Source organism: Kouleothrix sp. (assembly GCF_046328425.1).
Taxonomy (GTDB): Bacteria; Chloroflexota; Chloroflexia; order Chloroflexales; family Roseiflexaceae; genus Kouleothrix.
In genome coordinates, this window is the sequence record NZ_JAXLWP010000041.1 from 1 (window position 1) to 54,347 (window position 54,347).

Below are 54,347 nucleotides of genomic sequence, written 5' to 3' on the forward strand. Positions count from 1 at the left end.
TGTGCTGCACTACGTGGCTTCGCCACGTAGTGCAGCACAATCTATACGTGATCAAGCGAACAGCAAGGCATTCGAGGTGGCAGCGCCCGCAGGGCTCGCGGGCGGTGTGCGCAGGGCCGGAAGGCTACTCGAGGATCGCGCGCAGCATCCAGGCGAACTTCTCGTGCTGCTGCATCAGGGCGATCAAGAAATCGTTAGTGCCCATGTCGTGAAACTGCTCGTCGCAGGCGTCGGCGTCTTTGCGCAGCTGCCGGATCACCGCCTCGTGGTCGTCGCGCAGGTTCGCGATCATGGTCATGGCGTCGGGGTGATCGCCGGGCTGCTCCTTCAGCGTCGCGCACTTGAGGTACTCGTCCATGGTGCCCAGCGCCGGCGCGCCAAGCTGGCGGGTACGCTCGGCCACCTGGTCGATCGCCTCGCCCAGCAGCTCGTACTGCTCTTCCAGCAGCTTGTGGAAATCGCGGAACTCCGGCCCTACCACATTCCAGTGGTAGTTGCGCGTCTTGACATACAAGACGTGTAGGTCGGAGAGCGTGCGGTTCAGGATCTCGGCGACGCCATCGCGCTGCTGGTTGGAGAGGCCGATTTTCATCTGCTCGGTGACAAAGGCCGATTTCATGGTGCTCCTCACTTTTCACTGATCGAGATGAGCTGTAGCGCCAGCCATGTGGGCCGCCGCTACAGCTCATTCGGTGTCATCGCCCTACGGCGAAGGAGCAACATGTGTGCCGCGCGTCAGCCCTTCTTGCCGCCCTTTGTCCAGAACGAGCTCAGATCCTGCTGCGCCTGCATCGCCTTCTGCACTGCATCCTGCCAGTTGGTGAAGGCCGCCTGCGCGCCTTCGTCGAGGCGCTGCCGCAGAGCATCGGGGGTCATGTGCTGCATTGAGCTCAGCACGCCTTCCCAGAACTTGGCCTGCGACTCATTCCAGGTCTGCATCGTCGCCAGCAGCTGATCCGTCCACGCGCTCATCTCTTTCGGCATGCTCTTCTGCGCCTTGATGCTGTCGGCCCACAGCTTGGCCCACTCCATCTGCGCGCTCAGCGAGCGATCGACGGCCTCCTTCCAGAAGCCCACGGCTTTATTCCAGCCTTCTTCGGCCTGGCTCGCGCCGGCGATCGGCATTGACCGACGCCAGGTGTCCCACAGATCTTGCTGCGCCTTCGTCCAGGTTTTCATCACCTCTTCGGCTTGCTTGGTCCAATCGGACATGGCATTCCTCCTTGTGCCTCGTGATGGTTGATGCCCCTGTTATACTCCTACCTAGTTTCAAACAAGGGACAAATTGACGCATCAGGGCATTGGGCCGAGCGCCGACCAGCCGCCGTCGATTACCAGCGCCTGCCCGTTGATCATTGCGGCGGCGGGCGAGGCCAGGAACACCAGCGCCTCGGCCAGGTCGGTTGGCTGGATGGCGCGGCCCGTGGGGATGACGCTGGCCCAGTGCTCGGCGTAGGCCGGGTCGTCGGCCAGGTTGCGCGCGTTCACGGTTGCGCCGATCACCAGCGCGTTGGCGGTGATGCCGTGGCGGCCGAGCTCGGGGCCGAGCGTGCGGGCCATGTGGCGCAGCCCGGCCTTGCTGATGCCGTAGGCCGCGAGCCCCGGCACCGCCTGCACCCCCGTCACCGACGACGAGAAGATGATCCGCCCGCCGTAGCCGCCGGCCGCGCCCTGGGCGATCATCTGGCGCGCGGCGGCCTGCGCGGCAAAGAACGAGCCTTTCAGGTTCAGGTTGAACAGGGTATCCCAGGTCGCCTCGTCGGTTTCGAGAAACGGGCGGAAGATCGTCAGGCCGGCGTTGGCGGCCAGAATATCGACGCGGCCGAACGCTTCGACCGCGCGCGCGACCATGGCCTGGTTCGCCGCCACGCTCGCGAGGTCGGAGTCGTAGGCCAGCGCGCGCCCGCCGGCCGCGCGGATGCGCGCCGCGACGTCTTCGGCTAGCGCCGGCTCGCCGTAGTGGGCCACCAGCACAGCGGCGCCGGCGGCGGCCAGCGCTGCGGCCATTGCCGCGCCGATCTCGCGGCTTGCGCCGGTGACGATTGCGACTTTTCCTGTGAGATCTGTCATATCATACCAACTCCGTTTGATTACTTGTGCGGCGCCCGGCGAAGCCGGGCGCCGCTACAAGAAAAAAGGCTTCGGGGGCGCGCCCGCCCCCGAACCCCCAACATAATCCAAGCGATCAGCGGTTTTCTGTACACCGCCCCGCCTGCTGCGCTTCACACAGCAGGCGGGGCGCAAAAAGCGGGAGGGTGGCGGGTGCGGCCTGCCGCCCCGCGCGCTCGGCACGCGCGTCGCGGGCCTTACTTCTTCTGAAACGCCGCGTCGAATGCCACCTGGCTGGGCGGGAAGTCGTGCCTCTTCACCAGCGCGCAAGCCTCGGCGGCGCCGAACTCGCGGTCCATGCCGCTGTCTTCCCACTCGACCGACAGCGGGCCGCTGTAGCCGATGCGCGTGAGCGTGCGGAAGATCGGCCCCCACTCGATCCCGCCGTGGCCGGGCGAGACGAAATCCCAGCCGCGGCGCGGGTCGCCGAAGTTCAGGTGCGAGCCAAGGATGCCGTTGCGGCCGTTCAGGTTGCGGCGGCTCTCCTTCACGTGCACATGGTAGATCCGATCGGCAAACGTCTCGAGAAACAGCACCGGGTCGACGAACTGGTGGTGCAGGTGGCTCGGGTCGAAGTTGATGCCGAAGGCTGGCCGCCGGCCGATCGCGTCGAGCGCCTTCTCGGTCGTCGGGATGTCGTAGGCGATCTCGGTGGGGTGCACCTCGAGGCCGAAGCGCACGCCGGCTTCGTCGAACGCGTCCATGATCGGGTTCCAGCGCTCGGCGAACTCGCGGTAGCCGGCCTCGATCGTGTCGGGGTTGTTCGGCGGGAACGAGTAGAGCAGGTGCCAGATCGGCGACCCCGAGAAGCCGTTGACCTGCGACACGCCAAACGCCTTGGCGGCGTGCGCGGTGCGCGCTACCTCGTCGGCGGCGCGCTGGCGCACGCCCTCGGGGTCGCCGTCGCCCCAGACATACGCCGGCAAGATGCCCTTGTGGCGGTCGTCGATGAACCGGTCGGCCACGCACTGGCCCACCAGGTGGGTGCTGATCGCGTGGCACTGCAGGCCGTTGCGCTCGAGCAGCTCGCGCTTGCGGCGCAGGTAGCCGTCGTCCTCAAGCGCCTTATCGACCTCGAAGTGGTCGCCCCAGCAGGCCAGCTCGAGCCCATCGTAGCCGAACCCCTTGGCCTTCTTGGCCAGCTCCTCAAGCGGCAGATCGGCCCATTGGCCGGTGAACAGCGTCACTGGTCGTGCCATTGTTGGTACCTCCTCGGTGGTTTCGAGGGGCCTCGCCCCCAAGGTCAGAAGCGCTCGCCGCGCACCGGGACAATATGCGTCCGTATCAGCTTCAGCGCCATGGTGCGCATGGTGTCGAGGTGGTGGCGCTGGATCTCGGCTGCAGCCTCGGCGTCGCCGGCATAGATCGCGCGCGCCAGGTCGACGTGCTCGTCGGTGCCCGAGTCGAGGTGCTCGGGCTGGCGCGCGAGGTGGTAGGTGATCCGCTGCAGCCGGCGGCGCACATCTTCGATCGCGCGGCGCAAAAACTGGTTGCCCGAGGCGTCGAGCAGCGTCTCGTGAAACGGCTGGTCGATGCGATCCCATGCCTCGATATCGTAGCCATTCGCCGCGACGCGCAGATCCTGCGCGATTGCCAGCAGGCGCTCGGCCTGCTCGGGGGTGCGGCGCTGCGCGGCCAGCCATGCGGCGCGCGTATCGAGCAGCGCCAGCATCTCGAGCAGATCCTCGGCGTCTTTGATCGTCAGCTCCGAGACGATCAGGCCGCGCCCCGGCGCGGTCTGGATGATCCCATCCTGCTCGAGCCGGCGCAGCGCCTCGCGCACCGGCGTGCGGCTGATCGACAGCCACTTGGCAAGGCGATCCTGCGTAAGCGATTCGCCCGGCTTTAGCTCGAGGCGCGCGATTGCGCTCGAGATCGCCTTGTACGCCCGCTCGGTGAGTGATGCGTCGTCGTCGCGCGGTTGGCCGTTGGTCAGTGTTTCCATGGCTACACTACTCACATACAGGGACGTACGCGGCTCGCCTCCGCGTGGGAGGTATCGCGGGCCGCCGGGCGGCAGCCAGGGGCGCTCGGGCGGTTACACCGCCGCCGCGCCCCGCCGTGTGCGTCCGATCATATCGGTGGCTGTCCCGGCGGCAGAACACGGCAGCCGGGAATATCGCGCAGCAGGCGCTCGGGGCCGGCCGGCGAGTAGACAATCAGCAGACGCAGCGGCTCCCAGCCGGTGTTCAGCGTCGAGTGGTAGACGTCGGCCGGGATGTAGATGCTCGCGCCAGCATGCACGTGGATCGGCGGCTGGTCGTCGATCATCTGCTCGCCCTCGCCCGACATGACATAGATGATTTCCTCTGCGCCGGGATGGTTGTGGCGCTCGTGGCCTTTGCCCGGCGCCAGCACGACCATGCCGAAGCTGAAGCGCTCGGCGTTTGTGACGGCCGGCTCGCTCAGGATCTTGACGACACCCCAATCGAACGTGACCGACTCGACGTCGTCGCCGTACACAACCCAGCCCGATCCGGATTGCTGCATTGGATTTGCCTTTCTGCCGGCTCAGAGGCATGCGCGAAAAGGCTGTGTGCAAGCGCGCCGCCCCGCCCGGCGGCCGGCCGCGTGGCCGATCGCGAGGCACGTGGCGCGCCGCTGCTTTTCCGGCGGCTCCTGAGCCTTCTGGCCTGTTAAGCGGTTTTGTTTTCCGTCGCGCTGCCCGGCAGCTCTGGCCCAGGCTGGCGCGAAAAGCCGGCAGTGCAGGCGCCGCGCCGCGAACCCAGGCCCGCGCTCAGGCGGCGCGCGGCGCCAGCGCCTTGAACTCGCGCGTCTGGCCCTCGATCGCCGGCTCGACTGCCAGGCGCTCAATGCTCGAGGCCCCGAAGAAGCCGGCAATGCCCTCGGTATGATCAAAGATATACTGCGCGTCGGCCGGCGTGGCGATCGGGCCGCCGTGGCACAGCACGATGATGTCGGGCCGCACCGCGACGGCTGCGTCGCGCATGGCCTGCACGCGCGCGGCGGCCTCGGCGAGCGTGAGCGCGGTGTAGGCGCCAATGCTGCCGCTGGTGGTCAGGCCCATATGCGGCACGAGCACGTCGGCGCCGGCCTCGGCCATGGCGCGCGCCGTGTCGGCGTCGAACACATACGGGCAGGTCAACATGTCCTGGCGGTGGGCCTCGCCGATCATGTCGACCTCAAGCCCGTAGCCCATGCCGGTCTCTTCGAGGCCTACGCGGATGCTGCCGTCGAACAGGCCGACGGTTGGGAAGTTTTGCACGCCGTCGAAGCCAAGCTCCTTCAGCTGGCGCAGGAATGGCCGCATCAGCCTGAACGGATCGGTGCCGCACACGCCGGCCAGCACTGCGGTGTGCTTCACCACCGGCAGCACCTCGCGCGCCATATCGACGACAATCGCGTTTGCGTCGCCGTAGGGCATCAGGCCGGCCAGGCTGCCGCGCCCGGCCATGCGGTAGCGCCCGGAGTTGTAGATGATAATCAGGTCGACCCCGCCGCGCTCGGCGAATTTTGCCGAAATGCCGGTGCCCGCGCCCGCGCCGATGATCGGCCGGCGCTGGGCGATCTGGGCGTGCAGCTGCGCGAGCGCCTGGTCTCTTGGAATAAATGGCATAGGTGCCTCGTTTTCTTTCGCTGCAGCCAAGCTTCTTGCCGAGCTTGGCAGCTCGGTGGGGGTGCGGGGGTGGCTTTGCCGCCCGCGCGAAGCATTGTCTTCTGGCCCTGCCAGAGCGGCGGCCTCGGCCGAGCCGGAAAAACAGCATTCTTGAAGGGCCGCAGGCCCTCCACCCTCGCGCAGCGCTCAGCCGAGCATCGCCAGCAGCAGCTCGGTGGCGCGGTCGGCGAAGCGCGGATCGTTGATATTTGCGTCGAGCTGCTCCACTGGGATGTCGGGGCGTAGCGCGGCGCCCAGCTCGCGCACGAATGCTGCGTCGGCCGCGGGATCCCAAAAGCGGTCGCCGGGGCTGTCGAGCATCGAGAAGCCGCGCAGCGGGATGAGCACGCGCACGGGGCCGCGCGCCGCGTTGAGCTTGGCCGCGAAGATCCGGCCCAGCTGCGCGTTCTCGTCGGCGGTGGTGCGCATGAGCGTGACGGTCGGGTTCCAGGCGTATAGCTGGCGGCCTTCGTAGCGCGCCGGCACGCTCTCACGCGGGCCGAAGTTCACCATGTCGAGGCAGCCCGGCGCTACCACCTGCGGCACGCCGGCCTGCGCGGCGGCGTCGAGGCGGGTTGGGCCGGCGCTCAAGATCCCGCCGGCCAGCTCGTCGGCCCACTCGGTTGTGGTGATGTCGCATACGCCGCGCACGAACCCGTCGCCGATCAGGCTCTCCATCGTGGCGCCGCCGGTGCCGGTCGCGTGGAATACCATCACCTCGTAGCCGGCGGCCTCGAGCGTGGCGCGCGCGCGATCGACGCAGGGGGTGGTGTTGCCGAACATGCTGGCGGCGACGATCGGCCGGTCGGCGATCTCGGGCGTCTCGGCGCGGGCCATCCCGACGATCGCGCCGGCGGCGTGGCTGAAGATCTGGCGGCTCACGCGGTTGAGCCCGGCCACGTCGACGATCGAGGGCATCACGGTGATATTGCGGCTGCCGAGGTAGGGCTTCATATCGCCGGCGGCCAGCGTGAATACCAGCAGCTTGGGCGCGGCCAGCGGCAGCGCGCGCATGGCCTCGGCGATCACCGAGGCGCCGCCGCTGCCACCCATGCCGATCGCCGCGCCGATCGCGCCTTCGTCGTAGAGCTGGCGCAGCAGCGCGGCGGCGCCGCGGCCCATCGCGGCCATGGCCGCGCCGCGGTCGTTCGCGGCGCGCAGCTCGCCGAGGCTAGTGCCGGCGGCCTGGGCCACTGCGGCGCTGGCGATGTCGGGAGCGAACGGCGGCGCGCCAACCACGCCAATGTCGATGGTCAGCGTCGGCGCGCCGTAGGATTGGATGCGCTCGCGCAGGTATGCGAACTCGGCGCCCTTTGTGTCGAGCGCACCGATGATGGCGATCGGCTTGGTCATCGGTTCTCCTCGCAATGCTCGAACCCGATGTCAGCTTTCTTTTTCTCGTTGCTGCCGGCTACGGCGGCAGCCAGCCACGGCCCAACCAGCAAGGTTGCGAGCGAGACGATGCTTGTGAGGAAAGCGCTCAGGCCAGCAGGCCGCGCAGGAAGGCCAGCCCGTCGCGCGCCAGCGCATCCTGGCTGGCGGCCAGCGGCCGCCAGATCGCCGCCGCGCGCGCGATGCTCTTGACCTTGCTGGTGAACGATTCGATCACCACCGGGCCATCGTAGCCAATGTCGCGCAGCCCGGCCGCCACGTCGTTCCAGGGCACGTGGCCCGAGCCCGGCGTGCCGCGATCGTTCTCGCAGGCGTGCACGTGCTGCACGCGCTTGCCGGCGAGCCGGATGGCGTCGCCGAGCGACTGCTCCTCGATGTTCATATGGAATGTGTCGAGCATCAGGCGGCAGCCCGGCCGGTCGACCCGGTCGATCAGCTCGACGCCCTGCGCCGCCAGGTTGATCAGGCTGGTCTCGAAGCGGTTCAGCGGCTCGATGCACAGCACGACGCCGCGATCGGCCGCGTACTCGGCCAGGTCGCGCAGCTTCGCCGTGAGCAGCTCAAGGTCGCGCTCGCGCTCGTCGGGGGTCGCTTGCCACACCCGCCCGACTGCGGTGTAGATCGGGCCGATCAGGTTGGTCGCGCCGATCGTGTGGGCCGCGTCGATGCAGTGGCGCACGTACGCCATGCCATTGGCGCGGATGCTCTCGTCGGGGTGGATCAGGTCGCGGTCGGGCGCCATAGCCGCGCCCACGCTCACCTTCAGCCCGGCGTCGCGCACGATCGCGCCGGCGCGGGCGTAGTCGAAATCGCCGGGGCTTTCGATCGGCAGCTCGATCCAGTCGAAGCCGATCTCGGCCACCTTCGGCACCAGCGCCGCTACGTCGGCGTCGCCGAGCGGTGAAACCCACACCCATGTATTCACGCCATAGTGCATACAGCCTCCCAGGGTGCTTGTTGGCGGGCGGCAGCCGTGCGCGTGGTGATGCTTCTCGGCTTTCTACCGCGCGCCGACGCGCACGCCATCTACGCCAAAATAGTGCAGCCGCTCGCGGGCGATGCCGAAGCGTACCTCGTTGCCAATCTGCAGGCGCGACATCCCCGGCACCGTGCTGACCAGCGTCTGCGCGCCGGCCTTGATGTACACCAGCGTCTCGACGCCCAGCGGCTCGATCAGCGCGACCGTGCCGGCGAACGGCCCGTCGGGCTGCGGCTGCACATCTTCGGGGCGCACGCCCAGCGTAAACTCGCGCGGCAGCGCGCCGCTCAGCCCATTCAGCGAGAACGCGATCGGGCTGTCGGGCACGCGTACGCTGCCCTCGGCGCGCGCGGCGCCGAGCAGGTTGATGCGTGGCGAGCCGACGAGCTGGGCGACAAACGTGGTGGCCGGGCGGTCGTAGATGTCGTACGGCGTGCCGATCTGCACCACCCGCCCGTGATCCAGCACGCCGATGCGGTCGGCCATGGTCAGCGCCTCGATCTGATCGTGGGTGACGAACAGCGTCGTGCTGGCGCGCGTCTTCTGCAGGTGCTTCAGCTCGACGCGCAGCGCCTCGCGCAGCTTGAAATCGAGGTTCGAGAGCGGCTCGTCCATCAGGAAGATCCGCGGGTCGCGCACGATCGCGCGGCCGATCGACACGCGCTGCATCTCGCCGCCCGAGAGCCGTGCGGTCTTGCGCTCGAGCAGGTGGTTGATGCGCAGCTTCTCGGCCGCCTCGCCCACGCGCCGCTTGATCTCGTCTTCGGCTATGCGCCGCCCCGGCGCGCGCAGCGGGAAGGCCAGGTTGTCGTACACCGACATCGTCGGGTAGAGCGAGTACTGCTGAAACACAAACGCGACATCGCGCTCGGGCGTGGTGAGGCTTTCGGCGCTGGTGCCGTCGAAGGTGACAGTGCCGGCGTCCTGGTGCTCGAGCCCGGCGATCACGCGCAGTGTGGTGGTTTTGCCGGCGCCGCTCGGCCCCAGCAGCACGAAGAACTCGCCGTCGTGAATGCTAAACGACACGTCGTCGAGCGCGGTGATCTTGCCAAAGCGCTTGGTGATCGATTGCAGGGTTACATCCGCCACAGAGCCTCCGGTTCTCGTTTTGACTTTTGAGTGTTGAGCGAGCGCTCAAGCGACGCAGCTGGCGCAATCTGCCTCCAGCAGAGCGGTTCTTTGTTTCGCTGTGTGCGCTGTTTCCGCGCGAAGCGCGGAAACAGCGCACAAGATGCCCGAGCGCCTTTACAGACTCACAATGCAATCGCCCGCTCGGTCGTCGCGTCGAAGAACCGCACCTGGTCGGGCGCGATATCGAAGTGTAGCGCCGTACCGATCGGGTAGCTCAGCTCGCGGGCGGCGCGGGCGTGCACGATCGTGTCGGCCGCGTTGAGCGCCAGGTGTAGCATGGTATAGGCGCCGTGCAGGTCGTCGGCGTAGACTTCGGCGGCGAGTGGGCCGTCGGCGCGCAGCAGCGCCGACTCGGGTCGGAAGCCCACCACCACCCGGCCGTCGGCCGGCGCGGCCCGCTCGATCGCCGCGCGCCATGGCGCAGGCACCGGGTAGTGGTTGCCGCCGCCGAGCGTCACGACGCCGTCGCCATACACGCCGGGCAGCAAGTTCATGCCAGGGCTGCCGATGAAGCGCGCCACGAACAGGTTTGAAGGGTCGTAGTACACCTGCTGTGGCGTGCCGATCTGCTGCACCACCGCGTTCGACATCACCACGATCCGGTCGCCCATCGCCATAGCCTCCACCTGGTCGTGCGTCACATACACGGTAGTGGCGCGTGTGGCCAGGTGCAGGCGCTTGATCTCGACGCGCATCACCTCGCGGAACTCCGCGTCGAGCGCGCCGAGCGGCTCGTCCATCAGGAACGCGGCCGGGCGGCGCACCAGCGCGCGCGCCAGCGCGACGCGCTGGCGGTCGCCACCGCTGAGCGAGCCGGGGCGCAGGTACTGCAGGTGGCCGATCTCGAGCATCTTGATCACTTCGTCGACGCGCCGCTCGATCGCGTCTTTTGGCTCGCGCTGGGTCTGCAGCGGGAAGGCCACGTTCTGGCGCACAGTCATGTGCGGGTAGAGCGCGAACAGCTGGAACACGAACGCGATATCGCGCTCGCGGCCGCGCAGGTTGGTCACGTTGCGATTATCGAGCAAGATCCGGCCGCTGCTCACCGTCTCGAGGCCGGCGATCATGCGCAGCGTGGTGGTTTTGCCGCAGCCCGAGGGGCCAAGCAGCGCGACGAACTCGCCGTCGCCGATCGTCAGGTCCATCGGCTGCACCGCGTGGAACTCGCCAAATCTCTTTTCAACCTGTTGAAGCTGGATGGTTGCCATTGGTATGCCTTCCAGGGCTACCCCTGCACATAGGCTAGCATTGCGCTGACCAGGCCATAGTTCCGTTGCACCGTGGCGGCGCCGCGCGGGCGTGGCCCGTGGCGGCTGCCCTGCTTCCGCCGGCTACTCGGGCAGGTGGCTCACGACAATGAACATCAGCGTGCCGAGCAGGATGACGATGAAGCTGTAGGTGAACAGCGGCTTGGCGAACGGCTGGAACATCATGACGAAGCCCAGCGCCATAACCCCGATCGCGGCCGGCTCGAGGTAGCGGCGCGACGATGGCCGGCTCACCGGCAGCTCGGCGCGCTCGTCGGGCGTATCGAGCAGCGCCAGCGGCTCGCCGGCCTGCGGAGTTGTCACCGGGTTGTGCTCCATGGGTTGGTTCCTTTTTGCATCTCGCGCCATTGCAACGCTTCGCGGCTTGCCTGCGGCTGCCCGAGGCCTGCGCATCAGGGTGCGGGCGTGTTCCGGGCGGAGTGCCGAACATACGCGCCGGGTGAACGGCGCAGCGCCGGCGTGCTTCGGCCCGCGCCGCGCTACTGGCGGATCGCGCCGAAGGTAATGCCGCGCAGCAGGTAGTTGCGCAGCGCAAACACCACGATCACCACCGGGATCAGGAACAGCAGCGAGCCAAACGCAATCGCCGACCACTCGACGCCGCCGGTGCCAAGCTGCGAGGGGATGCTGGGCGGCGCGGTGCGGGCGCGGTCGCTGGTGAGCATGAGCGCAAAGGCGTACTCATTCCACGCGAAGATCAGGCAGAACACCGTCGTGGCCGCGATGCCGCTGATCGCCTGCGGCAGCACGATCTTCACAAACGCCTGCCAGCGGCTGTAGCCGTCGACAAGCGCGGCCTCCTCGTACTCGCGCGGGATCTCGTCCATGAACCCTTTGATCAGCCACACCGACAGCGACAGGTTGAACACGGTGTAGAGCAGGATCAGGCCAAGGTGTGTATCGCTCAGGCCCAGCCGGCGGTACATCAGGAAGATCGGGATCGTCACCACCACCGCCGGCAGCATGCGCGTGCTCAGGATGAAGAACAGCAGGTCGGCCTGGCCGCGAATGCGGAAGCGGCTAAAGGCGTAGGCCGCCAGCGTGCCCAGCGCCACCGCCGCCAGCGTCGAGCCAGTGGCGATAATCACCGAGTTGAGCAGCCGCCCGGTGTACTGGCTCGGGCCGATCGTAATCTGGCCCTGCGCCAGCGCCACCTGATCCCACCAGTTTAGGTCGCTGCGCCCTTCGTACTGCGCCATCTGCGACTGCGGCAGCGACAGGCGCTGGAAGAACAGGTTCACAAAGCCCTGCAGGCTCGGCGTGAACAGCACCTTAGGCGGCACTTTGATCACATCCTGCTGCGGCTTAAACGCCGTCAGCAGCATCCACAGGATGGGGATCAGGAAAATAATGCATACCACAATCGCTGCGGCGGCGCGCAGGCCGGTGATCGCACGCACGCGCTGGACGTTTTCAACTTTTGGCATGGCTTACCCTGTTCGTGATCGTGAAGATCATACTGCGCACCACGCGAGCGCGCCGCGTGCCCACGGAAGATCCTGCTGCGCACCACGCGAGCGCGCCCGTGCCCACGGAAGATCCTGCTGCGTACCACCGAAGCGCGCGTCATGAACCAGGAAGATAGCGCTGGCGACCGGCTGCGGCAGAGGATCGACCGCGCCACGGCCGCACGCGCGCTCAGCCTTCCTTCAGCTTGTTCAGGTAGCGCACGTAGATATTGCTCACGCCGGTGATGATCACCAGCACGATATACGCCAGTGCGCTGGATTTCCCGGTGTTGAACTGGCCAAGGAACGCCAGGCGGTACAGATCAACCGCCACCAGCTCGGTGGTATCGCCGGGGCCGCCGCCGGTGAGGCCCATCACCAGGTCGAAGGTTTTAAACGCCTCGATCGTGCGGAACAGCACCGCGATCAGCAGCAGCGGCGCCACCTGCGGCAGCGTAATGCGCCAGAAGGTATACAGCGGTCCGGCCCGGTCGATCTCGGCGGCCTCGTACAGGTAATCGGGGATAGCGCTGAGCCCTGCGAGGCACAGCAGCATCACATAGGGCGCCCACATCCACACATCGACGATCACCACCGCCCACAGCGCCAGCTTTGGCGACGACAGCCAATCCGGGCCACGGCCGGCCGGGAAACCGAGCAGGTAGTTAAAGATACCGTACCCAGGGTTGTACATCATCTTCCAGAACAGGCCGACCACCACCGGCGAGCACATCATCGGGATGAGGATGAGCGTCGTGATGATGCCGCTGCCAAAGAACTTGCGCCGCAGCAGCAGGGCCATCCCGAAGCCCACCAGCGTCTCGAACGCCACCGACAGCACGACGTACTTGCCGGTATTGCGGAAGTAGATCCACAGCTGCCCATCGTTGAGAATATCGCGGTAGTTCTGCAAGCCGATCCACTGCGGCGCACGGCTCGAGATCGCCGAGTAATCGGTGAAGCTGAGGTACAAGCTGTAGAGCAGCGGAAACAGGTTGAACGCGATCAGCAACCCCAGAGTCGGCCAGAGAAACAGCCGCTTCAGGGCCGCGTCGCTCAAGGCGGCCGGCTGCCGCGCCCGCCCGGTGCGGCTCTCGATGTCTTTGGCACCATACATAGCGAAGTTCTCAGTTTGGAATGTTGAGTGTTGAGTTTCGAGCGATGGTGATCCACTCAAAACTCAACACTCAGCACCCAACTCTTATTTCAGCAGCCCGGCCTTCTTGAGGGTATCCTCGTGCTTCTTGGCCATGTCGTCGAGCGCCTCCTGGGCGGTGCCCTGGTCGGCCACGACGAAGTTATGCAGGTTGGTCTGCGACACCTGCAGCATCTCGGAGTACACCGGCACGGCCCAGAAATCCTTGACCTTCTGCATCGTCTCGGCGAAAGCCGCGTTGTAGGGCGTGGCCTTCTTGAACTCGTCGGAGTTCAGCACCGCGTTGTTGCAGGTATAGCCGCCGAGCTGAGCCCACTTCTTCTGGGTATCGTCCTTGGCGAGCCACTTCAAGAACTCGGTCGCGGCCTTCTTGCGGTCGTCGTTGATGTAGCTGATCAGGCTGATGCCCTGGCCGCCAAGCGCGGCGAAGCTCTTGCCGGAGGGGCCCTTCGGGTTCGAGAAGTAGCCGGTCTTGTCGGCAAACGGGTTGCTCGATTTGTTCGCCAGCGCGGGGAAGAACGCGAAGTAGTTCATCGCCATCACGATCTGGCCGGCCGTGAACTTATTGTTGACTTCCTGGAAGAAGTCGTTGCTGCTGCCGGGGGGCACGAACTTGTACAGGCTCTTGTAGAAATCAAGCGCCTCGACCGCCTCTTTCGAGTTCAGCACGCCCTGCACCTTGTAGTCGGGCGTGCCCCAGTCGGCGCCCCAGCTGAACAGCACGTTCTCGTAGCCCATGGTGATGGCGTCGTAGTCCTTCTGGGTGTAGATGCCCAGGCCGTACAGGTTTTTGTCGGGCCGGGTGAAGAACTCGGCGATATCGCGCAGCTCGGCCCACGTCTCGGGCACTTTGAGGTCGCGATTGTACTTGGCCTTGTAGGCCTCCATCTCCTTGGGGTCCTCGAACAGGTCTTTGCGGTAGGCCCAGCCGTCGGCGTCGCCCTCGAGCGGGTAGGCCCAGTACTTGCCGGTGCCCTTGGGGTACTCGGCGTAGGCCGTAACCGTCGCCGGCGCCAGGGCTTTGCCGTTCAGGTCGGTGTTGAAGATGTCGGTGATCTCGATGTAGTTGCCGTTGGTCGAGGCCTGGCCGAGCCACTGGCTGTCGCCCACCACCATGTCCCAGGCGGTGCCCTTGGCGGCCATCTCGGTGAAGAAGCGGTCGCCGAAGGTGCCCCACGGCTCCTGCACGACCTTCACGTCGATCCCCGCGACGCCCTGGTAGTCTTTCACGAGCTGCTGGAGGTAGTTCGAGGGATCCCACTGCGCCCACAGAATGGTGAGCTCTTTCACGCTACCGCCCGCTGCGCCGCCGCTTGCCGCGCCGCTGGAGGCCGCCGTGGGCGCCGCAGCGGCGCCGCCGGAGGCTGCGGTAGGCGCTGCGCCACCCGCTGGCGCCGAAGGCGCGGCTTCGCCGCCGCAAGCCGCCAGCACCGCGCCAATGCCAGAAAAAGCCGCAATCCGAAGGAATCTGCGCCGATCAAGCTTTGAGTCAGACATGACTGAACTCCTTTGTTCTGGTGAAGTACCGATCATCAATCGTCGTGTGGTCGGACTTGTAGTGGCGCGGTGTGTGGCTTCCTCCTTTCAGTTGCAGCGCAGGCGCTGTGGCCGTACACCTGGCCGAAACACGCTTTCGGCCAGGCGATGCTATCGATAGCTGGTTTGCGGTCGCCGCGCGCGAGCGGCGACCACAAACCGTCGATCACTCGTACTCGGGCTCGACCCACGCGCCGCTGCCGGCCGAGCGCTCGACCGCGTCGAGGATCGCCTGGCAGCGCATGCCGTCCTCAAACGTCGCCGCAGGCGACTGCCCGGCGGCGATGCCGTTCATCAGGTCGTAGACGCCGTGGGTGAACGTATGCTCCCAGCCGATGATATGCCCGGCCGGCCACCACGCGCTCATATATGGGTGCGCGCCGCCGTCGGTCACCAGCACATTGCGGTAGCCCTTCACATCGGCCGTGTCGTCGTCGAACAGCACGTTCAGCTCGTTCATGCGCTCGAGGTTGAACTGAATGCTGCCCTTGCTGCCGTTGATCTCGAAGCTGTTGTAGTTGGCGCGCCCCTTGGCGAAGCGCGTCACCTCGAAGCTGCCGACCGCGCCATTCGCGAACTGCGTCAGGAACAGCGCCGCGTCGTCCACCGTCACCTCGCCCAGCTCCTGGCCGCCGGCCGCGCCCAGGCCGCCGGTCGTGCCTGCCAGCACCGGGCGCTGCTTGATGAAGGTGGTGAGCATACCGCTCACGTGGCTGATCTCGCCCACCAGCATGCGCGCCAGGTCGATCACGTGCGCGCCCAGGTCGCCCAGCGTGCCGGCGCCGGCGGTATCTTTCTGCAGCCGCCACACCAGCGGGAAGTTCGGGTCCATGATCCAGTCTTGCAGGTAGACCGCGCGCCAGTGGTAGATCTGGCCGATCCGGCCCTCGTCGATCAGCCGCTTGGCCAGCTGCACCGCCGGCACGCGCCGGTAGTTGAAGTTGACCATGCCGACGACCTTGTTCTGCCGCACCGCCGCCAGCATCTGGCGCGCCTCGGCCAGCGTATTGGCCAGCGGCTTCTCGCAGAACACGTGCTTGCCGTTGCCGGCGGCGGCGATCGCGATCGGCGCGTGGCTATCGCCCGGCGTCGACACATCGACAAGGCCGATGTCGTCGCGCGCCACCAGCGCGCGCCAGTCGGTCTCGTAGCCCTGCCAGCCAAACTGCTCGGCGGCAGCGCGCACGCCGGCCTCGTCGCGCCCGCAGATCGCCTTCATCTCGGGGCGCAGCGCCACATCGGGGAAGAAGTGAGCCACCTGGCGGTAGGCATTCGAGTGGGCCTTGCCCATGAACTTGTAGCCAACCAGACCAACACCAATCGTGCCTGCCATACAATCCTCCTTGAAGTGCTGAGTTCGAGTTCTGAGCTATGAGTCGCTATACTAACTCAAAACTCGGCACTCAAAGCTCATAGCTTCCCAGGATGGTGGTGAACTCAACAATATTGCCGAACGGGTCGCGGCAGAAAAAGCGCGGCCGGTTGTTGATCGCGTCGGGGTCCCATGGCTGGTAGCCAGCCGCGGTCAGCTTTGCGCGCACCGCCGCCACATCCTCAACCTCAAGGCAGAAGTGGCGGCCCGAGCGGTCGCCCAGCGCTTCTTCGCTGAACACGTGCAGCTCGGTATCGCCGCCCACGTCGAACCACACCAGATCGAGGTACGTGATCGTCGCCGGCACCGGCTTCGGCCGCAGCCCCAGCAGGCCGCCGTAGAACGCCACGGCCTGGGCGGCGCTGTCTTCGCCGGGCGGCCGCGGGATGCTGACGTGCTGGATGCGTGGGCGTTTCATGCCTTTTCCTTTGGCGCCCTGAGGGCGCGCATCAGCGTGACGCTCTTCCCCTACACCCGGTCGCGGAACTCGCGGGTATGCACGTGCACATCGACCTTTTGCAGCTCGGCGATCGCGTCGACGAGGTGTGCGGCGTAGCGGCGGAACGCTTCTTCGCCCTTCTCGGCGCTGGCGCGCATCGGGTTGCCGATCACGCCGGTGTCGGTAAACTCGTCGTGGTCCATCGGGAACTGGAAGTACTGGTAGCCGCGGAACTGCACGTCGGGCGCGCCGTCGGCCTTGTTGAAGGCGCTGGGCAGCCACTGTGGGATGTGCGTCTCGGTGCGGGCGGCACGCTCCATGCGCACCAGCTCGGCGTTATGCGCAAGCATCTGCGACGTCTCCAGCTCGCTCGAGTGCCAGCCGGGCGTCTCGTCGGGCGGGTTCTCCATCAGGTCTTTCACCAGGCCCATGTAGCGCTCGGCGTAAGGCTTGTAGAAGGCCACCAGCGCGCCGGTGTTGTAGCGAATCTTGCGCAGCACCGGGTCGATCACCTTGACATTCGAGCCGTGGCCGTTCACAAAGATCAGCTTGTTGAAGCCGTGGTGGATCAAGCTGCGCGCCACGTCGTACAGCAGGTTCAGCAGCGTCTCGGCGCGGATGGTGATCGTGCCCATGCCCTGGCCGGGGCCGCGCATGTGCTGCGGCGAGTAGCCCGTCCAGATTGTCGGCGTGTAGAGCACGTCGGCCTGCTCGGCGGCGCGCTTGCTCACCTCGTAGGCGGTGACGGTATCGGTGCTCAGCGGCAGGTGCGGGCCGTGCTGCTCGAGGCTCGCCATGGGCACGAGGATCAGGTCGCTGCGCTGCAGGTACGCCTGAATATCCGGGTAGGCCAAGTCGGCCAGGCAGTGCGAGAGTTGTTGTTCGGCCATTCCTTTTCTCTCCATACTGGTGAGCCACAAGGCACGGATGCGAGCGTCTTCCGCTGGTATTCCGCGGTATCCCTGGCTCGTATGCCTCGGTTCATCGCGCCAACAGGCCAAGAAACGCATCGGCCACTGCGGTGGCGAAGGGCGGGTCGTTGATGTGCGCGTCGATCAGGTGCACCGGGATGCCCGGCCGCAGCGCGCCCAGCAGCGCCTCGCGAAACGCCAGGCTCGCCTCGGGGTCGTAGAATGCGCCGCCGGGCACGTCTGGGATCGACACGCCGCCCAGCGGGATGAACAGCTCGACGGGGCCGCGCGCCGCGTTGAGCTTGCGCGCGATCGTCGCGCCGACCTGGGCCTGCTCGTCGCGGCTCAGGCGAATAAGCGTGAACTCGGGGTTGTGGTAGTACGCCGGCCGGTCGCGCAGCGCTTCGGGCACGGCGTTGCGCGGGCCGTGGCATGCGAAGTCGACGCAGCCCGTCACAACCACCTGCGGCAGCCCCAGCGCGCCGGCCTTCTCGAGCCGCTCGGGCGCCGACTGGAAACCGTTGAGCATTGGCTCGGAGAGCTCGTTCAGCGTGTAGTCGATCACCCCGCTGAACAGACCCTGCTCAAGCAGCTCTTCCATGATCGGCCCGCCGACGCCATTCGAGTGAAAGATCACCGTCTCGTAGCCGCGCGCGGCCAGGTAGTCCTTCGCCACCATCATGCCGCGCGTGGTGTTGCCGAGCATGGTGGCGGCCACGTACGGCCGCGCATCGCCGGCGGCAAGCTCGGGCTCCTGCGCCAGCGTATGGCCGTTCGCGAGCATCCCGGCCATGGCCGCCACGACATTGTCGAACACGGTGCGGCTGATCGGGTTGATGCCCAGGATGTCGATCAGCGAGTGCACCACCATCACGTCGCGCCGCCCGATCAGCGGGCCGAACTTGCGCACGCCCGAGGCGATCGGCGAGACGATGATCTTCGGCACGCCGATCGGCAGCGCCTTGGCCGCCGACGCGCCCAGCACCGCGCCCTCGGCGCCGCCCAGGCAGATCAGGCCGTGGCAGCGCTCGTCGGCGAAGAGCTCGAGCGCCAGCTTCTCGACACCTTTGATCATGCGCTCGACCGCCGCGCCGCGCGTGCCGATCGTGCGCAGCGCGTCGATATCGTAGCCTGCGGCGCGGGCCACCTCGGCGCGCGAGATGTCGGGCACGCAGCCCAGCGGCTCGCCGAGGATGCCCGAGTCGAGCACCAGCGCGCCATAGCCCAGCGCCCGCAGCCGCTCGCGCAGGTAGGCGATCTCGTGGCCCTTGGTGTCGAGTGTGCCGATCAGTAGAACCGTCTTCATGCGTTTTGAGCTTTGAGCTTTGAGCTTTGGGCTCTGAGCCTGGCAGCTCAAAGCTCAAACCTTAAAGCTCAACATTTACATGTGCTTGCGCAGCGTCTTGATGCTTTCCTCGACCAGCCACGAGTAGAATTCCTCCGAGAGCACGCCCGAGCCGTGGTCTTCGATGAACTTCAGCTGGTCGGCGGTGAGCGTCGCGTCGGCGGCGGCCAGCGCGTTCTTGTACGGGTTGGCGGGGGTACGGTCGATCGGCGGCACGAACTCGACGGTCAGCGAGCCCTCGTAGCCGATCTTCTTGCAGGTGCTGAGCAGGCGCTCCCAATCGAGCGCGCCCTGGCCGCAGGCCATGCGATTGTTGTCGGCCACGTGCAGGTCGTACAGCTTGGCGCCGGCGTTCTCAATCGCCTTGAACATGTTCGCGTCTTCCTGGTTCATGTGGTACACGTCCAGGCACACGCCCACGTCGGGCGCGACGTGCTCGGCCAGCAGCAGCGCCTGGTCGTGGCGGTTGAGGAAGTTGGTCTCGAAGCGGTTAAGCGGCTCGAGCGCCACGCGAATGCCCTCTTTGGTGGCGTGGGCGTGCACCTCTTTCAAGCCCTCGATCGCCCACTGCCACTCTTGCTCGGGCGACGCCATGGCCTTGACCTTGCCGACCTCGGAGGGCACAATGCTCATCACCTTGCCCTCAAGCTCCTTGACCATGGTGATGCAGCTTTTCAGGTACTCGACCGAGCTAGCGCGCACGGCCGGGTCGGCGTGGATCAGGTCGCGGCCGGTGAACATCAGGCTGATCGAGCCATAGCAGCCGATCCCGTTGTCCTTGAGCATCTGGCGTACTGCTTTGGTGCCTGGCGCGCCGGGCGATAACTCGACGCTATCGTAGCTGATCTCGATACTGTCGTAGCCATACTTTGCCAGGCGGCGTATGGTCGTCTCGACCGGCTCGGCGCGCATCCAGTTGTGCATGGAGACCTGCATCGTTGCTTCCTCCTCGCTTAGAAGTGTTGCGGGTTGCCTTGTTCCCGGGGTATTCGTGCGGGCTTTAGCGCTCGCCACTCAGAGCGTGCTCCGCCAGGAGCTCGTACAGTCCCTTCACGGCAGTCTGCTCGCCGGCGTTGGCGCGCAGGTGCGCCAGGCAGCCAGGCGCGTCGCACACCAGCGTGCGCCTCGCGCCGCCGAGCGCATCGGCGATCGCGGCACGCGCCAGCGCGCCGGCCAGCGCCGGCTGGGTCCACGGCAGGCCGCCGCTGGCGCCGCACGAGGCCGCGCGCTTGGCACGCCAGAAGCCCTCGGCCGGCGCGCCGCCGAGCAGCGCCGCCAGCAGCCGGCGTGGCGCGTCGGCGCGGTCGGGGCGGCGCGGCGTGTGGCATGGGTCGTGGTAGGCCAGCTCGTGCGCGCCAGCCAGCGGCTGCAGCCGCAGCTGGCCCTCGGCCAGCAGGCGCGCCAGCGTGTCCACAAGCTCGATCACCTCGACAGTGTCGGGCAGCGGCGCGCCCAGCGCCGGGTAGATCTCGCGCAGCAGCCATGCCTGCTCGGGCTCGAGCACCAGCACGCTGCGGCAGCCGCTCTGGCCGATCTCGTCGGCCGTGGCGCGCGCCAGGCTAGCGGCGAGATCGTGCAGGCCGAGCGTATAGGCCAGGTAGCCGGTATCGCGGCCGGCCGCCAGCAGCCCATGGGCCACGCCGGCGTGCTCGAGCAGCGCCTGGGCCGCGTCGAGCTGGGCGCGCTCGCGGTGCCACGCCACGGCGCCGGCCAGCAGCATGGTCGGGTTCGCGCGCGGCGTCGGCGCGTCGGCCGGGCCGTACGGGTTGCCCCAGCGTGTCAGTGCCGCCGCGACATCGGCCACGGCTGCGGGGGCGCCGCCAGCCGCTGCCACCTGCGCGCGCGCCGCCACAATCGCCTGCGGCAGCGGCTGGCCAGTGACGCAGAACGCCTGGCAAGCGCCGCAGTCGGCGCACTGGTACAGCAGGTTGGCCGTCTCGGCGTCCCAGTCGAGCAGGCCGCGCCGCACCGAAGCGATCGCCAAGGCCCAGCCGTGCGGCGATGTCGCCTCGTTAAACGTCACGCGCGTCACCGGGCAGATATGCCGGCACATCAGGCAGTAGCGGCAGCCTTCGGTTGTGTCGATTACATTCATTCTGTTTGTGTCAGAAGCTCTTGGGACTTACGCAGTTGCCTTGTCCGGCTCCTGCAATCGGGCACTTACCAAATTCGCTTGATGACTTACACGTTGGCGGGGGCTTGGGGCGGCTTCGCCGCCCCAAATTTCTTTTTGTGTTGCACGACGTGGCGAAGCTACATCGTGCAACACAATCGATACGTGATCAAGCGAACAGCGTATCATATGGCGGGGTTTAGCGCGCCGCCGGGAAGCCAAGCTTGCCCGGATTCATAATATTCTGCGGGTCGATCGTCCGCTTGATGCCCTCGAGCACCGGCCACGACGCGCCCAGCAGCTCGGGCATCAGCCGGCCGAGCTTCCAGCCAATGCCGTGGTGCTCGTTCAGCACCGCGCCGCACTCGAGCGACGTGCGCGCCGCCTGCGTCCACACCCGGTTATGCAGCCGCAGCGCCTCGCTCGGGTCGGCCGGCGGCTCGTCGATCATGAAGCGGTCGTAGATCATCACGCCCCAGGGGAACCAGTGCGAGAAGTGCGCGATATAGCGCGCACCCCAGGCGGCGAAGTCCTGCTCGATCACGCGCTTCTTGGCCCGGTATAGCGGCTCGATCTTGTCGAAGGTGCACACTGTCTCGAGCGTGCCGAACATCTTGGGCATCGCGATCGCCAGCGGCGGGTAGTAGAAATCGTAGCGATGATGCCACCAGTGCTCGCCCGGCTCGCGGCCCAGGTCCTGGCCGGCCAGATCGGCGCAGATCGCCAGCGCGCGCGCCTCCTGCGCCGCTGCGATCTCGGCCCAGCCGTCGAAGCCGAGAATAAAGCACGCGCCCTGCAGATCGAGCCCGAGCACGCGCTTGAGCATCGATCCGGTCGAGGCTGGGTCGTACAGGCGCAGCACACACGGCTGGAGCCGGCTGGTCATGATCCGCCGGCCAGCCTCGAGCGCCGCCGCGAGATCGCGGAACAGCACCGCGCGCAGCAGCCGCGCCTCGGGCAGCCGCTCGATCCGCATGGTCGCCTCGGTGATCACGCCAAGCGTGCCCTCCGAGCCGACGAACAGCTGCAGCAACCCAGGCCCGCTCGCGTGGTTCGGCACCGGCAGCGTGCGCATCACCGTGCCGTTAGGCAGCACCAGCTCGATCGACAGCACCATGTCTTCGGCTTTGCCGTATTTCGTCGAGATCACGCCCGAGCCGCGCGCGGCAAGGTAGCCGCCCACCGTGGCGCAGTTGGCCGAAGAGGGGTAGTGCGGCAGCGTCAGCCCGCGCTCGTTCAGCGCCCACTCAAGCGTCGTGCCAATCACGCCGGCCTGCGCCTGCACCGTGAGCGACTGCTCGTCGATCGCGACGATCTGGTTCAGGCGCTTGGTGTCGAGCACGATGCCGCCGTACAGTGGCGCCGCGCCGCCCTGCGAGCCCGAGCCGCCGCCCCAGGGCACCACCGGCAGGCCGTGCCGCGCCGCTACGCGCAGCACCTGGCCGATCTCGTCGGCCGAGCCGGGGTGCACCACGAAATCGGGCATAGGCGGCTGCTGGCCGCGGTCGAGCCACACCTGCGACATCCACGACCAATCGCCGGTATAGATGAGCCGGTCGCTCGGCCGCGTCGAGACATACTCGGCGCCAAGCGCGTCTGCAAGCTCGCTATAGGCAGCTTCACGCTGAAATGGGTGCAACACGAAATAAGCCTCGCTGCTTATTCATCTCAGGCCGCATGGCCTGCTGTTGGCGTGTGCAAAGTGAGGATGATGGTTTGGACGCGACTCTGGATCCAATGGAGTATCCAGAGTATACAAGAAGGATGCACGCTCGTCAAGACCCGATTTTGGGCGATTTTTTTGGCCGATGCCGCGCGCCGGCTATGGCTCGGGGGTGAGCGAGAGCACGGTGACGCTGATGTAGCCGCCGACGCGGCGGGCGACCGAAACGCAGTTCGGCAGCTCGTGGGCGCGAACCATACGCTCCCAGTGGCCGGCGTAGGCCCAGTTGGTCTCGAGGCGCCACTGGTAGGTGATCTGGCGCGGGTAGCCAAGCTGCGGGTCGTAGCGCGCCTCGGCCGAGTAGATCGCGTGGCATACGCACGTCACGTCGGTCGGGTAGCAGCGCGTGCTGCGCCGATCGAGGCCGGCGGCCCAGGCAAACAGGTTCGAGACCGTCCAGCTGGCGACGCGCACGCACTGGTTCTGCAGCACCGCGACGATGCGCTCGTTTTGCACGCGCACATCCTGGCGGCAGCCGCCAGCGCTGGTTTCTTCGCTCACCACCAGGCGGTAGCGTGCGAGCGGGCGCGACGCCCAACGCTCCCGCGCGGCCCCCAGCTCGTCGCCGCCGGCCAGCCAGCCGGCCAGTGTCGCCAGCAAGGCGCACGCCAGCGCCAGGCCAGCGGCCAGCGCCAGCAGCGCCGGCCAGAGTCGCGCGAACATATGCCCCATCACCGCCTCCGCGCAGACGCGAGCGCGTATTGATGCCGGGCACTATAGCGCGCAGCCGCGCCGCTGTCAACGATTCGCGCGGCCAATCGTTCTGGGTATAATACCAACTCCGTTTGATTACCTGTGTTTTCTTGTGCGCGCCCGGGCTTGGCCGGCCGCCGCACAAGAAAAAGAAATTAGAGAGCGACCTATGCCATTGCCACTCGCCGGATTGCGCGTCGTCGACCTGACGCGCGCGCTCGCCGGCCCATTCTGCAGCCAGATGCTCGGCGACATGGGCGCCGAGATTGTGAAAGTCGAGCAGCCCGGCGTTGGCGACAATGCGCGCGGCTGGGGGCCGCCGTTTCAGGGTGGCGAGAGCAGCTACTTCCTGAGCGTCAACCGCAACAAGCGCAGCATCGCGCTGAACCTGCGCGACGCACGCGGCGCCGAGGTGCTGCGCCGCCTGGTGGCGGCGAGCGATGTGCTACTCGAAAACTTCGTGCCCGGCACGCTCGACCGGCTGGGCTTCAGCTACGAGGCCTGCCGCGCGCTGCGGCCGGACATTGTCTACTGCTCGATCTCGGGCTTCGGCCAGGTTGGCCCCGAGCGCGAGCGCGCCGCCTACGACCAGATCTTGCAGGGCCTGGGCGGGATCATGAGCATGACCGGGCCGATCGGCGGCGAGCCAATGCGCGTCGGCATCGCGATCGCCGATATCATGGCCGGCATGTTCGCGGCCTACGCGGTGCAGGTGGCGCTGTATCACCGCGCGCGCACCGGCGACGGCCAGCGCGTCGACACCTCGCTGCTCGAAGGCCAGCTGGCGATGATGACCTACCAGGCCGGGCGCTACTTCGCCACCGCCGAGGCGCCCGCCACCAGCGGCAACCTGCACCCCACGATCGTGCCCTACGGGCTGTACCGCGCCGCCGACGCCTTCTTCAACCTGGCGGTCGGCACCGAAGACCTGTGGCGGCGCTTCTGCACGGCAATGGGCCGCGACGACCTGCGCGCCGACGCGCGCTTTGCCTCCAACCCGCAGCGCCTGGCCCACCGCGACGAACTCAACGCCGAGCTGGCCGCGCTGTTCGCCCAATACCCGGTGGCCGAGATCCAGTCGCGCATGGACGATGCCGGCGTGCCGTGCGGCGCGGTGCGCGACCTGCACGGCGTGTTCACCGACGCGCAGACCGAGGCGATCGGCATTGTGCGCCAGCTCGACCACCCGACCGCCGGGGCGATCAAGGTTGTCGGGCCGCCCTATCACCTCTCGGCCACGCCGCCCGAGGTGCGCCTGCCGCCGCCGCGGCTTGGCCAGCACACCGACGAGATCCTGCGCGCGGCCGGCTACGACGAGGCCGCCATTGTCGCGCTGCGCGAGGCCAGCGTGGTGGCGTAGCAGATTCTACACTTGGAAACGCAGCCGCCCACTGTGATGCGTTCATCGTGGCTGCCTTTCGTCGCCTACATCGAAGGCGCGTGCCCGAATGCAGCGGCGTCGGCGTCGCTCATTCCGGCGCTGCGCTCGGCCACGAGCAAAAGCTTGGCGATCAGCTGGCCGAACTCTTCCGGGGTGCTTTCCTGGCGCTTGGCACGCAGCGCTTTGCCCAGCCGTTCGGCGTAGCCCGCCGTCAGGTCGGACGGCAGCGGGCCGCGGCTCTCGGCTAGCGCCGCGTCTACGCGCGCCTCGTACTCGCGGAACTGCCGCACCGCCAGCGCATCCTCGGGCGGCAGCTGCTCGGGCAGGTGCTTGATCAGCACGTCGGTGGCCTTTACGATCTGGCTGAGCTGCTTCCCGTAGCTGCCAACTTCATCCAGCACGTGGTACTCGTCGCTCGCGTCTTCGACGTTGCATCCCAGAAATAGCTGTGGGTGGAAGAAATTCGCGAATGCGTCGGTCCATACGGTGACTGGCAGGTACCACCAGGTGCGCAGGAAATCGGCAAACGGCATGCCTGCGGCCTGCGTCATTTTCTTTGCCATGGCTGCATGCTCCTTTCGATACAAATTAGGAGTTACGCAGCTGCGCTGTTCGGCTTCCCCAAGCCGTGCATGGTGCCTGCGGCAGCAAGGTACTTTTTGCTCATCGTGTGTGCGGTTTTCCGCGCTCCGCGCGGAAAAACCGCACCTCTACGGAATGAGGTACCGCTCTGCCGAAGGCTGAGCACGCCAGCTGCGTAAGTCCTGCAAATGTTCAGCAAACCCCTTCATGAATATGAACGCCGGCGCGTGGCGGTTTGGAGAAGTGCGCGCCCGAGGTGCTATAATGGCGCCAGGAGGTGGCTATGACCGAGCACGAAGGGCTGTTCAGCATCCCAACCCGGCTGCTGCTGGCGCCAGGCTACCGCGAGAAGCTCGCGGCGATCGTGCGCGCGCGCGACCTCGACCTGGCCGACCTTGTGTCGGAGCTCGTCGTGGCCTACCTCGACGCCCAGCCCGACCAGGCGCCGGAGCCGGCGGCCAGCCCCGGTGCCCCGGCGCGCAGCCACCACGCCGAGCTGGCGCGCCTGCGCGCGCGCAGCGAAGCCCTCGGCGGCGCGGCGCCGGCCTGGCTGCAGGCCTATATCGCCGGGCTCGAAGCCGAGGAATCATAGCGCGGCGGTGGCGCGCGGCAGGGACACCATGGCCAAGCAGAAAACCCGGCTCGATCAGCTGCTGGTGCAGCGCGGCCTGGCCGAAACCCGCAGCAAAGCCCAGGCGCTGATCCTCGCCGGATCGGTGCGCGTCGGCGGCGCGCCGCACACCAAGGCCGGCGCGCTTGTCGCCGACGACGCCGAGGTTGAGCTGGCCGAGTCGCTGCCCTACGCCAGCCGCGGCGGCTACAAGCTGGCCCACGCGCTCGAGGCCTTCGCGCTCAGCCCGGCGGGCCTGCGCGCGCTCGACGTCGGCGCCTCGACCGGCGGCTTCACCAGCGTGCTGCTACAGCACGGCGCCGCGCGCGTCTACGCCGTCGACGTGGGCTACGGCCTGATCGACTGGCGGCTGCGCAACGACCCGCGCGTGCGGCTGGTCGAGCGCACGAATATCCGCTACCTCGAGGCGCTGCCCGCCGACGATCAGCCGGTTAGCCGACAATCGCACAGCGCGGGCGGGAAAATTGAGCCGGGCGCCCTGGCACCCGGCCTTCTTTCCGATCCTCCGCTCGCCGACTGCGCCACGATCGACGTATCATTTATCTCGCTGCGGCTGGTGCTGCCGGCGGTGCAGCGGCTGGTTGCGGCACACGCCTGGGTCGTCGCGCTGATCAAGCCGCAGTTCGAAGCTGGCGCCGAGCAGGTTGGCAAGGGCGGGGTGGTGCGCGACCCGGCCGCCCACGCGGCGGTGCTGCGCGGCGTGCTGAGCTTCGCCGCGCAGATCGGCATGCCGCCGCACGGGCTCGCGCGCTCGCCGATCACCGGCCCGGCCGGCAACGTCGAGTTCCTGGCATGGCTCGGCGGCCCTGGGCCTGAGCTGGACGCCGAGCGCGCAATCGCGGCCGCGCTGGTGCGCTAGCGCCGGATGTACAGCCGCGTCCCGGCGATCGTGCGTAGCTGCGCCTCGTCCACGTCGTCGGCTACACCATCGAGTACAGCCTCCAGCCCGTCGAGCGCCCAGGCCAGCGGCACATACTCGCCAAATGTGTTGGTCCAGAGCTCGGCCACGCCGAACGGCTGGGCTAGAAACGCGTGCATCTTGCGGCCGCGCCTGGCCACGGCCCGGTCGTCGTCGCTCGCCAGCGCGTCGGCGCCGCGCGGGTCGCGCTCGACAAGAACGCGCAGGTCTTCGTATCGGCGCAGCAGCCAACGCGCGCGCGCGGCCAGCGCGGCATGGCGGCCGCCAATCAGATCCGAGTGCGAGCGCAGCGGGTCGATTGCCGGCCAGTAGCCGTTGAGCGCGCGCCAGAGCTCAAAGCCAACCACGGCGTGCGCGCGGGCGAAACGCTCGGGCTCGGCGCCGGCCGTGTAATCGCCATACCACAGCAGCGTCACGCTGCCGGCCGCGGCGGCCTCGATCTGCGCCTGCAGGCCATCCACCTCGGCAAACTGCGCGTCGGCCATAAGCAAGGTCTCGCGTCCCCGATCCAGCCGCCCGAGCGCAGCGGCGGCCGCATTGCTCAGCGATTGCGTATCGCCGGCGCGCGCAAAGAATAGGCCGGCCGCGCCTGCCAGGCCAACTTCGTTCAGCTCGATCGCGAGGTCCGCGCCGGTGTAGCGGGCTGCCTCGATGCCGAGAAAGATCGTTCGCCCGCCATAGCGGCGCGCCACCGTTTCGATCAGCTGCTCCAGCGTCACCACTTTCCCCACACCGCTCAGCGGCGTGAACAGCGCGTTGACCGCGCCGCGCGCCAGCGGAGCAAACAGGTCGATCAGCTTGATACCGGTTTCAAAGATTGTGCCCGCGCGGTCGGGCGCCGGCAGTGCAATGGCTAGTTCCGGCCGAAGCGCGGCCGCTCCGGCCTGGCGCAGCATATCGGCGGCGGCGCTGTCGCGATGCAGCGCCCAATCGAGCGGTGTGCGCCCCCCGGCGTCTTTGAGCGACGCGGCTGCCCCGCTCGTGAGCAGCTGGCGCACCGCGTCGGTGTCGCCACGGTAGGCCGCGAAATGGAGCGCCGACTGGCCATTGCAGTTCGCCGCCCCGCTGTTCGCGCCCGCCGCCAGCAGGCGCCCGATCAGCTCGCCTCGCTGCTGCAGCACCGCAACGTGTAGCGGCGTCGCGAAGTTGTGCTTGCTAGGCGCGTTCACGTCGGCCCCGGCGGCGATCAGCGCGTCGGCCAGCGCCGCGTCGCCGACGCCTACGGCATAGTGCAGTGCGGTGTAGCCCAGCGGCCAATAGTTGCGGTTGTCGGTCTCGCCCCACTCGGTGAACGCCCCGAGCAGCGCCGGCAGCTGGCGCGCCAGCTGCGCTACGCGCTGAGCATCGCGGGCCTGGAGCGCGAGAAAGAACTCGACGCGCTGCGCGGTGCCGGGAACTGCCACTGGCGTATTCGGTGTCGGTTGCATGTCGTACATCTCCTCTCGCATCTGGCTGCGGGCTAAGAAAAGCTGTTTCTTGATGGCCGGCAGCGACCAGCCAACCATCTCGACAATTTCACGCTGCGAGTAGCCCTCGATATAAAACAGGCGCAGCAGCACCTGCTGCCGCTGGCTGAGCCCCGCCAGCGCTTTGTGGAGGCGTGCGCGGGTGTAGATTGTGTCGAGCAGGTCGGGCGTGCCATCGCCATACTGCAGCACCTCCACGAGCGGCACTTCGCCGCGCTCGCTGCGGATCTGCCGCTCGCAGTGCTTGAGCACAATCCGTCGAAACCAGCCTGGAAAGGCGGCTGGGTCGCGCAGCTTGGCCAGCGACAGGTACGCGTCGATAAACGCCTCTTGCGCTGCGTCTTCGGCGCGGTGGCGGTCGCCGAGCATCGCCACGCCGATCCGCTGCGCCATGCCCGCAAAGCGCCGTACCACCTCGGCAAACGCTGCGGCGTCGCCGTGTTGCGCATCGGCTACAAGCTGGGAAAGTGGGCGCTCGTTCACTGCTTCACTCTGCTGCGCTGGCTCAATCGGTGGGCGGTTTTGCGCTCTTCCGAAGGCTCGCCCCCGCCAGCTGCCTACGTGCTCCTATCAATAACACAAGTTACGCGGTGGGGGTTCGGGGCGGCTTTGCCGCCCCCGAAAACTTCCTTTTTGGCAGGTCGCGGCCACCGCCGTGGCCGCGACCTGCCAAGTGATTTTGGAGGGCTTGCGCCCTCCAAACCTCCCACGCGGGAGAACACTGCGTAACTCGTATAAATAAGTCCCGCCGCGAGGGCGAAAAGTTACCCCGAAATCTGGTATGATTGCGCGCAATCGCAGGCTGCCGCAAAAGCAATCGATCTCCACTATGATGCCACAGCACATGCTTCACCTCGGCCACGCGCGCGTGGCGGCGCTGAACCTTGGCACGATCGCCGCCGACCTTGCCGAGTGGCTGGGGGTGCCGCGCGCCGAGTGGGGCGTGTCCACGCCGCTGTTCGCGCGGCTGCAGCCCGTGCCGGTGCAGGCTGCGCTGATCAGCGTGCCCGGCGCCGCGATCCTCGTCGACGCATGCGACCCGGCCGATCTTGCCACGCTCGAGCCGCCGCCGGGCTACCGCCCGCCGCCGGGCCTGGCCGATCAGCTCGCGGCGCTCGGGCTTCATCCGGCCGACATCACCCACGTGGTTGTGACACACCTGCACGCCGACCACTACAACGGCCTGGTGCGCGCCGAGGGCGGCGCATACGCCGCGCTTTGCCCCAACGCGCGGCACTTGGTCGGCCGGGCCGATTGGCTCGCGGCCCAAGCCGCCATCGCCGACCCGGCGACGCTGGCCCACCGCGCGCTCGCGCCGATTGCACGCGCGGGGCTGCTTGAGCTTGTCGACGGCGCGCGCGACCTCGGGGGCGGCGTAAGCGTGCTGCCTGCCCCCGGCGAGACGCCCGGCCACCAGATAGTCCGGCTGCGCGCGGGCGGGCAGTCGCTCTTCTGCCTGGGCGATCTGTACCACCACCCGCTCGAAGTCGAGCGGCCGGAGTGGCTGGTCAACTGGGCCGACCCGGCCGCCACGCGCGCGAGCCGCGCGGCGCTGCTGCCCGAGATCCTGGCCGGCGACGCGCTGGTGCTGGCGACGCATATCGCGGGCTTCGGCAGGCTGCGCCAGGCTGGCGCGCGGCTACGCTGGGTGCCGGCATGAGCGACGAAACACTTGCCTGCCGCGCCGGCTGCGGCGCATGCTGCATCGCCCCCTCGATCTCTTCGCCCATCCCAGGCATGCCCAATGGCAAGCCGGCCGGCGTGCGCTGCGCGCAGCTTACCCCCGATAATCGCTGCATGCTGTTTGGCCACCCCGAGCGCCCGGCCGTCTGCATAAGCTTGCGCCCAAGCCGCGAAATGTGCGGTGAAACCTCGGCCCAGGCGCTGATCTGGCTGACTCAGCTCGAGCAGGCCACTGCGCCGCCGCGCGACCGCTAGTACCAAATCCGGCTGATCGCTTGCTTTATGGCAGGGCAGCGGGCGGCATTGCCGCTCGCGAAATTTCTTTAGGACTTTTCTTTGTATCGTGTGCGGTTTTCCGCGCGAGCGCGGAAAACCGCACACGGCATTGAAAATTGTGATGCCCTGTCCGGCGAAGCCGGGCAGGAGCATCACAAAAAGCGCTCAGGTGGGATTGGCATAACAGTTAAGAAATGTTCCCGAACGGTTAAGAGTTTTCAACCACAAAAATTCACAAAGTATTGTATAAGTTTGGTGTAGCTTTCCTCAGCGGTTTTTAATCTATACACCGGGCCTGGTGTGAGTGTGCCCCTGCCTTGGCGCCTTAGCGGCGCGGCTCGGCAGGACATGCCGTGTGCCTGGTTTTGCCCGATGTGCCAGCGGGCGAACCGCCGTCGAACGTCAATTTCAAGCGGAAAATAGCCCAACACGTACAGACCGCGTCGTCTATCACCAGATCGTAGGAGGTGGCATGAAGCATTTCGCCGTCGTTGGAATCCTTGTGCTTATTGTCACAATACTTGTCAATCTGCTCCTGGGAAGCATCGGGCTGCTACCGGTGCAGGCCAGCGCGCAAGCGGTGCCGATCGACAACTTGTTCGGTTTGCACATCAAAGTGATCTCGTTTCTCTTCGCCCTGATCGTCGTCTTTCTGCTGTACAGCATAGTGGTGTTTCGGCGGCGGCCGGGCGACACTGGCTACGGCGACCATTTCGAAGGCCACACCGGGCTGGAGATCGCCTGGACGATCATTCCGCTTGGGATCGTGCTGTACTTCGCGTATATCGGCGCACAGGCGCTCGCCGAGACGCGCCGCGTCGACCCGCAGGCCATGCAGGTGAAGGTGACCGCCTCGCAGTGGGCCTGGAAGTTCGAATACCCCGACTACGGCATCACCTCCGATACGCTGAACCTGCCGGTGAACCGCCAGGTACTGCTGGTCATGTCGTCCACCGACGTGATCCACTCGTTCTGGGTGCCCGAGTTCCGCGTCAAGCAAGATGTGCTGCCCGGCGCCGATATGGTCAAAGAGCTGCGCATTACCCCGACGCTGCTCGGCTCGTACAAGGTGCGCTGCGCCGAGCTGTGCGGCACCTCGCACGCCTACATGGAAAGCCCGGTGGTGGTGCTTGAGCAGACTGCCTTCGACGCCTGGGTGAAGGATCAGAGCAAGGTCTCCGACGACCCGGTGGTGCGCGGCCAGAAGCTGGCGACACAATCCGGTTGCGCCGGCTGCCACTCGATCGATGGCAAGGTGATCGTCGGGCCAAGCTGGAAGGGGATCTACGGCGAGCAAGTGACCCTGGCGGATGGCTCCAGCGTCGCTGTCGACGACACCTACCTGCATACCGCGATTGTCGACCCGAACGCCCAGATCGTCAAAGGCTTCAACCCGAATATCATGCCGCCAACCTACGCCAAGGTGCTCACCGACGCGCAGATTAGCGACCTGATCGCCTACATCAAGAGCCTGAAATAATCAAGCGCCGGAAGGTAGGGGCCGGAGGCGGGCATCCTTTCCCGCTCACTCCTGGCCCCTGGCCTTTACTGAAATCCAAGGAGATCGTGCGTGAGGATACTCTCGTTAGGGATTGTTCGCGGGTTCATCGCCCAGATCATCGGCACTGCGGTTGGCATGGGCCTGGCAGTGCTCATTCGCATCCTGATCGGCTTGGACGCCTGGTCGGCCGAGCCGGTAGCGGTGGTTGGCGCGCTTGTCGGCGCGATCGCGTTTCTGTTCGGCACCGGCGTGATGTCCGACTGGACGCAGTGGGCGCTGGGCCACGATACCCCCGAGCATCACGAGCCCGACCCGCGCCTGCCGGGATGGGCGCACTACTTTAATGTCTCGACCGACCACAAGATCATCGGCATTCAGTACGGGGTTACCTCGGTGATCGTGCTGATGCTGGCCGGCCTGTTCGCGCTGATCTTCCGCGCCGAGCTGGCGGAGTCGGGGATGCAGTTCCTGACGCCACAGCTCTACAATACGCTCATGGGCCTGCACGGCATCGTGATGATCGCCTCGATCCTGCTGGGCGTCGGCGCGATGTCGAACTACCTGGTGCCGCTGCTGATCGGTGCTAGCGATATGGCCTTCCCGCGCCTGAACGCGCTGGCCTACTGGGTCAACGTGCCCGGCGCGCTGCTGGTGGTGAGCAGCCTGGCGCTTGGCGGCTTCGACACCGGCTGGACGGGCTACCCGCCGCTGAGCGTGCGCGCGCCGCTGGGCATGCAGATGTTCTTCCTCGGCGTGTACCTGGTGGGCCTTTCGTCGATCCTCGGCTCGATCAACCTGGTGGTGACGACGGTGCGCATGCGCGCGCCGGGCATGAGCTGGTTCCGCATGCCGATCTTTGTGTGGGCGGCGTTCGCCACCGCGCTGATCGGTATGACCGCCACGCAGCTGATCGGCCTCTCGTTCATGATGGTCATGATCCAGCGCCTGCTCGGCCTCGGCTTCTTCGACCCCGAGAAAGGCGGCAATGTCATCCTGTTCCAGCACCTGTTCTGGTTCTACTCGCACCCGGCGGTGTATGTGTTCATTCTGCCGGGCCTGGGGATCATCAGCGAGCTGCTGCCGGTGTTCGTGCGCAAGCCGCTGTTCGGCTACAAGTGGATCGCAATGTCGTCGATGGGCATCGCGCTGGTCGGCTTCCTGGTGTGGGCGCACCATATGTTCACCTCGGGCATGGAAGAGTACCTGCGCGTGCCATTTATGTATAGCACCATGCTGGTGGCCGTGCCGACCGGCGTGAAATTCTTCAGCTGGGTTGGCACGCTCTGGCGCGGCAAGATCGAGTACCCCACGCCGATGCTGTTTGTGCTCGGCGCGATCGTGGTGTTCCTGTTCGGTGGGCTCACCGGGCCGCCCAACGGCACCGTCGCCACCGACCTGCACCTGCACGATACCTACTGGATCGTCGGGCACTTCCACAACACCATGTTCGGCGGCTTCGTCTACCCGTTCTTCGCGGCGATCTACTACTGGTTCCCGAAGATGACTGGGCGGCGTATGAACGAACGGCTGGGCAAGATCCACTTCTGGCTCATGACGCCGTCGTTCTGGGTCATGACGTTCGGCCAGATGCGCGTGGGCCTGCTGGGCATGCGCCGGCGCATCGCCGACTACGACCCGGCGCAGGGCTTCGACAGCACGCACCTGGTGATCACCATCGCGGCGTTTTTGATCGCCCTGTCGGTGCTGATCTTCGTGATCAATCTGATCAACAGCATCCGCCGCGGCGAGGCCGCCACCGAGAACATCTGGCATTCGCGCTCGCCCGAGTGGCAGCTGCCCTCGCCGGCGCCGGCGCATAACTACGCCGATTACCCGTTTGAGGTGATCGCCGAGCCGTACGATTACGGCGCCAGCCCGGCGTATGTCAGCATCGACCCGAATGCCGGTAAAGGCCCCGCGCCCGCGCCGCACGGCCGGCCGCTCGCACCCCACGGCGCAGCTGGCGACTAGCGCCGCGAGAAGCGCAGGAAGACGCTCAGATGTTGGCGCCGGGCGCCGGCATCTGGGCGCAGCGGGCAGAATCGGCTCGTGGCGCGGACGCCACCGAACTTGCGTCAGAAAATGAGGAAAGCAACCAATGGATAAACCCCAAGCCAAAGCCGCCGAGCTTCGCCGCGGCGTGGTGATCCTGGTGATCCTGGCCGCGATGACGATCGTCGAGTACATCCTGGCCACGACCACCAGCCTGACGTTTCTGCTGGTGCTGATCGCGCTGGTGAAGGCTGCGATCGTGCTGCAATACTTTATGCACCTGCCGCGCGCTTTCGCCCAGGATGGAGGTCACTAAATGGCTGTCGATACCTCTCACGTGCATTCCTACGAATACAAGATGGCGAATGCCCGGCTCGGGCTGTGGCTGTTCATCCTCTCGGACTCGTTCGTGTTCCTGGGCCTGCTGGTGACGCGCTTCTACTTGCTCGGCGGCCTGCGCCCCGACCTCGACCAGACGCTTGGCCTGATTGTGACGTCGGTGCTGCTGGTCAGCAGCTTCTTTATGAACCGCGCCGAGACGGCGATTGCGCACGGCGACCAGAAGCGCTTTCTGAATGGCGTGCTGATCACCATGGTGCTTGGCCTGGGCTTTCTCATCGGCGTGGTGGGCTTCGAGTGGCGCAACGCGCCATTTGGCCCCGGCGACGGCGCGCAGGGCTCGTCGTTCTACATGATGACCGGCATGCACGCATTCCACGTGCTCACCGGCGTGCTGTTCCTGGCAGTGGTGTACCGCAATGGCCGCAATGGCCGCTACAGCGCCGAGCGGCACTGGGCAGTCGAGGCCTGCGCGAACTACTGGCACTTCGTCGACGTGGTGTGGATCTTCTTCTACCCGGCGCTGTACCTGATTGGCCGCGTGGCCGGCTAAGCAGCTGTCTGAAAAGGGTGCGCGAGAGGCTATGCTCCTCGCGCATCCGCCATTTCAGGCATGCTCTCAGCCCGAGTGCTGTATGCTCGAAATCGACAACCCCGAGACGCGCGCCGCACCGCGCCCGACCACCCTGGCACGATCGCGCCTGCAGCGCGCGCGCGGCGCCTTGTGGCTCGGGCTGCTCGTCGCCGTACTGGCGATCGGCGGGCTGGCGCTGGCGCGCTTGCTGGCGCAGCCGTATGTATTCCACGGCTCGCTGATCGACCCGCCCGCTGCCGCTCCCGATTTCACGCTGGCCGACCAGACAGGCCGGCCGTTTCGGCTGAGCGCCCAGGCCGGCAGCGTTGTGCTGCTGTATTTCGGCTACACCAGCTGCCCCGACGCATGCCCGGCCACCTTGGCCGAGTTTAAGCTGGTGCGCCGAAGGCTTGGCCCGCAGGCCGAGCGCGTGCGCTTCGTGTTTGTCACAGTCGACCCGCTGCGCGACAGCGCTGCGCAGCTTGGCACCTACCTGAGCAACTTCGACCCGAGCTTTGTCGGCCTGAGCGGCACGCCCGCCGAGCTGCGGCCAGTCTGGCGCAGCTATGGCGTAAGCGCGGCGGTACGCGCCGCCAACCCAGCCGCCGTCGACCATAGCGACCGGGTGTATGCGATCGACGCGCGCGGCCGGCTGCGGCTGACGTATGCGCTCGATATTGGCGCCGAGACGCTTGCCGACGACGTGCGCGCGCTAATCGACGAGGCACGCTAAGCAAGCACGGCGCCACCGGTAAAAAGGGGTTTGTATGCGTTTCCTGCGATCGCCGATCACCCAACGGCTGCTCACGACCTTTCTGTTTGGCCTGGTGCTGGCATGGGCCATGAGCGAAGTGGCCTTCGCGCTGCTGCGCGACAGCAGCGACCACGTACCGCAGCGCGTCGAGCTGGTGATCCCGGCCGGCACCGCCGACAAAGTCGCGGCCGGCGCCCCTGGCCCGGCGCTGCCGGCGGATCTTGTGTTCGTGATCGGCGACACTCTGGTGGTGAAAAACGAAGACAGCGTGAACCACCAGCTTGGCCCGGTGTGGGTGCCGCCCGGCACCAGCGCGAGCTTGCTGCTCGAGCGCGCCGATAAGTACACCTACGCCTGTAGCTTTCAGCCCAGCCGCTACCTAGGCCTCGACGTGCGCGCGCGTGTGACAACCACCACGCGCGTGCTGGCGGTGGTGCTGGCCGGCCCGCCAATGGGCGTGCTGATCGGGCTGTATAGCCTGATCATCCGGCCGCCACGGCGCGCGGCCGCGCGGCCGGTAGCGCTGTAAGCCCGGCAGAAGCGGGGCAAGGTACGTATTGATCAGCCTGTGTATGGTTTTTCCGCGCTACGGACGGAAAACCATACGCAGCTCTGCCGAAGACTGAACGCGCCAACTCCACCGCTCGCGCGAGCGGCGAATGCGTAAGCCCTGACTGATAAGCGGAGCGCTCCCATGCTCAGGCTATTTTTCAATAGGCAATGGTGGTGGACAACCCTGCTGGTGCTTGCCGCCGTAGCAGTGATGGCCCGGCTCGGCATCTGGCAGCTCGATCGGCTGGCGCAGCGCCAGGCCTTTAACGCGCGTGTGACGGCGCAGCAGGCCCGGCCAGCGCTCGTGCTCGACGGCGCCGCGCTCAACGAAGACCTCGCGGCCATGGAGTACCGCGCGGTCAGCGTCAGCGGCACCTACGACCACAGCCAGGAAGTTGCGCTGCGCAACCAGGTGCGCGATGGCCAATTGGGCGTGCATCTGCTGACGCCGCTGCTGATCGCCGGCACCAACCAGGCCATCCTGGTTGATCGCGGCTGGGTGCCTGAAGAACAGGCCAGGCCCGAGCGCCGCGCCCAGTTCGCCGAACCGGGCCTCGTGACGGTGCGCGGCGTCATACGCGCCTCACAGAGCCGTCCCGATTTCGGTGGCGTACCGGACCCTGCAACCGCGCCGGGCGAACGCCTGCTCACGTGGAATATGGCGAATGTCGAGCGCATCGCCCAGCAGACGAATCGTCCGCTGCTGGCGGCATACATCCAGCAGTCGCCCGAGGCAGCCTGGCAGGGCTTGCCAGCGCGCAGCCAGCCCGAGCTAGATCTGAGCGAAGGCCCGCACTTGGGCTATGCCGTGCAGTGGTTTGTTTTCGCGATGGTGCTGGCGCTGGGCTACCCGCGCTATGTCTGGCGCCAATCGGCCGGCGCGAGATCCAAAGCCAGCGCGCTTCCGTATGAATCGTTTGTATGCTAGCGGTCACCACAGTGGTTCTGATGGAGGTTTGGTGGGCCTTTGCACGCCCCCGCACCACCACCGCATCATACCTGTGGCGAGCTACTAGCGGCTACTTGAGAAAAGGCACTCGGAAGAACTGTGTTCCTCCGGTGCTCTTTTCATACAGCCGATGAAACCCTTGGCGCCGCGTGCCCATGCGCTACACGAGGCCCGCCATGCGCGGCCCGTGCGCGCAGTAGCCAGAGGTACCAACCCACACCGGCCATCGCGGCCGAGCTACACAACCTGCTCTTGGCTATAGGCGCCACTACAATCTGACGCCCCTTTCACCCTCGGAGCGATCGCCCGATCGCACTCCCTTCGGTTTGTGTTGCCTCGATTTCAGTTGACGAAACCCCAAGACTGAGTATAATCAAAAACGTGCAAAATTTCACTTATTTTCGGTATGCATTGCGGATGATACACGGCTAAACTGGCTCTGTGATCGCCCGATCGCGAGTAGCAACCGTCGCCTGGCGGTGTCAGCCGTTGGTCAGTTTCATTCGCCTAGCAGGAGGTTCCATGCGGGCACGTCGCCACCCTTCAAGGCTGCCTCTGGTTACAACCCTGTCTCTGCTCGCCGCGGCGCTGCTCCTTTCTGCTTGCGGCCAAAATCTCCCGGCTACGACGACGCACCCGGCAGGGGATTACGCGCAGCGCGTCTACGACCTGATGGTTCCAGTGTTCTGGGCCGCTCTGGGCGTGTTTGTGGTGGTCGAGGGCATTCTGATCTACGCGGTGCTGCGCTTCCGCCAGCGCTCCGAGAACGACGCCATCCCGGCGCAGATTCACGGCAACACCCGGATCGAGATCCTCTGGACGATCGCGCCGGCGCTGATTCTGCTGGTGATCGCAGTGCTGACGTTCCGCACCCAGGCGGTCAATGCCACGCAGCCGGCCGACGCAGTGCAGATCAAGGTGATTGGCCACCAGTGGTGGTGGGAATTCCAGTACGAAGATAAAAAGATCGTCACCGCCAACGACGTGTACATTCCGACCGGCCGCTCGGTGCAGTTCAAGATGACCAGCATCGACGTGATCCACGACCCGTGGATGCCGAAGCTGGCCGGCAAGACCGACGCGATCCCCGGCGCGCAGAATGTGAACTACCTGTCGTTCAAGACCGATAACCCCGGCATCTATCGCGGGCTGTGCGCCGAGTTTTGCGGCGAAGAGCACGCGGTCATGCGCTTCCGCGTGATTGCCGTGCCGCCCGACGTGTTCGACACCTGGGTGCGCCAGCATCAGCAGCCGGTAGGCCCCTCGTTCCAGCCCAGCGGCGCCGACCCAGCGCGGCTCGGCCCCGGCGACCCGGTGCGCGGCGAGCAGGCGTTCCTGAACGTGAAAAACCTGTGCATCACCTGCCACGCGATCGGCGGCTACAAAGAGGCGGTGGGCGTCACTGGCCCGAACCTGAGCTACTTCGGCAGCCGCGAGACGATCGGCGCCGGCGCGCTGCCGAACACGCCCGAAAACCTCAGCCAGTGGATCCACAACCCCGGCGCCGTCAAGCCCGGCAATATTATGAGCACCGTGATCAAGCCTGGGGTCGTCTCCGACCAGGATATCGCCGACATTGTCGCGTTCCTCGAAAGCCAGACGGTGCCAATCGAGAAGCCCGCAGAGCGCTAGCATAGCTGGAGGCAGCAATGGCAACACTTGAGCGTCCTGTCTCGCAGGTACGCATCCAACAAACCAAGGCCGACCCAGGTGGCTGGCTCTCGTGGCTCACCACCGTCGACCATAAGAAGATCGGGATCATGTACCTGGTATCGGCGTTCTTCTTCTTTGTGCTCGGCGGCATCGAGGCGCTGCTGATCCGGGTGCAGCTGGGCACGCCGAACAACACCTTTCTATCGCCCGACACGTACAACCAGATCTTCACCATGCACGCCACCACCATGGTGTTCCTGGCGATCATGCCGCTGCTGGTGGGCTTCGGCAACTACTTCGTGCCGCTGATGGTCGGCGCGCGCGATATGGCCTACCCGCGCCTGAACGCGCTCAGCATCTGGCTGTTCATCTTTGGCGGCCTCATGCTCTACTCGAGCTTTATCACCGGCGGCGCGCCCGGCGCGGGCTGGTTTGCCTACGCCCCGCTCAGCAGCAAGGCCTACTCGGCCACAACGGGCATGGATTACTGGGTGCTGGGCCTGGGCATCACCGGCGTGGCCTCGATCGCCGGCGCGCTCAACTTCATCGTCACCACGCTGAACATGCGCGCCCCCGGCATGACCTTCAACCGCCTGCCGCTGTTTGTCTGGACGAACCTGGTGACGTCGTTCCTGATTATCTTCGCCTTCCCGAGCCTCACCGTCGCCCAGGTGATGCTGTTCTTCGACCGCCAGTTCGGCACCAATTTCTTCAACCCGAGCGGCGGCGGCGACCCGCTACTGTGGCAGCACCTGTTCTGGTTCTTCGGCCACCCCGAGGTGTATATCATGATCCTGCCCGCGATGGGCATCATCTCGGAGATCCTGCCGACCTTCTCGCGCAAGCCGATCTTTGGCTACGCGTTCATCGCCTATTCCTCGGTGGCGATCGGCTTTCTGGGCTTCACGGTGTGGGCGCACCACATGTTCGCCACCGGCATGGGCCCGCTGGTGAACGCGATTTTCTCGGCCGGCAGCTTTCTGATCGGCGTGCCGACCGGCGTGAAGATCTTCAACTGGATCGCCACGCTGTACCTTGGCAATATTCGCCTGAAGACGCCGCTGTACTTCGCGGTAGGGTTCGTGGCGATGTTTATTATCGGCGGCATCAGCGGCATTACGCTGGCCTCGCCGCCGATCGACTCGCAGCAGACCGACACATACTACGTGGTGGCGCACATCCACTACGTGCTGTTCGGCGGCAGCATCTTCGCGATCTTCGCCGGGTTCTACTACTGGTTCCCAAAGATGAGCGGGCGCATGTACAACGAGCGCCTGGGCAAGCTCCAGTTCTGGTTCATGCTGATCGCGTTCAACATCACGTTCTTCCCGATGCACATCCTTGGCACCGAGGGCATGCCGCGCCGCTACTACACCTACGAGGCCGGCATGGGCTGGGAGATCTGGAACCTGATCGAGACGATCGGCGCATTCGCGCTGGCGCTTTCGGTGCTGGTGTTCATTTGGAATATGCTCACCAGCCTGCGCAACGGCGCCCCAGCGCCGCTTGACCCGTGGGACGCCGCGACGCTCGAGTGGGCCACGCCCAGCTCGCCGCCGCCGCCTCACAACTTCGACCGCATTCCGACGGTGTATAGCCGCCGCCCGCTGTGGGATACCAAATACCCCGAGCTGGACATGGCCCACGAGCCGGGCACGCAGCCGTTGAAGCGCGGCGAGATGCTGCAGCGCGCGCGCGCCGGCCAGGCCGAGGCGCGCGATGAAGGCCCGATCCACATGCCCTCGCCGACGATCGCCCCGCTGATCCTGGCTTTTGGCGTGACGGTGGCCGGCTATGGCGCGCTGTACCGCTTCGTCTCGCCCGACGTACCGGTGCCGCTGCTGGGGATTGTCGGCCTGGCGATCATCGCTTTCGCGATTGTTCGCTGGGTCAGGGCCGCCCACGCCGACGCCGCGCATTAGCTAGCAGAGGGCCAGGAGCCGAGAGGCAAGAACCGGACGCCCGCGATGGTTCTCAGCGCCCGGTTCCTGGCTCTGTACCTGTATTGAGGAGCAACGCATGAGCCAGATCTCCACGACATCCAGCCACTCGGCGGCTAGCCATGGCGTGCAGGCCGACCACGCCACGTCGATGCACGTCGACAGCCGCAAGCTCGGCGTCTGGGCCTTTATCGGCTCGGAGGTGATGTTCTTTGCCGCGCTGATCACCGTGTACCTGGTGTATAAGCCGCGCAACCTCGCGGCCGGCGGCCCCGACCCGAAAGAAGTGCTGGGGATCGGCGTCACCAGCGCGCTGGCGGCCATCCTGCTGGCCAGCAGCGTCACCATGGTGCTGGCGCTGGCGGCAGCGCGCCGCGGCGACCGCCGCCAGTTCACGATCTGGATGCTCTCGACCGCCGGACTGGGGCTGTGCTTCCTCGGCGGCCAGGCCTACGAGTTCACCGAGCTGATCGTCGGCGAGGGCATCACCATGCCCACCAGCCTGTTCGGGCAGACGTTCTTCATCCTGACGGGCTTCCACGGCACGCACGTGGCGATCGGCGTAATCTGGCTGCTGGCGACGTTCTTCAAGGTGCGGGCCTACCCGAAATCGCGCGAGAACGTGATGGATATCGAGCTGGCGGGCCTGTACTGGCACTTCGTCGACCTGGTGTGGGTTGGCATTTTTACGATCATCTACCTGATGCCCGACTTCGCGCCCGAAGCCGCGCTGGTGCTGTTCCGCCACGCCGGTGGCTAGCCGCCGGCATTGTGCCTCGCTAGAATCGCAGTTACGCGATGGGTTTAGGGCTGCAGAAAGAGACTATATCGCGGGCCACCGCGTTTCTCGTAATACTGTGAGGAGTTCCGCAACATGGCCGAGAAACATTCCAATGGGCATGCCGAGCACACGCCACGCTTCTACCTGCTCGTCGGCGCGGTGCTGGCGGTGATCACGGTGGCCGAGGTGCTCGTGACATTCATTGGGCTGCCGCAGATCGTGCTGCTTGCGCTGCTGCTGATCATGATGGTGGTGAAGGGCGCGGCGGTGGTGATGTTCTTCATGCACCTGCGCGGCGACGCGAACATCTTCAAGTTCTTGTTCATCGCGCCGCTGCTAATGGCCACCACTATGCTGCTGGCGTTCCAGGCGCTCTTTAGCGGCCACGTCGGCATCGGCGGCTGAGCGGCACCGCAAGGCACGGCAAATAGGCAACGGCCTGTCCGGCTGTGCTTGCCTGCCGCCGTATCGGAGAGCATGTCTGAAAAGGCGGAGTGCGCGGAGCTATAACCCTTGCGCATCCCTCTCATACGCTGTCCGCTTGATCACGTAGAGATTGTGTTGCACGACATGGCGAAGCCACGTCGTGCAACACAATAAGAAGTTTGGGGGCGGCTTCGCCGCCCCCAAACCCCCACCAAAGTGTAAGTCATCAGTGGCGGCCGCGAATGTGATCGCTACCCGCCGAAACACCGCCCTTCTCAAGCCGCTCGTGGGGAGACGTAGATGTTCGGGTGGAACTGGGATCCGCTGATTCTGCTTGGCCTGGTGCTTCAGGCCGGCGCATACCTGGCATGCGTCGGGCCGCTGCGCGCGCGCTTCCCCGGCTCCGCGCCGGTGTCGGCCGCGCGAGTGCAGACGTTTCTGCTCGGCTCGCTGGTGCTGCTGATCGCGCTGTGCTCGCCGATCGAGACGCTAGGCGACGGCTACTTACTCTCGGCGCACATGGTGCAGCACCTGCTGATTACGCTGATCGCGCCGCCGCTGCTGCTGCTCGGCACGCCGCGCTGGCTGTTCCGCCCGCTGCTGCGCCTGCCGCTGGCGCTGCCGATCGGCCGGTTTCTCACCAACCCGCTCTTCACGTTTCTCTGCTTCAACCTGGTGTTCGCGGTGTGGCACACGCCGGCCTACTACGAGGCCACGCTGCGCAGCGCGCCAGTCCATGCATTCGAGCACGTGCTGTTCATCACGACGGCCACGCTGACCTGGTGGCCGGTGTTTAGCCCGATGGACGAGCTGCCGCGCATCGCCGAGCCGGCGCAGTGCCTGTACCTGTTCCTCGAGTCGCTGCCGCCGACCATCCTGGGCGCGCTGATCACCTTCGCGGGCTGGATCCTGTACCCGACCTACGGCCGGGCGCCGCGAGTGTGGGGCATCTCGCCTCAGCTCGACCAGCAGATCGCCGGGCTGATCATGTGGGTGCCAGGCGCCCTGGTGTTTCTCGGCGTGCTGACGATCGTGTTCTTCCGCTGGTTCAACGACGACGACCGCCAGCCCAGCCAGGACATGCGCCCGGCCGGCCTACAGTAGCCCCTTGATCTCCTCGGCGCTTTTGCGCGTCATGCCGGGAACTGCGGCGAGCTGCTCGACGGTGGCGGCGCGGATGCCCTCAAGCGAGCCGAACGCCAGCAGCAGCGCGCGCCGGCGCTTCGGGCCAATGCCAGGGATCTCTTCCAGCGTCGAGCTAAGCGCCGACTTGGCACGCAGGTTGCGGTGGTAGTTCTTGGCGAAGCGGTCGGTCTCCTCGTCGATCGTCTGGATCAAGCGCAGCGCGGCACCGTCGCGCTTGAGCACAATCAGCTCGGCCGCGCCAGGCTGCAGCAGGTCGAAGCGGTCGCGGTTCGCGCCCTTCACCACGCCGACGGTGGGGATGTGCGCGAAGTTAAGCTCGCGCAGCACTTCGAGTGCGCCGTTCAGCTGGCCTACGCCGCCGTCGATCAAGATCAGGTCGGGCAGCTCGGCCCAGGTTTCATCCTGGCTCTGCGCCTTGGACTTGGGATTTTCGACCTCGTCGAGCACCTCGCCGCCCTCGTGCGCCGCAACCTCGTCGTACGCCTCGCCGCCCTGGCCAGCCTGCGCCGCCCGAGCGTCGCCGTCGGGATTAAGCCCAGGGTCCTGCACGCCCGCCGCCAGCTCCTCGCCGGCAGCCTCGGCCGCGCGCTTGAAGCGCCGGCGGATCACCTCCTGGATCGAAGCGACGTCGTTGGCGCCCTCGACGGTGCGGATCTTGAACTTGCGGTAGCGGCTCTTCTTTGGCTCGCCGTGCTCGAACACCACCATCGCGCCAACCGAATTGGTGCCCTGAGTATTCGAGATATCGTAGCACTCGATGCGCGCGGGCAGGCCGGGCAGGCCCAGCAGGTCGCGGATCTCGCTGAGGCTGGCCACGGCCTTCTGCTCGGTGTTGAGCCACTGCAGCCGGATCTCTTCGAGCTTCTGGCGCGCGTTCTGCTCGGCCAGCTCGATCAGCTTGCGCTTCTCGCCGCGGCGCGGCACCTGGATCTCGACCTTGTGGCCGCCCTTCTGAGCCAGCCACTGCTCGATGATCACGGGCTCCTCGACGTGGTCGGCCAGCAGGATGTTCGGCGGCACCTGGGCGGCGCTATCGTAGAATTGCGTGAGAAACGACGAGAGCAGCTGGGCGTCGCCTTCGTCTTCGGTATTCTGCAGCGCGAAGGGCTCGGAGCCGATCAGCTTGCCGCCGCGGATGTAGAAAACCTGCACCACTGCCGAGCCATTCTCACGCGCAAACGCGATCACGTCCTGGTCGGTGTCGACGGTGCGCAGCACCTGCTGGCGCTGGCTGATCTGCTCGATGTCGCGGATCTGATCGCGGAGGTAAGCGGCGCGCTCGTACTCCATGTTCTCGGCGGCGGCGGCCATGCTGCGCCGCAGGTCGCGCACGATCTGCTCGCTCTTGCCTTCGAGAAAGCGGCACACCGACTCGATCGTGGCGCGGTACTCTTCGCGCGCGACCAGCCCTGGCACGCACGGCCCGAGGCAGCGGTGGATGTCGTGGTACATGCACGGCTTGCCAAGCTTGCGGTGGCGGTTGAACTTGTCGTCCTTGCAGTCGTAGGGCGGGCGAAACGCGAACAGCCGGTTGAGCTCTTTCAGCACGCGCCGCACCGTGCCTGCGCTGGAGTACGGGCCGAAGTAGCGCGAGCCATCGTCGGGGGTGTTGCGGGTGCTGAACACCCGCGGCCAGGGCTCGTGCAGCGTCACGCGGATGAATGGGTAGCTCTTGTTATCCTTCAGCAGGATGTTGTACTTGGGCTGGTGCTGCTTGATCAGGTTCATCTCGAGCAGCAGCGCCTCGAGCTCGGAGCTGGTGATGATGATCTCAAAGTCGGCGATATTCGAGACCAGGCGGCGGGTTTTCGAGCTGAGGCCGCGCGGCGCGCCAAAGTACGAGCGCATGCGGTCGCGCAGGGCTTTGCTCTTGCCAACGTACAGGATCTTGCCCTGCGCGTCTTTCCAGATGTAGACACCGGGCGCGAGCGGCACGTTTTTCAGCCGCTCCTCGAAGCGCGCCGGGTCGTCGACGGCGGTATACGATAGGTGTGGCATAGCGTCCGGCCAGTAGACATCCGCTCCAGTAGAACGGGTGTAGTATACCCCATGGCGGCCGGTGCGGCAACGCCGGCAGGGCGATTGCCAGGCGTGCTGGTGCGGTAGCTTTGCGATCGCACCGCGATGCCAACAACAATTCCCCCGCTCGCGAGCGCGGGAGAGAAGGCCGACGTTACACGAGCCCTGTGGCTGGATGCGCTGCCCATGGTGGGCGGGGCGCCGCGCTAGGCGCGGCTAGCCGCGACCATGCGCTCCATGCGCGCGCGCGCCGCGCCCGAGCTTAGGCTCTGGCGCGCCAGCTCGACGCCCGCGCGCAGGTCGGGGGCGATGTCGGCGGCTACCAACGCGGCTGCGGCGTTGAGCAGCACGATATCGCGCTTCGGCCCGGTGTCGTCGCCGCCAAGGATGGCGCGCAGCGTCGCGACATTTGCGGCCACATCACCGCCGAGCACCGCATCGCGCGGCGCGGCGGCCAGCCCCAGGTCGCCGGCCGAGAGATCGAAGCGCTGCGGGTCGTGGCCGGCGCGCACCTCGTAGACAATATTTGGCCCGCTGAGCGCCAGCTCGTCGAGGCCGCCGTGGCCGTGCACCACCAGTGCGTGGGCCGTGTCGAGGCGCGCGAGCGCGCGGGCGAGCTTCTCGGCCAGGCCGGCGTTGGCGACGCCGAGCACCGGGTGGCGCGCGCGCGCCGGGTTGGTAAGCGGGCCGAGGATGTTGAAGGCGGTGCGGATGCCGATCTCGCGGCGCACCGGCCCGGCGTAGCGCATGGCCGGGTGAAACTTCGGCGCAAACATAAAGCCGATCCCGGCCTCGCGCAGGCACCGCGCCACGCCGTCGGCGTCGAGCTCGATATTCACGCCCAGGCCCTCGAGCACGTCGGCCGAGCCGCAGGCGCTCGAGGCCGCGCGGTTGCCGTGCTTGGCCACCGTCGCGCCGGCGCCGGCCGCCACAAACGCCGCCGTCGTCGAGATATTGAACGTGCCCGAGCCATCGCCGCCAGTGCCGCAGGTATCGAGCACCGCGCCGTCGTAGTGCACGGGCACGGCCTTCTCGCGCATCACCTGGGCCATCCCGGCGATCTCGGTTTCGCTCTCGCCCTTGAGGTGCAGCGCCGTCAGAAACGCGGCGATCTGCGCCGGCGTGGCCACGCCCGTCATCATCTCTTCCATCGCGCTGGCGGCGTCGGCCTGCGACAGATCACCGCCGCGTGCCAGCTGGATGATCTGGTCACGAATAGACATGCTGTTTTCTCCTTTGGGGCCGTTGCGGCGGCTATTATACCAGCTTCACCCGATTGCGTTTTAGGCTTTGCGGCGCGCTCGCGCACGGCCAGCTCGGGCGAGCGGCGGGGTGGGCGAGGAAGTTTGGGGAAGCGGGGCCGCGCCGCTAGCGCTGCGCGAGCGGCATAAACGACTGGCTCAGGTGCGCCACCACGTCGAGCGCAACAGACACCTGGGCCGGCGCAACATTCGGCAGGCTGGGGGCCTTGACGGTGGCGGCGGCCTGGTAGTGGCCGAGCGCCAGGCCGGCCTGGTTGACTTTCAGCAGCAGCTGGTCGCCCACGATCTGCGGCTGCAGCCAGCCAGCATCGCTGGTGGCGCTCAGCGTCGCGCCGCCCAGGCAGTCGGCCTCGATGTTCACCCACGCCTGCGGGTGCAGCGAGCCATTCTGCTGGGCCAGCAGCGACTGCGAGGCCTCGTCGAGCGCAATGCCGTCGGGCACCGTCTGCGCCTCGGCCGGCGCGCCGAAATGCCCAGCGCCGTCGGTATAGCGCAGCTGGATGCCCTGGCCGCGATAGTTGCCGCCGGGGATGGCCCACACCAGCGACTTGCCGGTGATCGGCTGGGGCTGGCTGTAGATCGCGATCGAGTCGATAGACACTGCGGTCGGGCCGCTGCGCGCGAACTTAAATGTCAAGAACTGATCGTTGGAGTTGTTATTGAACACAAACGGCAGCGCGAACTCCTGGTACTGCCCCGAGGCCGCGAAGTCGCTGCCGCGCAGCGACAGCGGGCCATAGCTGGTGCCGCCGCCGCCGATCGTGAAGCTGACGACCTCGCCGGGGCTGGCGTTGCTGTCGACCTTGAGGCGCACGTAGGCTACCAGCGGCACGCCTTTGAGAAAGGTTGTCGTCCAGACCCAGGCCGAGCTGGGGCCGCCCGCGCCGAGCTGAAACGCCGTGCCGCCCAGCGCCGCAGCGTCGTTCACGCGCGCCGCCGCGCCCGAGAGCCGCTCGAACGTGGTATAGGTGTCGTCGACGATCCAGCCGGGGCTGAACTGCACCTGGTTGAACGAGCCGCCGTTGAGGTTGTAGATCGTCACGTACGGCGAGGTGGTGCTCTGCTGATCGAGGCTCAGCTCGGCCGGCGGCACGCCGCTGCCGAGGTAGATCGCGTCGCTGGCGGTGGCGGTGCGATCGAGCCGGTCGCGCGTCTGCACGTACAGCGTGCGCCAGCCAGTGCCGGCCGCCAGCGTGGTGGTCTGCTCGGCGACGAACGGCTGCCACTGGGCGCCGTTGAAGCACGGGTTGTTGGCGACGCGCATGAAGCGCGAGGCGTTGATCCCGGCAAACGAGGCGTTGTCGACGCGGTTATACACATACAGGCTGACCTGCGGCGAGCTGGTGGAGGGCGCCTCGTTGTTGATCACCACGGGCATGGAGTCGGGGTCGCTGGCGAACATCTGCACAATGTAGCCGCGGCCGTCGCCGGCGCGCTGGTAGTAGCCCAGCCCGGTCTCGCGCACGGTGCCGTCGAGCAGGTTCGCGCGATGCGACGGGCTATTCAGCCAGCTATTGACCGCGTCGCTGGGGTTGGCGTAGCCGCACAGCGCATTTTCGGAGCCAGCGCTGCCGAGGTAGCCAAACGCGCGCGCGCGCTGATCCGATGTGCGGCCCAGGCTATCGGTATGGCCGCAGAAGGCGGATGCCCGGCTTTCGACCGAGTCCCACGCAAACCAGCGCGCGGCCTCGGTGAGCTGGCGGTTAGCGCGCAGCGGCGGCTGGCCCTGGTTGCGGCGGCCGAGGTTGGCGAGGTACACCGCCATTGCTTCGTTGTAGGCCAGGTCGGGGGTTTGCGCGGTCGGCGGAGCGGCCGCGAGCGCGGAGGAAAGGGACAAAGCGAGCAACAGAGCTAACGCGATCGGCGAACGTCTGCCCATGAGCATCCCTGTTGATTTCGATGACGATTGCGGGGTAGTTGCGAGTGAGTATAGCATAAGTTGGACGAATGCTTCAAGTTGAAAGCGAGCGCCGTGGCAGCCGCAGCCTCGGTGGTGCATGCCGCATGGCGCTGCGGCACGTGCTGGTTTGCCCTGAGGCATGCGCGCCCGGCCAGCCGGGCCGGCACGGCACTGCTTCAGCCATGTCTGTGCAAAACCTACAAATTCGCTGCAGCGTATTCGGTAAATTTTGCTACAATAGGGGCACTGAAACTGTACCCAAGAGCAACGGTGCATGGTTCCTATTACGGTGAATGATGTCTTACGGCTGGCGCTGCCGCCAGGCACCGGCGTTGCAGCCGGCGCCTCGAGCCTGCAGCGCCAGGTGACGTGGGTGGTGACGCCGCGCGCGACGCTGCCCGCATTCGCGAACCTGCGCGGCGGCGAGCTGGCGCTGGTGTCGCTGGCCGCGCTGCAGTCGCTCGACGACCGGCTGACGCTGGCGAACCTGGTCGAGCGGCTGGCGGCGGTGCCGATCTCGGCGATCGGCGTGATCGGCGCGGTGGCCGATCAGGCGCGCAGCGCCGCCGAGCAGGCGCATATGCCGCTGCTCGAGCTGCCGCCCAGCGCCGATCTGCGCGAGGCCGAGCGCGAGGTGCAGCGCTTGATCAGCGACTACGAGGCGCAGCTCGAGCGCCGCGCCGCCCAGCTTGGCAACCTGCTGAACCAGCGCTCGCTCGGCGGCGCCGGCCTGCAGGGCCTGCTCGAGCTGCTGACCGCGCGCACCGGGCGCGGCGTGGCGTGCTACAGCGTCGCCGGCGAGCTGCGCGCGCTCAAGGCCCGCGGCTCGGCGCGCGTGGCCCTGCAGACGCTGCGCCCCACCGAGCCGGGCGCCAGCAGCCACCTTGGCCAGGCGATCTGGGTGCAGCCGCTGGGCGCGGGCGAGCGGCTGGGGTTTCTGGCGTTGGCCGGCGACACGCTCGACGAGTGGGATCGCCAGGCCGCGCAGCAGGGCGCCACCGCGCTGGCGCTCGAGCTGGCGAAGGAGCAGGCGGTGCTGGCCGCCGAAGAGCGCCTGCGCGGCGATTTCGTGCAGATGGTGCTCGCCGGGCCGCCGGCCGATACCGAGGCGCTGCTGCGGCGCGGCCAGGAGCTTGGCTACGACCTGCGCAAGGCCCACGTGGCGCTGCTGTGCACCAGCGGCGAGACCGGCGACAGCGACGAGACGACAACCCGGCTGGCCGGGGCGCTCAACAATGCGCTGGCGTCGCTCAAGCTCAGCGCGCCAACCATGCGCCGCGCCGACGGGATGCTGTGCTACCTGCCGCTGAACGGCCGCAGCCACCGCCCGCGCGAGCTGGCCGAGCAGCTGCGCGGCCGGCTGCAGACCGATGTGCCGCATGTCGTGCTGGCGATCGGCAAGGACGCCTCCAGTGTCAGCGCGTGGCCGCGCTCGCTGCGCGAGGCCGAGCAGGCGCTGCTGCTGGGGCGCCAGCTGCTCGATACCAGCCATGTGCTCGATTTCGGCGACCTGGGGGTGTATCGCCTGCTGCTGCTGCTGCGCGAGTCGCCCGAGCTGTGGGAGTTCTACCGCGCCACGCTGGCCACGCTCACCGACTACGACCGCAAGCAGCACGCCGAGCTGCTGAAGACGCTCGAGGCGTTTTTCGCCAACCTCGGCAACCTGGCGCGCGCCGCCGAGGCGCTGCACGTCCACCGCAACACGCTGCTCTACCGGCTCGAGCGCATCACCGAGATCAGCGGCCTCAACCTCGACGATGCCGAGGAGCGCCTGGCGCTCTGGCTCGCGCTTAAAGCCCACCGCGTGCTCCAGACGCTCGACGCCGACGAAGATCTGTAGCTACAGCCGTAGAACGCGAGGCCGACCATGCTTATTCGGATCGGCGACCTGCACCGGCGGCTGCTGCGCGCCAGCCCCGAGCTGTACGTCGGCGCGGCGCTGCAGGACCTGGCCGCGCGTCCCGACCCGGCGACGTGGCTGCTGGTATTCGAGCAATTCGCCAGCTTTGTGGTGCTTGGCCTCGCCGATCTGGCGCGCCTGCAGGCCGGCGGCCGCGCGCTGCTTGATCAGCGCCTGGGCGCGCTTGGCCTGCCGCCTAGCCCGGCGGTCGAGCTCGACAGCCCGCTCGAAGACGCGCGCGCGCTGCTGGTGCCGGGCGGCTATGTGCTGGTGCTGCGCGACGACGCGCCATACGGCGTGCTGTTCGAGCCGCCGGCCGCATTAGCCGCCGATAGCCTGCTCGCGCAGGCCGCCGGCTGGCGCCCGCCGACGCGCGTGCTGAACGACACAGAGCAGGCCAAAGCCCCCACGCAGCCTGCGCGGCCGCGCGAGCCGCTGGCGCCAGTCCAACAGCGAAGCGATCGTTATGTAAATACTGACTTCGCGGCCGAAGCCGCGCCCGGCCAGCCGCTCGACAAGCGCGAGCCGCTGCGCGTTGGTAGATGGTACTTTTTCCGCGTCCATATAGGCGAAGCCGAGGCAAGCTCGCTTGAAACAACGCTTGTGCCGCTGCCAGGTCAGGTGCTCGAAGATACCGCCGATATTCGGGTGGTGATTTTCAGCGAAGATTTTATGGTAAGTGACGCCTCAGGCGTGCTGCGCGTGCCGCTGAGCGGCCCGGCGAGCGTCGTCGAGCGCGCGTCGACGCCGGCCGGCATCGACGCGAACGACGCGCTGCTCGGCCAGCGGCTGCTATTTCGCGTACAGGCGCCCGATGGCCGGCGCGGGCTATTCAGCCTGCGGGTGAATATGTACTGCCGCGGCATGCTCATCCAGTCGCGCTTGGTGATGGCGCGTGTCGGGCCGGGCGCGCCGCTGAGCGACACCGGCGCGCAGCGCGTCTCGGCGCTCGAATTCAACCTCAGCCCGGCGCTGGCGCCCGGCCACCTGAGCGCGATCGTGCCACACACGCTCAGCATCATGCTGAACAGCGACCCGGCCGGCAACCAGAGCTTCAGGCTACTGGGCCAGCAGGGGCAGGAGCTGTTCGCCAGCAGCGCGACGATCGGCGAGGGAGTGATCACCAGCATCCTGAGCGAGGCGCGCCGGGCGCTGCAGAGCGCCTCGTGGGGCATCGCCGACGGTTGGGACGGCAGCGCAGCGTACCGCTACAAGCCCGGCACGCCACCGGCCACGCTGGCCGCGCAATTCAAAACCGACCTGTTCGACCTAGCGGCGAAGGGCGCGCGGATCTACGCGGCGATCAAAAACAACCTGGGCCAGGGCAAGCAGGGCGCCGAGCAGCTGCGCGAGCTGATGCGCGCGCCAGGGGTTGTGCAGATGGCCAGCAAGGTCTCGGCCAACGACGTTGTGCCGATCGGCCTGATCTACGACCACCCGCTCGACTCACAGAATATGCAGCAGGTCTGCCCGCAGTTCGAAGCCAGCCTGGCCAGCGGCCGGCCGCTCGCCGGCGAGCCGTGTTTTGTGGGCAAGTGCCCGAGCTACCCCGACGAGCGGATCGTCTGCCCTGCCGGCTTCTGGGGCTTCCGGCACGATATCGGGTCGCCCGCGCCGGCGCCATTTGGCCCGGCGGTCGCGCTGGCGATCGGCTACCGCGAGCGGCCGCTGATCGATATGGCCGTGTATAGCGACATGGCGCTGCTGGCGGCCCACGCGCAGAACATCGACCAGCTGCCAGCGACGGTGCAGCGCCAATCCGAGCGCGCCGCGGTGATCGAGATGCTGCGCCGCAGCGAGCCGCAGCTGGTGTACTTCTACTGCCACGGCGTGCTGCAGGAAAGCAACCCCGCGCTGCTGGTGGGCAGCAAAGCTGCGCCGGGCGTATTCACCACCGACAACTGGAGCAACCTGGGGATCGAGTGGCCGCGCGCCCGCCCGCTGATGTTCATCAATGGCTGCCACACCACCGCGCTGTCGCCGGCGATCGCGTTCAACCTGGTGAAGGTGTTGGTTGAAGAAGCCGAGGCGGCCGGCGTGATCGGCACCGAGATTACGATCTTCGAGGAGCTGGCGCAGCCGTTCGCCGAGCGGCTGATCGCGCTGTTCTTGGGCGGCATGCCGCTGGGGCGGGCCATGCGCGAGGCGCGGCTCGGCCTGCTGGCGCAGCGCAACCCGCTCGGGCTCGCGTACACCGCGCACGCCTACGCCGCGCTGGCGCTGGTGGCGCTTAATGAATGACCGGCACGTTTGGGTCGGCGCCGCCGGCGGGCGGGCGAGGCTTGGTGATATCGCCCATCGCCGTGGTAGTTGGGCGCACATAATCGGGAATGAACTCGTCGTCGGCGATCTTTTTGCGCCGCCCGTCGATAAAAAAGTCGTCGTCGAAGTTCGCCGAGCGGCGCACCAGCCGCGCGAGCCGGATGTGGTAGCCGAAAAAGCCGATCGCCAGGCCCACGCCGTAGGCGCCAAACAAGTCGGTGCCTGCCTGAAACAGCGCCAGGATGGCCCCGCCGCCAATGATGCCGATCACCGTCGCCAGATCGCCAAAATCGACCGCCGCCGTCCGATAGCGGTCGGTGAAGTACACCCGCCAGCCGATGATAATGCCGAATGCAAGCGCGCCGATCAGCTGAATGATCGATCTGGTGGCCGGATCGCTCATAGATCGCTCCTTGTTAGCATGCGTCACGTGGTGGCTCGCCTAGCGCGAGGTTTCAAGGGTGCTGCCCTTCCGATCGTTGTTTTCGTTCGTGGCCATAGCCGGGCGAGCTGCTTTCTGCTGCAGCGGGAACCGCACGCAGGGGCGTTACAGGGCGCGCGCCGCGCATCAGCGCAGGCCGGCGCGCCACTCAAGCGCGCTGCGCCAGGCGCGGGCCAGCAGCACACCGGCGGCCAGGCCAGCCGCGAAGCCGGCGAGCGCGCCGGGCGCGCCGAGGTAAGCCACGAGCAGCGCCTGCAGCGCGAGCCACAGCGGCACGCGCACGGCCATGGCGCGCCGTGCGCCGGCAAGTAGCCGCACTGCCAGCCAGCCCCACACCAGCCCGAGGCCGATCCCACCTAGAACAGCGATCACGGCAGTTTCCCACTGTTTGAAAGGCAATTGGTCTAGTCGGCCTTTTCGAGCTTGGCGAAGCTGGCGAGCAGGCGCTTAACGCCCTTGCCGGTAAACGCCACCGTCACTTCCTCGTCGTTCTCGACAAGCTTGGAGCTGACGACCACGCCCTCGCCGAACGTGGCGTGGCGCACCTTCTGGCCGGCGAAGAACGCCACGGCGCGCGGGCCGGCGCTGGCAGGCGCGCGCGTGCCACCAAAGGCGCTGGGCGCGCTCGGGCGCGGCGCGGCAGGCCGGGCCGGCGCGCCCGAGCGCGCCCCAAAGCCGCCGCTGCCGAACGAGCCGCGCCCCGAGAACATGCTCGTCTGCTGGCTGGGCGCGCTTGCGCGGCGCTCCGGCGGCTGCACCAGCTGCTTGGGAATATCGGCCAGGAAGCGCGAGGGCTGGGCCAGGCTTGCGCGGCCGTAGGTGGCGCGACGGAAGGCGTACAGCAAATACAGCCGCTGCTTGGCGCGCGTCGCCCCGACGTAAAACAGCCGGCGCTCCTCTTCCAGCGCGTCTTTGTCGTCGAGCGAGCGCGAGTGCGGCAGCAGGCCCTCTTCCAGCCCCACCAGAAACACCACCGGAAACTCAAGCCCCTTGGCCTGGTGCAGCGTAATACAGGTGACGGTGTCGCGCTCCTCTTTGACCTGGTCGATATCCGACACCAGCGCGACCTCTTCGAGAAACACCGGCAGCTGGTTCTCGCGCGGCAGGTTGACGTAGTTCTCGCCGGCGTTGCGCAGCTCGATCACGTTGCTCCAGCGCTCGGCGCCCTCGTCTTCGCCGTGCTCGCGCAGCAGCGCCTCGTGGAAGCCGACCCGGCCGAACAGGAAATCCATGAGCTCGCCCAGGCTGCCCTTGGCGCGCTGCTCGATCAGCTCGTCGATCAGCCGCAGGAAGCCGAGCAGCGCCGTTTTGGTGCGCGCATTGAACGGCGACCGGGCGGCCGGCAGATCGGGCGGCGAGAGCGCGGCGTCATCGGCCTGGCTTTCTTCGGCCAGCAGCTGCAGCGCCACGTAGTTTGGCACACTCAGGCTGGCGGCCCAGCGGTTCAGCTCGTCTTCGGTGCGCTCGCCGATGCCGCGGCCGGGCCAGTTGAGCACCCGGCTGAAGCCGATGCTATCGTTCGGGTTATAGGCCAGGCGCAGGTAGGCCAGCGCGTCCTTGATCTCTTTGCGCTCGTAGAAGCGCGTGCCGCCGACGAGCTGGTAGGGCAGGCCGCGCGCGATCAGCGCCTCTTCCACCGCGCGCGACTGGGCGTTGGTGCGATACATGATCGCGATATCGCGCGGGCGGTACTCGCTGCCGGCGAGCAGGCGGGCGATCTCGGACGCGACCGACTGGCCCTCGTCGTCTTGATCGTAGCCCTCGCGGATCTGCACCAGCGCCCCGC

Annotated in this window: 50 protein-coding genes; 19 read left to right on the plus strand and 31 right to left on the minus strand. The window is 66.9% G+C overall.

From position 1 onward, the window contains the following. Nucleotides 1-124: 124 nt before the first annotated feature. From U0177_RS26765 to U0177_RS26875, 23 genes are all read right to left on the minus strand, one after another. The gene (locus tag U0177_RS26765) at nt 125-619 is read right to left on the minus strand and encodes a Dps family protein (RefSeq protein ID WP_409573742.1); all 495 of its coding nucleotides are present in this window, start codon (nt 617-619) and stop codon (nt 125-127) included. A gap of 116 nt (nt 620-735) precedes the next feature. Then, nucleotides 736-1,212 carry a hypothetical protein gene (locus tag U0177_RS26770; RefSeq protein WP_409573743.1) on the minus strand — a complete coding sequence of 159 codons (477 nt, stop codon included), beginning with the start codon at nt 1,210-1,212 and terminating at the stop codon, nt 736-738. 81 nt (nt 1,213-1,293) lie between these two features. After that, entirely contained in the window at nt 1,294-2,070 is a 777-nt protein-coding gene (locus tag U0177_RS26775) for an SDR family NAD(P)-dependent oxidoreductase (RefSeq protein ID WP_409573744.1), read from the minus strand. A 236-nt stretch (nt 2,071-2,306) separates the two neighbouring features. Then, on the minus strand, nt 2,307-3,308 hold the full coding sequence (locus U0177_RS26780) for a sugar phosphate isomerase/epimerase family protein (protein WP_409573745.1): 1,002 nt from the start codon (nt 3,306-3,308) through the stop codon (nt 2,307-2,309). Nucleotides 3,309-3,352: 44 nt separating this feature from the next. Continuing rightward, nucleotides 3,353-4,054 carry a GntR family transcriptional regulator gene (locus U0177_RS26785; RefSeq protein WP_409573746.1) on the minus strand — a complete coding sequence of 234 codons (702 nt, stop codon included), beginning with the start codon at nt 4,052-4,054 and terminating at the stop codon, nt 3,353-3,355. Nucleotides 4,055-4,182: 128 nt separating this feature from the next. After that, nucleotides 4,183-4,599, minus strand: coding sequence for a cupin domain-containing protein (locus U0177_RS26790; protein WP_409573747.1), 417 nt, complete (start codon nt 4,597-4,599; stop codon nt 4,183-4,185). Between the two features lie 247 nt (nt 4,600-4,846). Further along, nucleotides 4,847-5,686 carry a phosphoenolpyruvate hydrolase family protein gene (locus U0177_RS26795; RefSeq protein WP_409573748.1) on the minus strand — a complete coding sequence of 280 codons (840 nt, stop codon included), beginning with the start codon at nt 5,684-5,686 and terminating at the stop codon, nt 4,847-4,849. A 186-nt stretch (nt 5,687-5,872) separates the two neighbouring features. Continuing rightward, nucleotides 5,873-7,078 carry a Tm-1-like ATP-binding domain-containing protein gene (locus U0177_RS26800; protein WP_409573749.1) on the minus strand — a complete coding sequence of 402 codons (1,206 nt, stop codon included), beginning with the start codon at nt 7,076-7,078 and terminating at the stop codon, nt 5,873-5,875. A gap of 127 nt (nt 7,079-7,205) precedes the next feature. Continuing rightward, nucleotides 7,206-8,054 (minus strand): sugar phosphate isomerase/epimerase family protein, encoded by an 849-nt coding sequence (locus tag U0177_RS26805; RefSeq protein ID WP_409573750.1) that lies wholly within the window; start codon nt 8,052-8,054, stop codon nt 7,206-7,208. A 63-nt stretch (nt 8,055-8,117) separates the two neighbouring features. After that, complete coding sequence (locus U0177_RS26810) at nt 8,118-9,185, minus strand: ABC transporter ATP-binding protein (RefSeq protein WP_409573751.1); 1,068 nt, start codon at nt 9,183-9,185, stop codon at nt 8,118-8,120. A gap of 164 nt (nt 9,186-9,349) precedes the next feature. After that, on the minus strand, nt 9,350-10,435 hold the full coding sequence (locus tag U0177_RS26815) for an ABC transporter ATP-binding protein (protein WP_409573752.1): 1,086 nt from the start codon (nt 10,433-10,435) through the stop codon (nt 9,350-9,352). A gap of 123 nt (nt 10,436-10,558) precedes the next feature. Continuing rightward, nucleotides 10,559-10,813, minus strand: coding sequence for a hypothetical protein (locus tag U0177_RS26820; RefSeq protein ID WP_409573753.1), 255 nt, complete (start codon nt 10,811-10,813; stop codon nt 10,559-10,561). Nucleotides 10,814-10,974: 161 nt separating this feature from the next. After that, nucleotides 10,975-11,922 (minus strand): carbohydrate ABC transporter permease, encoded by a 948-nt coding sequence (locus U0177_RS26825; RefSeq protein WP_409573754.1) that lies wholly within the window; start codon nt 11,920-11,922, stop codon nt 10,975-10,977. 211 nt (nt 11,923-12,133) lie between these two features. Next, complete coding sequence (locus U0177_RS26830) at nt 12,134-13,060, minus strand: carbohydrate ABC transporter permease (RefSeq protein WP_409573755.1); 927 nt, start codon at nt 13,058-13,060, stop codon at nt 12,134-12,136. Between the two features lie 84 nt (nt 13,061-13,144). Then, a complete protein-coding gene (locus tag U0177_RS26835) occupies nt 13,145-14,596 on the minus strand; it encodes an extracellular solute-binding protein (protein ID WP_409573756.1) in 1,452 nt (483 codons plus the stop codon). A 205-nt stretch (nt 14,597-14,801) separates the two neighbouring features. Further along, the gene (locus U0177_RS26840; RefSeq protein ID WP_409573757.1) at nt 14,802-15,968 is read right to left on the minus strand and encodes a Gfo/Idh/MocA family protein; all 1,167 of its coding nucleotides are present in this window, start codon (nt 15,966-15,968) and stop codon (nt 14,802-14,804) included. A 70-nt stretch (nt 15,969-16,038) separates the two neighbouring features. Next, nucleotides 16,039-16,425: a VOC family protein gene (locus U0177_RS26845; RefSeq protein ID WP_409573758.1), complete on the minus strand. Its 387-nt coding sequence runs from the start codon at nt 16,423-16,425 to the stop codon at nt 16,039-16,041. Nucleotides 16,426-16,475: 50 nt separating this feature from the next. Then, on the minus strand, nt 16,476-17,336 hold the full coding sequence (locus U0177_RS26850; RefSeq protein ID WP_409573759.1) for a creatininase family protein: 861 nt from the start codon (nt 17,334-17,336) through the stop codon (nt 16,476-16,478). 91 nt (nt 17,337-17,427) lie between these two features. After that, on the minus strand, nt 17,428-18,663 hold the full coding sequence (locus U0177_RS26855; protein ID WP_409573760.1) for a Tm-1-like ATP-binding domain-containing protein: 1,236 nt from the start codon (nt 18,661-18,663) through the stop codon (nt 17,428-17,430). Between the two features lie 75 nt (nt 18,664-18,738). Then, nucleotides 18,739-19,638 carry a sugar phosphate isomerase/epimerase family protein gene (locus U0177_RS26860; RefSeq protein WP_409573761.1) on the minus strand — a complete coding sequence of 300 codons (900 nt, stop codon included), beginning with the start codon at nt 19,636-19,638 and terminating at the stop codon, nt 18,739-18,741. A gap of 64 nt (nt 19,639-19,702) precedes the next feature. Beyond that, nucleotides 19,703-20,797 carry a (Fe-S)-binding protein gene (locus U0177_RS26865; protein WP_409573762.1) on the minus strand — a complete coding sequence of 365 codons (1,095 nt, stop codon included), beginning with the start codon at nt 20,795-20,797 and terminating at the stop codon, nt 19,703-19,705. A gap of 217 nt (nt 20,798-21,014) precedes the next feature. Then, nucleotides 21,015-22,457, minus strand: a complete 1,443-nt coding sequence (locus U0177_RS26870) for an FAD-binding oxidoreductase (RefSeq protein WP_409573763.1) — start codon at nt 22,455-22,457, stop codon at nt 21,015-21,017. 180 nt (nt 22,458-22,637) lie between these two features. After that, nucleotides 22,638-23,201 carry a hypothetical protein gene (locus tag U0177_RS26875; protein WP_409573764.1) on the minus strand — a complete coding sequence of 188 codons (564 nt, stop codon included), beginning with the start codon at nt 23,199-23,201 and terminating at the stop codon, nt 22,638-22,640. Nucleotides 23,202-23,400: 199 nt separating this feature from the next. On the opposite strand from U0177_RS26875, the gene U0177_RS26880 reads away from it, so the two are divergent. Then, nucleotides 23,401-24,591 carry a CaiB/BaiF CoA transferase family protein gene (locus tag U0177_RS26880; RefSeq protein WP_409573765.1) on the plus strand — a complete coding sequence of 397 codons (1,191 nt, stop codon included), beginning with the start codon at nt 23,401-23,403 and terminating at the stop codon, nt 24,589-24,591. 65 nt (nt 24,592-24,656) lie between these two features. Here U0177_RS26880 and U0177_RS26885 read toward each other — a convergent pair whose 3' ends face one another. Continuing rightward, nucleotides 24,657-25,175, minus strand: a complete 519-nt coding sequence (locus U0177_RS26885; protein WP_409573766.1) for a hypothetical protein — start codon at nt 25,173-25,175, stop codon at nt 24,657-24,659. Nucleotides 25,176-25,477: 302 nt separating this feature from the next. Here U0177_RS26885 and U0177_RS26890 point away from each other — a divergent pair, with 302 nt between their 5' ends. Both U0177_RS26890 and U0177_RS26895 read left to right on the plus strand, forming a co-directional pair. Beyond that, nucleotides 25,478-25,786 (plus strand): hypothetical protein, encoded by a 309-nt coding sequence (locus U0177_RS26890; protein ID WP_409573767.1) that lies wholly within the window; start codon nt 25,478-25,480, stop codon nt 25,784-25,786. Nucleotides 25,787-25,814: 28 nt separating this feature from the next. Then, nucleotides 25,815-26,684: a TlyA family RNA methyltransferase gene (locus U0177_RS26895; protein ID WP_409573768.1), complete on the plus strand. Its 870-nt coding sequence runs from the start codon at nt 25,815-25,817 to the stop codon at nt 26,682-26,684. Here U0177_RS26895 and U0177_RS26900 read toward each other — a convergent pair. Then, the gene (locus U0177_RS26900) at nt 26,681-28,693 is read right to left on the minus strand and encodes a sigma-70 family RNA polymerase sigma factor (protein WP_409573769.1); all 2,013 of its coding nucleotides are present in this window, start codon (nt 28,691-28,693) and stop codon (nt 26,681-26,683) included. The two genes, U0177_RS26895 and U0177_RS26900, sit on opposite strands and share 4 nt — an antisense overlap. Nucleotides 28,694-29,039: 346 nt before the next feature. On the opposite strand from U0177_RS26900, the gene U0177_RS26905 reads away from it, so the two are divergent. The 14 genes from U0177_RS26905 to U0177_RS26970 all read left to right on the plus strand — a co-directional run bounded on the left by U0177_RS26905 (nt 29,040) and on the right by U0177_RS26970 (nt 42,734). After that, the gene (locus tag U0177_RS26905; RefSeq protein ID WP_409573770.1) at nt 29,040-29,870 is read left to right on the plus strand and encodes an MBL fold metallo-hydrolase; all 831 of its coding nucleotides are present in this window, start codon (nt 29,040-29,042) and stop codon (nt 29,868-29,870) included. Beyond that, the gene (locus tag U0177_RS26910; protein ID WP_409573771.1) at nt 29,867-30,148 is read left to right on the plus strand and encodes a YkgJ family cysteine cluster protein; all 282 of its coding nucleotides are present in this window, start codon (nt 29,867-29,869) and stop codon (nt 30,146-30,148) included. Before U0177_RS26905 ends, U0177_RS26910 begins: the two co-directional genes overlap by 4 nt. Nucleotides 30,149-30,641: 493 nt before the next feature. Further along, the gene (gene coxB / locus U0177_RS26915) at nt 30,642-31,649 is read left to right on the plus strand and encodes a cytochrome c oxidase subunit II (RefSeq protein ID WP_409573772.1); all 1,008 of its coding nucleotides are present in this window, start codon (nt 30,642-30,644) and stop codon (nt 31,647-31,649) included. A gap of 90 nt (nt 31,650-31,739) precedes the next feature. After that, nucleotides 31,740-33,641 (plus strand): cbb3-type cytochrome c oxidase subunit I, encoded by a 1,902-nt coding sequence (locus tag U0177_RS26920; RefSeq protein ID WP_409573773.1) that lies wholly within the window; start codon nt 31,740-31,742, stop codon nt 33,639-33,641. Between the two features lie 127 nt (nt 33,642-33,768). Then, nucleotides 33,769-33,978: a cytochrome C oxidase subunit IV family protein gene (locus U0177_RS26925; RefSeq protein ID WP_409573774.1), complete on the plus strand. Its 210-nt coding sequence runs from the start codon at nt 33,769-33,771 to the stop codon at nt 33,976-33,978. Continuing rightward, complete coding sequence (locus U0177_RS26930) at nt 33,979-34,554, plus strand: heme-copper oxidase subunit III (RefSeq protein ID WP_409573775.1); 576 nt, start codon at nt 33,979-33,981, stop codon at nt 34,552-34,554. Nucleotides 34,555-34,636: 82 nt separating this feature from the next. Then, nucleotides 34,637-35,308: an SCO family protein gene (locus U0177_RS26935; protein ID WP_409573776.1), complete on the plus strand. Its 672-nt coding sequence runs from the start codon at nt 34,637-34,639 to the stop codon at nt 35,306-35,308. A gap of 34 nt (nt 35,309-35,342) precedes the next feature. Continuing rightward, nucleotides 35,343-35,858: a hypothetical protein gene (locus tag U0177_RS26940; RefSeq protein WP_409573777.1), complete on the plus strand. Its 516-nt coding sequence runs from the start codon at nt 35,343-35,345 to the stop codon at nt 35,856-35,858. Between the two features lie 165 nt (nt 35,859-36,023). Further along, entirely contained in the window at nt 36,024-36,809 is a 786-nt protein-coding gene (locus U0177_RS26945; RefSeq protein WP_409573778.1) for an SURF1 family protein, read from the plus strand. 543 nt (nt 36,810-37,352) lie between these two features. After that, complete coding sequence (gene coxB / locus U0177_RS26950; protein ID WP_409573779.1) at nt 37,353-38,462, plus strand: cytochrome c oxidase subunit II; 1,110 nt, start codon at nt 37,353-37,355, stop codon at nt 38,460-38,462. Between the two features lie 17 nt (nt 38,463-38,479). After that, on the plus strand, nt 38,480-40,405 hold the full coding sequence (gene ctaD / locus U0177_RS26955) for a cytochrome c oxidase subunit I (protein ID WP_409573780.1): 1,926 nt from the start codon (nt 38,480-38,482) through the stop codon (nt 40,403-40,405). A gap of 97 nt (nt 40,406-40,502) precedes the next feature. After that, nucleotides 40,503-41,183, plus strand: coding sequence for a heme-copper oxidase subunit III (locus U0177_RS26960; protein WP_409573781.1), 681 nt, complete (start codon nt 40,503-40,505; stop codon nt 41,181-41,183). A gap of 114 nt (nt 41,184-41,297) precedes the next feature. Next, nucleotides 41,298-41,609 (plus strand): cytochrome C oxidase subunit IV family protein, encoded by a 312-nt coding sequence (locus U0177_RS26965; RefSeq protein WP_409573782.1) that lies wholly within the window; start codon nt 41,298-41,300, stop codon nt 41,607-41,609. 321 nt (nt 41,610-41,930) lie between these two features. Continuing rightward, nucleotides 41,931-42,734 (plus strand): cytochrome c oxidase assembly protein, encoded by an 804-nt coding sequence (locus U0177_RS26970; protein ID WP_409573783.1) that lies wholly within the window; start codon nt 41,931-41,933, stop codon nt 42,732-42,734. On the opposite strand, the gene uvrC is transcribed toward U0177_RS26970, so the two are convergent. The 3 genes from uvrC to U0177_RS26985 form a co-directional block, all read right to left on the minus strand. Beyond that, complete coding sequence (gene uvrC / locus U0177_RS26975) at nt 42,726-44,774, minus strand: excinuclease ABC subunit UvrC (protein WP_409573784.1); 2,049 nt, start codon at nt 44,772-44,774, stop codon at nt 42,726-42,728. The two genes, U0177_RS26970 and uvrC, sit on opposite strands and share 9 nt — an antisense overlap. 227 nt (nt 44,775-45,001) lie before the next feature. Further along, a complete protein-coding gene (gene trpD / locus U0177_RS26980; RefSeq protein WP_409573785.1) occupies nt 45,002-46,018 on the minus strand; it encodes an anthranilate phosphoribosyltransferase in 1,017 nt (338 codons plus the stop codon). Between the two features lie 145 nt (nt 46,019-46,163). Further along, on the minus strand, nt 46,164-47,894 hold the full coding sequence (locus U0177_RS26985) for a CAP domain-containing protein (RefSeq protein WP_409573786.1): 1,731 nt from the start codon (nt 47,892-47,894) through the stop codon (nt 46,164-46,166). A gap of 337 nt (nt 47,895-48,231) precedes the next feature. Here U0177_RS26985 and U0177_RS26990 point away from each other — a divergent pair, with 337 nt between their 5' ends. Together U0177_RS26990 and U0177_RS26995 are read left to right on the plus strand one after the other, a co-directional pair. Further along, nucleotides 48,232-49,797, plus strand: coding sequence for a PucR family transcriptional regulator (locus U0177_RS26990; protein ID WP_409573787.1), 1,566 nt, complete (start codon nt 48,232-48,234; stop codon nt 49,795-49,797). 27 nt (nt 49,798-49,824) lie between these two features. Next, complete coding sequence (locus U0177_RS26995; RefSeq protein ID WP_409573788.1) at nt 49,825-52,098, plus strand: hypothetical protein; 2,274 nt, start codon at nt 49,825-49,827, stop codon at nt 52,096-52,098. Here the strand turns inward: U0177_RS26995 and U0177_RS27000 are convergent. From U0177_RS27000 to U0177_RS27010, 3 genes are all read right to left on the minus strand, one after another. Beyond that, nucleotides 52,088-52,522: a hypothetical protein gene (locus U0177_RS27000; RefSeq protein ID WP_409573789.1), complete on the minus strand. Its 435-nt coding sequence runs from the start codon at nt 52,520-52,522 to the stop codon at nt 52,088-52,090. The genes U0177_RS26995 and U0177_RS27000 overlap by 11 nt on opposite strands. Before the next feature lie 165 nt (nt 52,523-52,687). Next, nucleotides 52,688-52,933, minus strand: a complete 246-nt coding sequence (locus tag U0177_RS27005; protein ID WP_409573790.1) for a hypothetical protein — start codon at nt 52,931-52,933, stop codon at nt 52,688-52,690. 32 nt (nt 52,934-52,965) lie between these two features. Next, nucleotides 52,966-54,347, minus strand: a 1,382-nt coding sequence (locus tag U0177_RS27010; protein WP_409573791.1) for an ATP-dependent helicase, incomplete at its 5' end; no start/stop codon positions are given.

What these genes read in the sequence shown, in the direction of transcription:
- U0177_RS26765 (WP_409573742.1), bottom strand. Translation starts at nt 619, where the DNA reads ATGAAATCGGCCTTTGTCACCGAGCAGATGAAAATCGGCCTCTCCAAC.
- U0177_RS26770 (WP_409573743.1), bottom strand. Translation starts at nt 1,212, where the DNA reads ATGTCCGATTGGACCAAGCAAGCCGAAGAGGTGATGAAAACCTGGACG.
- U0177_RS26775 (WP_409573744.1), bottom strand. Translation starts at nt 2,070, where the DNA reads ATGACAGATCTCACAGGAAAAGTCGCAATCGTCACCGGCGCAAGCCGC.
- U0177_RS26780 (WP_409573745.1), bottom strand. Translation starts at nt 3,308, where the DNA reads ATGGCACGACCAGTGACGCTGTTCACCGGCCAATGGGCCGATCTGCCG.
- U0177_RS26785 (WP_409573746.1), bottom strand. Translation starts at nt 4,054, where the DNA reads ATGGAAACACTGACCAACGGCCAACCGCGCGACGACGACGCATCACTC.
- U0177_RS26790 (WP_409573747.1), bottom strand. Translation starts at nt 4,599, where the DNA reads ATGCAGCAATCCGGATCGGGCTGGGTTGTGTACGGCGACGACGTCGAG.
- U0177_RS26795 (WP_409573748.1), bottom strand. Translation starts at nt 5,686, where the DNA reads ATGCCATTTATTCCAAGAGACCAGGCGCTCGCGCAGCTGCACGCCCAG.
- U0177_RS26800 (WP_409573749.1), bottom strand. Translation starts at nt 7,078, where the DNA reads ATGACCAAGCCGATCGCCATCATCGGTGCGCTCGACACAAAGGGCGCC.
- U0177_RS26805 (WP_409573750.1), bottom strand. Translation starts at nt 8,054, where the DNA reads ATGCACTATGGCGTGAATACATGGGTGTGGGTTTCACCGCTCGGCGAC.
- U0177_RS26815 (WP_409573752.1), bottom strand. Translation starts at nt 10,435, where the DNA reads ATGGCAACCATCCAGCTTCAACAGGTTGAAAAGAGATTTGGCGAGTTC.
- U0177_RS26820 (WP_409573753.1), bottom strand. Translation starts at nt 10,813, where the DNA reads ATGGAGCACAACCCGGTGACAACTCCGCAGGCCGGCGAGCCGCTGGCG.
- U0177_RS26825 (WP_409573754.1), bottom strand. Translation starts at nt 11,922, where the DNA reads ATGCCAAAAGTTGAAAACGTCCAGCGCGTGCGTGCGATCACCGGCCTG.
- U0177_RS26830 (WP_409573755.1), bottom strand. Translation starts at nt 13,060, where the DNA reads ATGTATGGTGCCAAAGACATCGAGAGCCGCACCGGGCGGGCGCGGCAG.
- U0177_RS26835 (WP_409573756.1), bottom strand. Translation starts at nt 14,596, where the DNA reads ATGTCTGACTCAAAGCTTGATCGGCGCAGATTCCTTCGGATTGCGGCT.
- U0177_RS26840 (WP_409573757.1), bottom strand. Translation starts at nt 15,968, where the DNA reads ATGGCAGGCACGATTGGTGTTGGTCTGGTTGGCTACAAGTTCATGGGC.
- U0177_RS26845 (WP_409573758.1), bottom strand. Translation starts at nt 16,425, where the DNA reads ATGAAACGCCCACGCATCCAGCACGTCAGCATCCCGCGGCCGCCCGGC.
- U0177_RS26850 (WP_409573759.1), bottom strand. Translation starts at nt 17,336, where the DNA reads ATGGCCGAACAACAACTCTCGCACTGCCTGGCCGACTTGGCCTACCCG.
- U0177_RS26855 (WP_409573760.1), bottom strand. Translation starts at nt 18,663, where the DNA reads ATGAAGACGGTTCTACTGATCGGCACACTCGACACCAAGGGCCACGAG.
- U0177_RS26860 (WP_409573761.1), bottom strand. Translation starts at nt 19,638, where the DNA reads ATGCAGGTCTCCATGCACAACTGGATGCGCGCCGAGCCGGTCGAGACG.
- U0177_RS26865 (WP_409573762.1), bottom strand. Translation starts at nt 20,797, where the DNA reads ATGAATGTAATCGACACAACCGAAGGCTGCCGCTACTGCCTGATGTGC.
- U0177_RS26875 (WP_409573764.1), bottom strand. Translation starts at nt 23,201, where the DNA reads ATGTTCGCGCGACTCTGGCCGGCGCTGCTGGCGCTGGCCGCTGGCCTG.
- U0177_RS26880 (WP_409573765.1), top strand. Translation starts at nt 23,401, where the DNA reads ATGCCATTGCCACTCGCCGGATTGCGCGTCGTCGACCTGACGCGCGCG.
- U0177_RS26885 (WP_409573766.1), bottom strand. Translation starts at nt 25,175, where the DNA reads ATGGCAAAGAAAATGACGCAGGCCGCAGGCATGCCGTTTGCCGATTTC.
- U0177_RS26890 (WP_409573767.1), top strand. Translation starts at nt 25,478, where the DNA reads ATGACCGAGCACGAAGGGCTGTTCAGCATCCCAACCCGGCTGCTGCTG.
- U0177_RS26895 (WP_409573768.1), top strand. Translation starts at nt 25,815, where the DNA reads ATGGCCAAGCAGAAAACCCGGCTCGATCAGCTGCTGGTGCAGCGCGGC.
- U0177_RS26905 (WP_409573770.1), top strand. Translation starts at nt 29,040, where the DNA reads ATGATGCCACAGCACATGCTTCACCTCGGCCACGCGCGCGTGGCGGCG.
- U0177_RS26910 (WP_409573771.1), top strand. Translation starts at nt 29,867, where the DNA reads ATGAGCGACGAAACACTTGCCTGCCGCGCCGGCTGCGGCGCATGCTGC.
- coxB (WP_409573772.1), top strand. Translation starts at nt 30,642, where the DNA reads ATGAAGCATTTCGCCGTCGTTGGAATCCTTGTGCTTATTGTCACAATA.
- U0177_RS26925 (WP_409573774.1), top strand. Translation starts at nt 33,769, where the DNA reads ATGGATAAACCCCAAGCCAAAGCCGCCGAGCTTCGCCGCGGCGTGGTG.
- U0177_RS26930 (WP_409573775.1), top strand. Translation starts at nt 33,979, where the DNA reads ATGGCTGTCGATACCTCTCACGTGCATTCCTACGAATACAAGATGGCG.
- U0177_RS26935 (WP_409573776.1), top strand. Translation starts at nt 34,637, where the DNA reads ATGCTCGAAATCGACAACCCCGAGACGCGCGCCGCACCGCGCCCGACC.
- U0177_RS26940 (WP_409573777.1), top strand. Translation starts at nt 35,343, where the DNA reads ATGCGTTTCCTGCGATCGCCGATCACCCAACGGCTGCTCACGACCTTT.
- U0177_RS26945 (WP_409573778.1), top strand. Translation starts at nt 36,024, where the DNA reads ATGCTCAGGCTATTTTTCAATAGGCAATGGTGGTGGACAACCCTGCTG.
- coxB (WP_409573779.1), top strand. Translation starts at nt 37,353, where the DNA reads ATGCGGGCACGTCGCCACCCTTCAAGGCTGCCTCTGGTTACAACCCTG.
- ctaD (WP_409573780.1), top strand. Translation starts at nt 38,480, where the DNA reads ATGGCAACACTTGAGCGTCCTGTCTCGCAGGTACGCATCCAACAAACC.
- U0177_RS26960 (WP_409573781.1), top strand. Translation starts at nt 40,503, where the DNA reads ATGAGCCAGATCTCCACGACATCCAGCCACTCGGCGGCTAGCCATGGC.
- U0177_RS26965 (WP_409573782.1), top strand. Translation starts at nt 41,298, where the DNA reads ATGGCCGAGAAACATTCCAATGGGCATGCCGAGCACACGCCACGCTTC.
- U0177_RS26970 (WP_409573783.1), top strand. Translation starts at nt 41,931, where the DNA reads ATGTTCGGGTGGAACTGGGATCCGCTGATTCTGCTTGGCCTGGTGCTT.
- uvrC (WP_409573784.1), bottom strand. Translation starts at nt 44,774, where the DNA reads ATGCCACACCTATCGTATACCGCCGTCGACGACCCGGCGCGCTTCGAG.
- trpD (WP_409573785.1), bottom strand. Translation starts at nt 46,018, where the DNA reads ATGTCTATTCGTGACCAGATCATCCAGCTGGCACGCGGCGGTGATCTG.
- U0177_RS26990 (WP_409573787.1), top strand. Translation starts at nt 48,232, where the DNA reads ATGGTTCCTATTACGGTGAATGATGTCTTACGGCTGGCGCTGCCGCCA.
- U0177_RS26995 (WP_409573788.1), top strand. Translation starts at nt 49,825, where the DNA reads ATGCTTATTCGGATCGGCGACCTGCACCGGCGGCTGCTGCGCGCCAGC.
- U0177_RS27000 (WP_409573789.1), bottom strand. Translation starts at nt 52,522, where the DNA reads ATGAGCGATCCGGCCACCAGATCGATCATTCAGCTGATCGGCGCGCTT.